The sequence below is a fragment of the Microbispora sp. GKU 823 genome, from assembly GCF_002027145.1.
Lineage (GTDB): Bacteria > Actinomycetota > Actinomycetes > Streptosporangiales > Streptosporangiaceae > Microbispora > Microbispora siamensis.
The window spans coordinates 1-57671 of the sequence record NZ_MWJN01000033.1 but is presented as its reverse complement, the minus strand read 5'-3'; the positions used below and the strand labels follow the sequence as shown (position 1 = coordinate 57671).

General features: G+C 71.8%; 51 protein-coding genes and 3 pseudogenes (1 of these 54 running past the window's edge). 36 read left to right on the top strand and 18 right to left on the bottom strand.

Annotated elements, in window-relative coordinates:
* The 5 genes and pseudogenes from B1L11_RS19140 to B1L11_RS51210 form a co-directional block, all read left to right on the top strand.
* Positions 1-1099: the 3' portion of an MFS transporter gene (locus tag B1L11_RS19140; RefSeq protein WP_218671191.1), read on the top strand. It extends 332 nt beyond the left edge of the window; 1099 of the gene's 1431 nt are visible here — the last part of the coding sequence; its start codon lies beyond the left edge, outside the window; it ends in the stop codon at positions 1097-1099.
* A gap of 203 nt (positions 1100-1302) precedes the next feature.
* Entirely contained in the window at positions 1303-1587 is a 285-nt protein-coding gene (locus tag B1L11_RS19135) for a hypothetical protein (protein ID WP_079315749.1), read from the top strand.
* Positions 1588-1704: 117 nt separating this feature from the next.
* A complete protein-coding gene (locus B1L11_RS54945; RefSeq protein WP_079315748.1) occupies positions 1705-2070 on the top strand; it encodes a ClpX C4-type zinc finger protein in 366 nt (121 codons plus the stop codon).
* Between the two features lie 51 nt (positions 2071-2121).
* A pseudogene (locus tag B1L11_RS54940) lies at positions 2122-2280 on the top strand (VOC family protein); the annotation flags it as partial.
* A gap of 50 nt (positions 2281-2330) precedes the next feature.
* Complete coding sequence (locus tag B1L11_RS51210; RefSeq protein ID WP_256862690.1) at positions 2331-2558, top strand: VOC family protein; 228 nt, start codon at positions 2331-2333, stop codon at positions 2556-2558.
* Positions 2559-2581: 23 nt separating this feature from the next.
* Here the strand turns inward: B1L11_RS51210 and B1L11_RS19120 are convergent, their stop codons facing one another.
* Positions 2582-3016: an ester cyclase gene (locus B1L11_RS19120; protein ID WP_079315774.1), complete on the bottom strand. Its 435-nt coding sequence runs from the start codon at positions 3014-3016 to the stop codon at positions 2582-2584.
* Between B1L11_RS19120 and B1L11_RS46940 the strand changes: the two genes are divergently transcribed.
* Genes B1L11_RS46940 through B1L11_RS19110 form a run of 3 tightly spaced genes read left to right on the top strand, consistent with a single transcriptional unit; the run spans position 2994 to position 4784 of the window.
* Positions 2994-3134, top strand: a complete 141-nt coding sequence (locus B1L11_RS46940; RefSeq protein WP_179155219.1) for a hypothetical protein — start codon at positions 2994-2996, stop codon at positions 3132-3134. The two genes, B1L11_RS19120 and B1L11_RS46940, sit on opposite strands and share 23 nt — an antisense overlap.
* 55 nt (positions 3135-3189) lie before the next feature.
* Positions 3190-4164, top strand: coding sequence for a GlxA family transcriptional regulator (locus tag B1L11_RS19115; RefSeq protein ID WP_079315773.1), 975 nt, complete (start codon positions 3190-3192; stop codon positions 4162-4164).
* Positions 4161-4784, top strand: coding sequence for a DJ-1/PfpI family protein (locus B1L11_RS19110; RefSeq protein WP_079315746.1), 624 nt, complete (start codon positions 4161-4163; stop codon positions 4782-4784). Before B1L11_RS19115 ends, B1L11_RS19110 begins: the two co-directional genes overlap by 4 nt.
* A 13-nt stretch (positions 4785-4797) precedes the next feature.
* Here the strand turns inward: B1L11_RS19110 and B1L11_RS19105 are convergent, their stop codons facing one another.
* Positions 4798-5145, bottom strand: coding sequence for a hypothetical protein (locus B1L11_RS19105; RefSeq protein ID WP_143737377.1), 348 nt, complete (start codon positions 5143-5145; stop codon positions 4798-4800).
* On the opposite strand from B1L11_RS19105, the gene B1L11_RS19100 reads away from it, so the two are divergent.
* Complete coding sequence (locus B1L11_RS19100) at positions 5135-5398, top strand: hypothetical protein (RefSeq protein ID WP_079315744.1); 264 nt, start codon at positions 5135-5137, stop codon at positions 5396-5398. The two genes, B1L11_RS19105 and B1L11_RS19100, sit on opposite strands and share 11 nt — an antisense overlap.
* A gap of 44 nt (positions 5399-5442) precedes the next feature.
* Entirely contained in the window at positions 5443-6372 is a 930-nt protein-coding gene (locus tag B1L11_RS19095; RefSeq protein WP_079315743.1) for a Gfo/Idh/MocA family protein, read from the top strand.
* A 20-nt stretch (positions 6373-6392) separates the two neighbouring features.
* On the opposite strand, the gene B1L11_RS19090 is transcribed toward B1L11_RS19095, so the two are convergent.
* The 5 genes from B1L11_RS19090 to B1L11_RS19070 all read right to left on the bottom strand — a co-directional run bounded on the left by B1L11_RS19090 (position 6393) and on the right by B1L11_RS19070 (position 9827).
* Positions 6393-7040: a DUF2306 domain-containing protein gene (locus tag B1L11_RS19090; protein ID WP_079315742.1), complete on the bottom strand. Its 648-nt coding sequence runs from the start codon at positions 7038-7040 to the stop codon at positions 6393-6395.
* A 150-nt stretch (positions 7041-7190) separates the two neighbouring features.
* Positions 7191-7730 (bottom strand): GntR family transcriptional regulator, encoded by a 540-nt coding sequence (locus B1L11_RS19085; protein WP_079315741.1) that lies wholly within the window; start codon positions 7728-7730, stop codon positions 7191-7193.
* A gap of 44 nt (positions 7731-7774) precedes the next feature.
* On the bottom strand, positions 7775-8257 hold the full coding sequence (locus B1L11_RS19080; protein ID WP_079315740.1) for a GntR family transcriptional regulator: 483 nt from the start codon (positions 8255-8257) through the stop codon (positions 7775-7777).
* Positions 8258-8362: 105 nt separating this feature from the next.
* Complete coding sequence (locus B1L11_RS19075) at positions 8363-9037, bottom strand: RadC family protein (protein WP_079315739.1); 675 nt, start codon at positions 9035-9037, stop codon at positions 8363-8365.
* 52 nt (positions 9038-9089) lie between these two features.
* Entirely contained in the window at positions 9090-9827 is a 738-nt protein-coding gene (locus B1L11_RS19070; protein WP_079315738.1) for a GntR family transcriptional regulator, read from the bottom strand.
* 253 nt (positions 9828-10080) lie between these two features.
* On the opposite strand from B1L11_RS19070, the gene B1L11_RS51205 reads away from it, so the two are divergent.
* From B1L11_RS51205 to B1L11_RS19050, 4 genes are all read left to right on the top strand, one after another.
* The gene (locus B1L11_RS51205) at positions 10081-10260 is read left to right on the top strand and encodes a hypothetical protein (protein WP_256862689.1); all 180 of its coding nucleotides are present in this window, start codon (positions 10081-10083) and stop codon (positions 10258-10260) included.
* A gap of 233 nt (positions 10261-10493) precedes the next feature.
* Positions 10494-11408 (top strand): 4-hydroxy-tetrahydrodipicolinate synthase, encoded by a 915-nt coding sequence (gene dapA / locus B1L11_RS19060; RefSeq protein ID WP_079315737.1) that lies wholly within the window; start codon positions 10494-10496, stop codon positions 11406-11408.
* 113 nt (positions 11409-11521) lie between these two features.
* A complete protein-coding gene (locus B1L11_RS19055) occupies positions 11522-13207 on the top strand; it encodes a ribonuclease J (protein ID WP_079315736.1) in 1686 nt (561 codons plus the stop codon).
* 49 nt (positions 13208-13256) lie between these two features.
* Positions 13257-13754, top strand: coding sequence for a DUF402 domain-containing protein (locus B1L11_RS19050; protein WP_179155218.1), 498 nt, complete (start codon positions 13257-13259; stop codon positions 13752-13754).
* A gap of 7 nt (positions 13755-13761) precedes the next feature.
* Here the strand turns inward: B1L11_RS19050 and B1L11_RS19045 are convergent, their stop codons facing one another.
* Genes B1L11_RS19045 through B1L11_RS19025 form a run of 6 tightly spaced genes read right to left on the bottom strand, consistent with a single transcriptional unit; the run spans position 13762 to position 21963 of the window.
* Positions 13762-15300 (bottom strand): DHA2 family efflux MFS transporter permease subunit, encoded by a 1539-nt coding sequence (locus tag B1L11_RS19045; RefSeq protein WP_079315771.1) that lies wholly within the window; start codon positions 15298-15300, stop codon positions 13762-13764.
* Between the two features lie 31 nt (positions 15301-15331).
* The gene (locus B1L11_RS46935; protein WP_179155217.1) at positions 15332-15637 is read right to left on the bottom strand and encodes a hypothetical protein; all 306 of its coding nucleotides are present in this window, start codon (positions 15635-15637) and stop codon (positions 15332-15334) included.
* On the bottom strand, positions 15591-18620 hold the full coding sequence (locus B1L11_RS19040) for a BTAD domain-containing putative transcriptional regulator (RefSeq protein ID WP_143737375.1): 3030 nt from the start codon (positions 18618-18620) through the stop codon (positions 15591-15593). Before B1L11_RS19040 ends, B1L11_RS46935 begins: the two co-directional genes overlap by 47 nt.
* A 39-nt stretch (positions 18621-18659) precedes the next feature.
* The gene (locus B1L11_RS19035) at positions 18660-19781 is read right to left on the bottom strand and encodes a hypothetical protein (protein WP_079315735.1); all 1122 of its coding nucleotides are present in this window, start codon (positions 19779-19781) and stop codon (positions 18660-18662) included.
* Positions 19778-21052 carry a glucarate dehydratase family protein gene (locus B1L11_RS19030; protein ID WP_079315734.1) on the bottom strand — a complete coding sequence of 425 codons (1275 nt, stop codon included), beginning with the start codon at positions 21050-21052 and terminating at the stop codon, positions 19778-19780. The genes B1L11_RS19035 and B1L11_RS19030 overlap by 4 nt, the downstream gene beginning before the upstream one ends.
* Before the next feature lie 8 nt (positions 21053-21060).
* Positions 21061-21963, bottom strand: a complete 903-nt coding sequence (locus B1L11_RS19025; RefSeq protein WP_079315733.1) for a 5-dehydro-4-deoxyglucarate dehydratase — start codon at positions 21961-21963, stop codon at positions 21061-21063.
* A 418-nt stretch (positions 21964-22381) separates the two neighbouring features.
* On the opposite strand from B1L11_RS19025, the gene B1L11_RS19020 reads away from it, so the two are divergent.
* The gene (locus B1L11_RS19020) at positions 22382-23185 is read left to right on the top strand and encodes an NAD(P)-dependent oxidoreductase (RefSeq protein WP_079315732.1); all 804 of its coding nucleotides are present in this window, start codon (positions 22382-22384) and stop codon (positions 23183-23185) included.
* The gene (locus B1L11_RS19015) at positions 23157-24602 is read left to right on the top strand and encodes an aldehyde dehydrogenase (NADP(+)) (RefSeq protein WP_079315731.1); all 1446 of its coding nucleotides are present in this window, start codon (positions 23157-23159) and stop codon (positions 24600-24602) included. Before B1L11_RS19020 ends, B1L11_RS19015 begins: the two co-directional genes overlap by 29 nt.
* A 54-nt stretch (positions 24603-24656) precedes the next feature.
* Here the strand turns inward: B1L11_RS19015 and B1L11_RS19010 are convergent, their stop codons facing one another.
* Positions 24657-25289, bottom strand: a complete 633-nt coding sequence (locus B1L11_RS19010) for a TetR/AcrR family transcriptional regulator (RefSeq protein WP_079315730.1) — start codon at positions 25287-25289, stop codon at positions 24657-24659.
* Positions 25290-25454: 165 nt separating this feature from the next.
* On the opposite strand from B1L11_RS19010, the pseudogene B1L11_RS19005 reads away from it, so the two are divergent.
* From B1L11_RS19005 to B1L11_RS19000, 3 genes and pseudogenes are all read left to right on the top strand, one after another.
* A pseudogene (locus B1L11_RS19005) lies at positions 25455-26852 on the top strand (FAD-dependent oxidoreductase); the annotation flags it as partial.
* Positions 26840-27073 (top strand): hypothetical protein, encoded by a 234-nt coding sequence (locus B1L11_RS54935; RefSeq protein WP_372974698.1) that lies wholly within the window; start codon positions 26840-26842, stop codon positions 27071-27073. The pseudogene B1L11_RS19005 and the gene B1L11_RS54935, both read left to right, overlap by 13 nt.
* 63 nt (positions 27074-27136) lie before the next feature.
* Positions 27137-27550 carry an ester cyclase gene (locus tag B1L11_RS19000; RefSeq protein ID WP_179155216.1) on the top strand — a complete coding sequence of 138 codons (414 nt, stop codon included), beginning with the start codon at positions 27137-27139 and terminating at the stop codon, positions 27548-27550.
* Positions 27551-27599: 49 nt separating this feature from the next.
* Here B1L11_RS19000 and B1L11_RS18995 read toward each other — a convergent pair whose 3' ends face one another.
* Entirely contained in the window at positions 27600-28538 is a 939-nt protein-coding gene (locus tag B1L11_RS18995) for a polysaccharide lyase family 1 protein (protein ID WP_256862687.1), read from the bottom strand.
* 97 nt (positions 28539-28635) lie between these two features.
* On the opposite strand from B1L11_RS18995, the gene B1L11_RS51200 reads away from it, so the two are divergent.
* Entirely contained in the window at positions 28636-28902 is a 267-nt protein-coding gene (locus tag B1L11_RS51200) for a hypothetical protein (RefSeq protein WP_256862686.1), read from the top strand.
* Positions 28903-28974: 72 nt separating this feature from the next.
* Here B1L11_RS51200 and B1L11_RS18990 read toward each other — a convergent pair whose 3' ends face one another.
* Positions 28975-29892, bottom strand: coding sequence for a 5-dehydro-4-deoxyglucarate dehydratase (locus B1L11_RS18990; protein ID WP_079315727.1), 918 nt, complete (start codon positions 29890-29892; stop codon positions 28975-28977).
* A 246-nt stretch (positions 29893-30138) separates the two neighbouring features.
* Between B1L11_RS18990 and B1L11_RS18985 the strand changes: the two genes are divergently transcribed.
* The 6 genes from B1L11_RS18985 (at position 30139) to B1L11_RS18960 (ending at position 37576) form a co-directional block, all read left to right on the top strand.
* Positions 30139-30996 (top strand): carbohydrate ABC transporter permease, encoded by an 858-nt coding sequence (locus B1L11_RS18985; protein ID WP_079315770.1) that lies wholly within the window; start codon positions 30139-30141, stop codon positions 30994-30996.
* A 19-nt stretch (positions 30997-31015) separates the two neighbouring features.
* A complete protein-coding gene (locus B1L11_RS18980) occupies positions 31016-31894 on the top strand; it encodes a carbohydrate ABC transporter permease (RefSeq protein WP_143737373.1) in 879 nt (292 codons plus the stop codon).
* A gap of 33 nt (positions 31895-31927) precedes the next feature.
* Entirely contained in the window at positions 31928-33217 is a 1290-nt protein-coding gene (locus tag B1L11_RS18975) for a sugar ABC transporter substrate-binding protein (RefSeq protein ID WP_143737372.1), read from the top strand.
* A gap of 92 nt (positions 33218-33309) precedes the next feature.
* Entirely contained in the window at positions 33310-34473 is a 1164-nt protein-coding gene (locus B1L11_RS18970; protein WP_079315767.1) for an enolase C-terminal domain-like protein, read from the top strand.
* 29 nt (positions 34474-34502) lie between these two features.
* Positions 34503-35276 carry an IclR family transcriptional regulator gene (locus B1L11_RS18965; RefSeq protein ID WP_079315726.1) on the top strand — a complete coding sequence of 258 codons (774 nt, stop codon included), beginning with the start codon at positions 34503-34505 and terminating at the stop codon, positions 35274-35276.
* 131 nt (positions 35277-35407) lie between these two features.
* Positions 35408-37576 carry a molybdopterin-dependent oxidoreductase gene (locus tag B1L11_RS18960; RefSeq protein WP_079315725.1) on the top strand — a complete coding sequence of 723 codons (2169 nt, stop codon included), beginning with the start codon at positions 35408-35410 and terminating at the stop codon, positions 37574-37576.
* Positions 37577-37589: 13 nt separating this feature from the next.
* On the opposite strand, the gene B1L11_RS18955 is transcribed toward B1L11_RS18960, so the two are convergent.
* Both B1L11_RS18955 and B1L11_RS18950 read right to left on the bottom strand, forming a co-directional pair.
* Complete coding sequence (locus tag B1L11_RS18955) at positions 37590-40706, bottom strand: BTAD domain-containing putative transcriptional regulator (RefSeq protein ID WP_079315724.1); 3117 nt, start codon at positions 40704-40706, stop codon at positions 37590-37592.
* A gap of 477 nt (positions 40707-41183) precedes the next feature.
* On the bottom strand, positions 41184-41372 hold the full coding sequence (locus B1L11_RS18950) for a hypothetical protein (RefSeq protein ID WP_079315723.1): 189 nt from the start codon (positions 41370-41372) through the stop codon (positions 41184-41186).
* 370 nt (positions 41373-41742) lie between these two features.
* On the opposite strand from B1L11_RS18950, the gene B1L11_RS18945 reads away from it, so the two are divergent.
* From B1L11_RS18945 to B1L11_RS51190, 10 genes and pseudogenes are all read left to right on the top strand, one after another.
* Positions 41743-42081 (top strand): hydroxyisourate hydrolase, encoded by a 339-nt coding sequence (locus B1L11_RS18945; protein WP_179155215.1) that lies wholly within the window; start codon positions 41743-41745, stop codon positions 42079-42081.
* Between the two features lie 31 nt (positions 42082-42112).
* The gene (locus tag B1L11_RS18940; protein ID WP_079315721.1) at positions 42113-43753 is read left to right on the top strand and encodes a 2-isopropylmalate synthase; all 1641 of its coding nucleotides are present in this window, start codon (positions 42113-42115) and stop codon (positions 43751-43753) included.
* Between the two features lie 18 nt (positions 43754-43771).
* Entirely contained in the window at positions 43772-46567 is a 2796-nt protein-coding gene (locus B1L11_RS18935) for an AAA family ATPase (protein WP_256862685.1), read from the top strand.
* A gap of 67 nt (positions 46568-46634) precedes the next feature.
* The gene (locus B1L11_RS18930; RefSeq protein WP_079315720.1) at positions 46635-46892 is read left to right on the top strand and encodes an acyl-CoA carboxylase epsilon subunit; all 258 of its coding nucleotides are present in this window, start codon (positions 46635-46637) and stop codon (positions 46890-46892) included.
* Positions 46893-47187: 295 nt separating this feature from the next.
* Positions 47188-48174, top strand: coding sequence for a DUF1702 family protein (locus B1L11_RS18925; protein ID WP_079315719.1), 987 nt, complete (start codon positions 47188-47190; stop codon positions 48172-48174).
* 205 nt (positions 48175-48379) lie between these two features.
* Positions 48380-49360: a DUF1702 family protein gene (locus tag B1L11_RS18920; RefSeq protein ID WP_079315718.1), complete on the top strand. Its 981-nt coding sequence runs from the start codon at positions 48380-48382 to the stop codon at positions 49358-49360.
* Positions 49357-51324, top strand: a complete 1968-nt coding sequence (locus B1L11_RS18915; protein WP_079315717.1) for a CRTAC1 family protein — start codon at positions 49357-49359, stop codon at positions 51322-51324. The genes B1L11_RS18920 and B1L11_RS18915 overlap by 4 nt, the downstream gene beginning before the upstream one ends.
* Before the next feature lie 6 nt (positions 51325-51330).
* Entirely contained in the window at positions 51331-52341 is a 1011-nt protein-coding gene (locus B1L11_RS18910) for an enediyne biosynthesis protein (RefSeq protein ID WP_079315716.1), read from the top strand.
* Positions 52338-54866 (top strand): annotated as a pseudogene (locus tag B1L11_RS51195) (type I polyketide synthase); the annotation flags it as partial. The gene B1L11_RS18910 and the pseudogene B1L11_RS51195, both read left to right, overlap by 4 nt.
* Before the next feature lie 1018 nt (positions 54867-55884).
* The coding region (locus tag B1L11_RS51190; RefSeq protein WP_256862684.1) for an SDR family oxidoreductase at positions 55885-57671 on the top strand (1787 nt) is incomplete at its 3' end.

Sequence of the window (57671 nt, the reverse complement as noted above, 5' to 3'; positions counted from 1 at the left end):
CAGCGCCATGGCCTCGGCGGTCGTGCTCGGCATCCTGGTGACGACCTTCACGGACGCGGGGGAGCGGGCGAAGGCGATCGGCGTCTTCAGCTTCACCGGCGCCGCCGGGGCGTCGCTGGGCCAGGTGCTCGGCGGGATCCTCACCGACGCGCTGGGGTGGAACTACATCTTCCTCATCAACGTGCCGATCGGCGTGGTCACGATCGCGCTGGCGGTCCGGGCGCTGCCCGCCGAGCGGGGGCTCGGCCTGTCGGCGGGCGCGGACGCCTTGGGCGCCCTGCTGGTCACGGCCGGTCTCATGCTGGGCATCTACGCCGTGGTCCAGATCGAGCGGTACGGCCTGCGCTCCCTGTGGTTCGGCGCGGTGTCGCTCGTGCTGCTGGGTGCGTTCCTCGTCCGCCAGGCGACCGCCAGGACCCCGCTCATGCCGCTGCGGATCCTCCGCTCGCGCGCCGTCGCCGGGGCCAACCTGGTGCAGGTCCTGACCCTGGGCGCGATGTTCGCCTTCCAGGTCATGGTGGCGCTGTTCATGCAGCAGGTGCTCCGCTATGGCGCGCTCGACACCGGTCTGGCCATGCTCCCGGCGGCGCTGGCCATCGCCGGGGTGTCGCTGTTCGTGTCCCCGCGGCTGAGCACCCGCTTCGGCGCGCGCGCCGTGCTGCTGGGCGGCCTGGTGCTCCTGATCGGCGCGATGGCCTGGCTCACCCGCGTCCCGGTCGACGCCCGCTACGTGACCGACCTGCTCCCCGTGATGGTGCTCATCATGGGCGGCGGCCTGGTGCTCCCGGCGCTGACCACGCTCGGCATGTCCGACGCCCGCCCCGACGACGCGGGCCTGGTCTCGGGGTTCTTCAACACGACCCAGCAGGTCGGCATGGCCGCCGGCGTCGCGCTGCTGTCCACGCTGGCCGCCTCCCGTACGGAGGGGCTGCTGGCGGGCGGGGCGAGCGAGGCGGTCGCGCTGACCGGCGGCTACCGGCTGGCCTTCACGGTCTCCCTGGTTCTGCTGGTCAGCGCCCTCGTGGCCGCGTACGTCGTCCTGCGCCGGCCTCGGACGGGTGTGGAGCAGGCGGCGGAACTCCAGCCCGAGCGGGTCTGAGGGCCGCCGCGACCCAGGGTCCTGTGACTCCAACGAAACGGCCCCCGGCTGTCACCGGCCGGAGGCCGTGCGGCGTCCTCCCGTGCGACCAGTGTTCACGGAGGCAGTGATGCGCGTCCCCTCGCAGGCCACGCGCGCACCTTCGGTGCGGGTGACGACCCGTGCCCGCCTCCCGCACGGGCTCGCCCGGCCGGTGAGTGACGGTGACCGCGCCCCCGCGCGACCGGCTTCCGTACGGCGATGCGTTCGTCGCCGATCTGTCCCCCGACTACGGAGCCATGGTGGATTCCCAGACCGTTCTCGTCCTCGCCGGAGCCTTCTTCGGCATCTGGCTCGTCTCCGACTACGTACGCAACTACCTGTCCAAATGCCCCAAGTGCAAGGGGAGCGGCACGCTCAAGGCCACCTGGTGGTCCGGGCGATACCGGCCCTGCCCGCGCTGCGGCCGTAAGGGAGAGGTCCCGCACGCCTTCGGCCCCAAGGGCTGAGCCATAGGGCGCGGGAAAGCCCGCTTTCCGGATGATCCATTGTCAGGCTGCTCCTGACGGTCTAGTCTTGCCGTTGAGTGTCAAGGACAGCCTGACAAGACATCCCCTGGAGGCGACATGCCGGCTCCTTCTCTGGCGGAACAGGACATCCGCTGCTCGTTCTGCTCGAAGTCCAAGACCGAGGTGGCCAAGGTGATCGCCGGCCCCGGCGTCTACATCTGCAACGAGTGTGTCGGGCTCTGCGCCGAGATCCTGGCGGCGGAGTCCGTCGGGACTCCGGAGATCTCCTACACCGAGAGCATGACCGTCGAGCAGATCCTGGAGCTCCTTCCGCGCGTCGCCGAGGTGAGCGCGCAGGTCGAGGACAGCCTGCGGGTGTGGGTGCAGCGGGCGCGCGACCGGGGCGCCACCTGGGCCAGGATCGGCGCCGCGCTCGGCATGACCCGCCAGTCCGCCTGGGAGAGGTTCTCCGGCGAGGAGTGAGCTCGCTAAAGATCCGTCCAAGGCCTGATCGGCTCTGCGAGCGACACTGAAATGTCGGGGGCGCGAGTTAGGGTCCGGCCCATGACCACGGATGACGCTCTCTTCTCCGCGATCGGCCGCATGGTGGTGCTCGTCGACGACCCCGACGAGGCGCTGGCCTTCTACCGCGACGTCCTCGGCTTCGCCGTCCTGCACGACTACGTGGCGGGCGGCTACCGCTTCCTGCACATCGGCCTGCCCGGACAGGAGGGGGTGGGGCTGTGGCTGATGCCGATCACCTCCGAGCGGCAGCGCGAGCTCGTCGGCCGGCAGACCGGCGGCAGCCGCTGCTCGTCCTCTACACCGCCGACCTCGCCGTGGTCGCCAAGCGGCTGCGCGACCACGGCGTACGGGTCTGGGACGAACGCGAGGACCCCGACAGTCGCTCCCTGCACTTCGCCGACCTGTACGGCAACGTCGTCGTCGTGGCCCAGCTACTGGGCGCCTGAGGCCGTACGACGGCCGGCCCACATCAGGGGGCCGGCGGCGGTTCGAGGCGGATGCCGAGCTGGGAGTAGAGCTCCAGTTGGTCGTAGTAGTCCCGATCAGTAATGATCTTGCCGTTCTCGACCGCGCAGGCACAGCTACCCCGGACCGTTATACGACGGCCCGTTGGGGCTGCCACTCGGCCGTCCGGCAGCAGGAGCGGGCCCATGTGCGTGCCGGTCATCGTGTACTCGGTGAAGGCGGGGTCCTCACAGGGGGCCTTGTACCAGGCGGTGTAGCAGATGTCGGGGAAGACCTTGCAGAGGTCCTCGTAGGTCCAGGCGATCTGCTCACGGCCCTCCGCGATGCCCGCCGGGCTGACATACACGGCATTGGGCGCGTAACAGTCCAGCACGTCGTAGAGGTCGTGACTGTTGATCGCGGTGAAGAGCCTGTCTTTGAGTTCTCGAGCGCTCGGCATCGTCCTGGCCACCTCCTTGGCGCTCGGCATCGGCGGCGCCGCAGAGACCTGGTTCAAATCTAACAAGCGCTTCGTCGCCGGGCGTCCGTCCGGGCTGATGCTCGCGCTCATGGCGTAATGTGCAATATCCGTGTCGTTGACGCCATGAAGCCATGCTCGGAAGCATTGAGGGCATGCAGCGACGCGTGGTCATCGTGATCTTCGATGGCTTCCAGATGTTCGACCTCGCCGGACCGGCCGACGTCTTCACCACGGCGAATCTGCTCGTGCCCGAGCCCGGCTACCGGGTCGAGGTGACGGCCGTGCGCGCCGGGGCCGTACCGGCGCAGAACGGGATCACGACCCTCGTGGAGACTCCGCTGGGCGAGGTCGCGGGGCCGATCGACACGCTGCTGGTCGTGGGCGGGCTGTCGGTGCCGGGACACCTGCGCGATCGTGAGCTGGTCGCGGGCATCGCCCGGCTGGCGGCCGTGGCCCGGCGCGTCGCCTCCGTCTGCAACGGGAGCTTCCTCCTCGCGGAGGTCGGGCTGCTGGGCGGCAGGCGCGCGACCACCCACTGGCTGGTCGCCCGCGAGATGGCCGACCGCTATCCGGACGTCGAGGTGGACGCCGATCCCATCTACATCCGCGACGGGGACGTCTGGACCTCGGCCGGGGTCAGCTCGGGCGTGGATCTCGCTCTGGCGCTCGTGGCCGACGACCACGGCCACACGCTCGCCCGGAACGTCGCCCGCGGACTCGTGGTGTACCTGCACCGTCCGGGCGGGCAGAGCCAGTTCAGCGCCCCCATGCGGGCCGCCGTCCCACGAGCCGAGCCGCTGCGCGAGATCCAGGCGTTCATCGACGCCAACCCGGCCGAGGACCTGAGCGTGTCCGCGCTCGCCCGGCGGGCGGGGATGAGCGAGCGGCACTTCTCCCGCGTCTTCACCGAGCAGACCGGAGTCTCACCCGGCAGGTATGTCGAACGCAGCAGGGCCGACGCCGCCCGGCGGCTGCTGGAGACCACCGGCCACCCCCTGGACAGGGTGGCCAGGGAGTCGGGACTCGGTGCCCCCGAGACCCTCTACCGGGTCTTCCGCCGCCACTGGCGCGTCTCACCCGGCGACTACCGCCGCCGGTTCCGATCGAAGGAAAGCAGCAGATCATGAACATCGCCATCCCCCTCTATCCCCGGTTCACCGCGCTCGACGCCGTCGGGCCGTACACGGTGCTGGCCTTCGCGCCGGGCTGCACTGTCACGTTCGTCGCGGCCGAGCCCGGGCCGGTGCTCGACGACCGGGGGAGCCTCAGCCTCGCGGCCACCGCGTCGTACGAGGACCTGCCCGCGCCGGACGTGGTCGTCGTGCCCGGAGGACCCGGGACGATCCAGGCGCTGTCCGACGCGGAGCTGCTGGGCTGGATCACACGGGCCCACGAGCGCACCCGGTGGACGACCTCGGTGTGCAGCGGCTCGTTCCTGCTGGGCGCGGCGGGGCTGTTGAAGGGCCGCAGGGCGACGACCCACTGGGGGTGGCTCGACCAGCTCGCCGGATTCGGCGCCGAGCCGGTCAGCGAGCGCGTGGTGATCGACGGCAAGGTCGTGACGGCGGCGGGGGTGTCCTCCGGCATCGACATGGCCCTGACCCTGCTGGCCACCACGCGGGACGAGGAGACGGCGCAGGCCGTGCAGCTCGCGATCGAGTACGACCCGCAGCCGCCCTTCGCGGCCGGCAACCCGAAGACCGCCCCGGCGGGCCTGAGCGACAAGGCGATGGCCCTCATCGGCTGAGCCTGTCGGTAGGTCAGGTTTCGGGCAGGAGCACGTCGAGGCCCAGGGCGCCGAAGTAGCCCTGGGTGGCGAAGCGGACGACCGCCTCGGCCATCTCGCGGGCGGGCAGGGAACGGTCGTGCTCCAGCCACCAAGTGATCGCGCCGAGGGTCAGATCGGCGGCGAACACCAGCTCCAGCTCTCCTGCCGGGGTGGCTTGAACGTCGCGGAGCATTCCGGGGGTGCTGCCGCCGCGCCCCGAGGGCCACTCCTGGTGGTTGTTCCCCTCGTGTGCCCCGGTGGCGACGCGCCCGAGCTGGCGGCGGCCGGGATCCCCGCACCGGCCGGCAAGGTTGAGCGCCCGCCCGGGCATGGACGTCACCGGCTACGGCTGGGCGGGGGGCACCCTGGTCGCGCTCGGCGGCGCCCCGACGGGCACCAAGGTCTTCAAGTACACCGGCCACGTCTACGGCTCGATCGGCGACCAGATCTTCAGGATCGACAAGCCGACGAAGGCGCTGACCATCCTCCACACCGAGAAGGGCATGGATGGCCTCGCCACCGACGCCGACGGCAACTTCTACTACAAGATCGGCGAAACACTCCGCCGTTACGTCCCGCGAAAGCCCGCCTGAAACCACCCGATACCGGTCGTAACACGTCCTCTATCCTGAGTCCCGTGCTCGTCGCCCTCGCCGGTCTGGCCACCAGCCATCCGTACGCCGACGCCCGCAGCCTCGGGCGCCACGCCGACCTGGCGGTCTGGGAGCCCGATCCCGAGCGCCTGCGGGTGTTCACGGACGAGCACCCGCGGGCGACGGTGGCGGGCAGCCTGACGGGCCTGCTCGCCACCCGCCCGGACGGCGTCGTGCTGACCGTGCCGGGGCCCCAGGTGCCCGAGGCGCTCGCGGCCGTGCTCGCCACGGACGCGCCCTGCTTCGTCAACAAACCGGCCGCGGCCACGCGCGCCCAGCTCGACGCGGTGGACCGGCTGGTCACGCCGGTCGCCGACCGGGTCATGTCCACGTCTGTGCTGCGCTTCGCCCCGCGGTTCACCAGCGCCAAGGCCGACCTCGCCGAGGTGCTCGCGGTGCGGGCGACCGTACGCCACGACGTGGGCCTGTGGGCCACGGGCTACAACCCCTGGCAGGACACTCCCGGTGAGGGCGGCGGGACGCTGGTGACCATGGGCCTGCACGGGGTGGAGTTGCTCGTCGCGCTGCTCGGCCCCGACGTCCGGCTCGTGGGCGCCGCCGGGTCGATCCGCGCGTACGAGGGGCTGAGATCGGAGGACACGGGCGTGCTCGCGATGCGCTGGGCGAACGGCATCCCGGGAACGGTCGAGGTCCTCGGCGCGTCGGAGGGGGAGTCGTACGAGGTCGTGCTCCACCGGCGCGACGGCAGCGAATCCATCCTCATCGAGGGCGGTGCCACGCCGGCCCGCGACCTCGGCTACGAGGGCGTCATCGAGGCGTTCCTCGCGATGATCGCAGGCGCTCCCAGCCCGGTCCCCTGGTCGCAGACGCGCGCCATCCTCGACGTCCTCGTCTCCGCGCGCGAAGCGTCCACACCCGCGCTCGATCAGACTCCGGTCGGCGGCGGAAGGTAGGCGCGGACGGCCTCCGGAGGTCATGCGTCCCGCAGACGGGCTTCGGGCAGGCGTCGGCGCCTCCTGATGACGCTCTCGACCACGACCAGGTTGACGACCCAGCCCAGCGTCTGGCCGATCGGGATCATCGAGGTCGCGAGTTCTCCCATCGATCCCGGGTCGGCCCCGCGGAAGGGGAGCTGGACCAGCAGGAGCAGGGGCACGAGGATGCGCGCGGTCACCGCGAGGAACGTCAGCGCGTAGTTGCGCGTCATCCAGTCGCGGTGGGCGGCGAAGTCGCGCCGGCGGGCGGCCCGGTACGCGAGGCCGCCGGTGATCAGCCACAGGACGGCGGCGGTCGTGAGGCCGATCTGCGTCATTGGGCGGCCCGACCACAGCGCGACCGGGATCGTGGCCAGCGCGGACGGCAGCACCCCGGCGAGGAGATAGACGCGGCCGAGTGTCCGATGGATCCGCCTGCGCGCCCGCACCGCGGGCATGAACTGCAGGGAGCCGAGCACGAGCGCGACCGCGGCGGTCCCTATATGGCCCACCAGAACGTAGTAGTGGAGGCTGTCGCGCACGTCGAGGCGGCTGTCGTCGACATCAAGACCCAGGTACGGATAGACGAGCACCGAAGTCGCGATGACCGCGACGATGAGGACCACCCATGCCGTTCGCCTGTGCATAGCCCGGAGCCTCGCAGGCACAGCCTGCCCCGGCATCCGCCCCCGGATGGCCATGCCCGTACGTAAATCGATGTATGGGCCTCTGCCGGGCAGACGGCTCGATGGCGACTCCCGCGGCCGAGGAAGCGGGGAGTCGCCTGGCGCTCGCGACTACACTTCGAGACCCTCGTGTTCGATCGCTCCATCCTCGCGATCATCCAACTGAGGACGTGCATCCTTCGGCCAGCTTTCCGGCGCGCGCACATAGGAACCGCGATGGGGGACGGTGAAGACGTAGCCCTGGTCTCGAAGGAGTCCGACGGCCTGTCGTACGGTCATCTTGGCCACGCCGTACTGCTGCATGAGTGACTTCTCGCTTGGGATCGGCCGATTCGATTTCAGTTCCCGGCGGTGGATCCGCTCCGCGATCTCCTGGGCGATCAGCTCGCGTAGGAGCTGTTTACGCCGAGGGCGGTATGTGGTGCCGTCTCCTACAAAGGTGCCTTCGCCCTGAACGGTATGTACGAGGCCGAGCTCCCTCAGTTCCCGGGCGGCTCGCCGTGCCGTCAGACGGGCCACTCCGTACTCGGCCTCCATTTCGGCCTCACTTGGGATGACATCACCGTCGACCAGCTCGCCCCGCCGGATCTGTTCGTGGATGAGTTCGGCGATCTGCTTGTAAACGGGTACCGGTCCATCACGGTCAAGCATGGATCGACCGTAGACCGACCCAGACGACTAGACGACGGAAATCGCTAATCCATCGGCCACTTGTCCTCTGGTGAGACGAAACTCCCTCGTTGGGGGACGGTGTAGATCCAGCCCTGCTCGCGGAGACGTCCGATCGCCCTGCGTACCGTCTCGCGTGCCACCTCGTACTTCTGGACCAGCGCCGTCTCGCTCGGTATGGGACGACGCGGTCGCAGGTCGCCGTTGCGAATCCCTTCGATGATGTCGTCTGCGATCTTCCGGTACATCGGGATCTTCCGCGGCTCTCGCGGCCCGGTGTCCGGTGAGGTCACAAACGTGTCCTCGCCCTGCACCGTGTAGATCAGGCCTTCTTCCCGCAGCATGTGGAAGGCGCGCCGTGCCGTGGTCCGGGCCACGCCGAACTCGCTCTGGATGGCGGCCTCGCTCGGAATGGGGTGTCCAGGCGGGAGGTCGCCTCGCTGGATCTGTTGCCGGATGATCTCGGCAATCTGCACGTACAGATGCGTGTCACCGTCGTGGTCGAGCACGCCCGAAGCCTAGACGACCCATTACGAGGGCGTCTGTATGGCTATGTCTGATTAGGCGTTGTGTTTTGTCCTGGGCAAGGCGATACAACTAGACGTACTATGCAACTATGCATTCTCGGGAGGAGGCCAAGGGACACGGCGCCAGGCGGTGTCGGTGACGATCACGTGGTCGAGGAAGCGGAGGCCGACGGTGTCGGCGGCCTCGTGGAGGCGGGCCGTGACCTCGACGTCGGCGGGGCTGGGGTCGAGCGATCCGCTCGGGTGGTTGTGGGCGAGGCCGAAGGCGGCCCCGCCGGAGAGGAGGACGGTCGTGACGATGTCGCGGACGGGCGCGGGGGTGTGGTCGCTGCCGCCCTCGGTGACCACGGTCCTGCGCAGCACGGCGCCGCGGCCGTCGCAGACGACCACGACCAGCCGCTCGCGCGGCTGCCCGTGCAGCAGGGGAGCGGCAGCCGAAGCGATGTCGGCCGAGCAGGTGATCCGGCTTCGCTCCGGCTCCGCCTGGGCCCGCCGTACGAGATGGAACGCGGCCGCCACACGGGCGGCCTTGGCGGGGCCCACGCCGGGGACGGCGAGCAGCCGATGGGCCTCGGAGCGGGCCAGCTCGCCGAGGTCGCCGCAGTGGGCGATGACCTGGGAGGCGAGTTCGACGGCGCTCACGCCCCTGCTGCCCGAGCCGAGCAGCAGGGCGAGCAGCTCCCTGTCGGCGAGCGCCGCGGCTCCTGACGCCAGGAGCCGCTCACGCGGCTGGTCGGCCAGGGGCATGTCCTTGACGCGCATCGGCACCTCCGGATGGGGGATCCGGATCGGTTGTACCAGTGGGCACCGACAGTCAGAGGGGGCTGGGAATGCCGTAGACCAGCCGGAATCGGTCGCCGGGCACCACGGCGTCGCTGGTCTCCACCGGGCGCTCCCCGGCCCAGTACGTGCGCTCGATCTGGAGCACCTGGACGCCGGCGGGCAGCTCGAGCAGGTCGCTCTCGGTCGGCTGGGGGACACGGATGAGCACGGTCTCGCTGATCTCGGTGAGCGGCAGGCCGCTCGCCGCGAGCCGGAAGGCCGCGCTCCTGCGTTCGTACGTGCCCTCCTCGGGCGCCTGGCTCTGCCCTGGCTCGACCGGTTCGTACGAGGTGAGCAGCTGCACCGGGCGGCCGTCCCCGCGGAAGACGTAGCGGGTCCTGATCACCGGGCTGCATTCTCCGACGCGCAACCGGTGGGCGATGTCGGGAGGGGCGTCGGCGAGTTCGCTGCGCCAGCTCCAGCTCGGTTGTCGCCCGCCCGCCTGCATGTCGCTGGCGAAGGCGGCGTGCGGTTCGGGGAGGCGGCTGCGGTGGAGCGGGAGCAGGATCGGTTTCTCCCGCACCCGGTGCCCGGAGCCCACCCGGCCGATGATGAGGCCCTCCTGGGCGAGCACGCGCAGCGCGTGGCGGGCGGCCGTCTCTCCGACGCTGTACTTCCGGGTGATCTGGTGCCGCGAGGGGATCGGTGCGCCCGGGGGGAGCGTGCCGTCGACGATCTGGCGGCGAATGTCCTCGACTACGCGCAGGTAGACCGGATCAGAGTTTGCCATCAATCCATCCCTGAGGGGGTGACGGGTCCTCCAAATCTTGGCGTATTCGCCGGGCGACCGAGAGTGACGGAGATGGCCTGTGACTCCAACTTTGCCTGGTGAAAGGGCTGCTAATGGGTGATTGTGCCGCTAAGCGGCCAGGTGCTGATATTCCCCTCCCGCCGCCCTATCACGGCATCCATGCCAGCCCTCCCAGAGACGGGCACAGGAGGATCAACTGGATGAAGCCCACCAACCGCAGCGATCGCGTACGGTGCGCCGCCACACGTGTGAGTGCAAGGCGACGATCTACGAGCTGTGCGCGGCGGGCGGGCTGCTGTTCATCCGGCGGACGACACGGGGCAAGAAGGTGGAGATCCGCGAGACCGAGCGGCTCGTCGCCGCGCGGATGGAGGAGCTGTGGGTGAGGCTCCTCTCGGGGGAGGTCCACTGATCCGCACCCCAGGGGTGCAGAAGCCGCTGTTCGCGGCGTTCCGGAAAAATTTCGCCAGCGGTGTGTAACGTCCGCGTAAGGAGCGGCGATTCCCGGTTAGAGGTCGCTGATGTGTGTACCCCCGAGCACATATCGGCGGCCTCTTCCGCTGTCGGCGGCGCCCGCGGGGCGGTACTGGACATAACGGGGTGGCGAGGTCCATCACTCCTGCGGATCCGGGTACCGTTCGGTCTATGGCATCGCCTACTGGAACCTCCGACGCCCCCTTCGGCCGCACGCTGACCGCGATGGTCACGCCGTTCACCTCTGACGGCGCCGTCGACTACGAGGGCGTCCAGCGGCTCGCCGCCTATCTCGTGGACGAGCAGCGCAACGACGGTCTGGTGGTCAGCGGCACCACGGGGGAGTCCCCCACCACCTCCGACGAGGAGAAGGACCGCATCCTCCGCGCGGTCGTCGAGGCCGTGGGCGACCGGGCCACCGTCGTGGCCGGCGCCGGCACCAACGACACGCGGCACAGTGTGGAGCTGGCCAAGGCCGCAGAACGCGCGGGCGCGCACGGTCTCCTGGTGGTGACCCCTTACTACAACAAACCGCCGCAGGAGGGTCTGCTCCGGCACTTCACCGCCGTCGCGGACGCGACCGGCCTTCCGGTGATGCTGTACGACATTCCCGGCCGCGCCGGGGTGCCCATCACGATCGAGACCCTGTTCCGGCTGGCCGAGCATCCGCGCATCGCCGCCGTCAAGGACGCCAAGGGCGACCTGTTCGCGGGCTCGCAGGTGATGGCCTCCACCGACCTCGTCTTCTACTCCGGCGACGACCTGCTGAACCTGCCGTGGCTCTCGGTCGGCGCGGCGGGGTACGTCAGCGTGGTGGGCCACGTGGTGGGCGCCGAGCTGGCCTCGATGGCCGACTCCTACCGGTCCGGTGACGTCGAGAACGCACTGGCCCTCCACCGTCAGCTCCTTCCGGTGGTCTCGGCGATCATGACGCGCACCCAGGGGGCGATCATGGTCAAGGCGGCGTTGAAGCTGGTGGGCCAGGACGCCGGGTACGTCCGGCCGCCGCTCGTGGACGCCACGGAGGAGCAGATCACAGCGCTTCGGGAGGACCTCATCACGGGGGGCCTCAAGCTTGCGGATTAGATCAACAGATGGAGCCGAATGAGCGAGTTGAACAGAAGAAACGACGATAGGGAACCGCGCGTGAGCGCGCACTGCGAGGGACCCCAGGACGAGCGCGGGGCGGAGGGCGCGGAATGAGTCACCCGCATCCCGAACTCGGGCCACCCCCGCCGCTGCCGGAGAACGGCCTGCGCATCGTCGCGCTGGGGGGTCTCGGCGAGATCGGCCGCAACATGGCGGTCTTCGAGTACGACGGCCGTCTGCTCGTGGTGGACTGCGGCGTGCTGTTCCCCGAGCCCGACCAGCCGGGCGTCGATCTCATCCTGCCCGACTTCGACTACATACGGGGGCGGCTCGACGACATCGAGGCGCTCGTGCTCACGCACGCGCACGAGGACCACATCGGCGCGGTGCCGTACCTGCTGCGGGAGCGGCGCGACATCCCGGTCGTCGGCTCGCGGCTGACGCTCGGGCTCATCGAGAGCAAGCTGACCGAGCACCGGATGCAGCCGGTCAAGGTCGAGGTGATCGAGGGCGAGCGGCGCTCGTTCGGGCCGTTCGAGTGCGAGTTCGTCTCGGTCAACCACTCGATCCCCGACGCGCTGGCCGTGGCGATCCGCACCCCGGCGGGCCTCGTCCTGCACACCGGCGACTTCAAGATGGACCAGCTTCCGCTGGACGGGCGGCTGACCGACCTCGGGGCGTTCGCCCGGCTCGGGGCCGAGGGCGTCGACCTGCTGATGTCCGACTCCACCAACTCGGAGGTGCCGGGCTTCGTCACCAGCGAGCGGGAGATCGCGCCGGTCATCGACGACGTCTTCCGCAGCGCGTCCAAGCGGATCATCGTGGCGAGCTTCGCCTCGCACATCCACCGCGTCCAGCAGATCATGGACGCGGCCGAGAAGCACGGCCGCAAGGTCGCGCTCATCGGCAGGTCGATGGTGCGCAACATGGGCGTGGCGCGCGAACTCGGCTACCTGAAGGTGCCCGGGGGCCTGCTCGTGGACTCCCGGGAGATCGAGGAGTGGCCGCCGGAGGACGTGGTGCTGATCTGCACCGGCTCCCAGGGCGAGCCCATGGCGGCGCTGTCGCGCATGGCCAACCGCGACCACCCCATCAGGATCGCCGAGGGCGACACGGTCCTGCTCGCCTCGTCGCTCGTGCCGGGCAACGAGACGGCGGTCAGCAAGGTCATCAACGGCCTCAACCGCTGGGGCGCGCGCGTGGTCCACAAGGGCAACGCGCGGGTGCACGTCTCCGGCCACGCCGCCGCGGGCGAGCTGCTGTACGTGCTCAACCTCACCAAGCCGTCCAACTTCATGCCCGTGCACGGGGAGTGGCGGCACCTGCGGGCGCACGCCCGGCTGGCCGAGCTGACCGGCGTGCCCACGGAGAACATCGTGATCGCCGAGGACGGCGTGGTCGTGGACCTCGTCGACGGCCAGGCGAGGATCACCGGCGCGGTCCCGTGCGGGTACGTCTTCGTGGACGGCACCTCGGTGGGCGACATCACCGACGTGGCGCTCAAGGACCGGCGGATCCTGGGCGACGAGGGGTTCATCTCCATCGTCGTGGTGGTGGACTCCACCACCGGGAAGCTCACCGGCGGACCGGAGATCACCGCCCGCGGTTCGGGCATCGACCCCGACGCGTTCGACGCGGTCGTCCCGCAGATCGAGGCCGCGCTGCAGGAGGTCGCCGCGTCGGGGGTGGCCGATGAGATGCAGATCCGCCGGACCATCCGGCGTACGGTGGGCCGCTGGGTGAGCGACACCTACCGGCGTCGCCCGATGATCATCCCGGTGGTCGTCGAGGTCTAGGGAACAATCCCGTTGTACTCGGAGACGGGCGTGGCGTAGCGTCCCGCCCGTGTCCGAGGTGAGGATCATCTACCGCAAGTACGGCGGATCGCTGCACTGGCACCACCACGCGCGCGTGCTGGGCGAGGACGAGCACGGAGTCTGGGTCGGCTGTCCCTCCGGGATGATCGCCCAGCGGGGGCACGAGCCCCCGACGGTCTTCGAGTTCGCGTCCGTCATCCTGTTTCCCCGCGACGCGTGGTGGACGGCGGCGTTCAACGCGCCGCCGCGCAAGGCGGAGATCTACTGTGACATCACGACGGTCCCCGTGCGCGGCGACGCCCGGATCACGATGGTCGATCTCGATCTCGACGTGCTCCGGATGCGCGACGGCCGGCTGATCCTGGACGACGAGGACGAGTTCGCCGAGCATCAGGTGCGGTACGCGTACCCGGAGGAGATCATCCGTCAGGCGGAGCGGTCGGCCGCCTGGCTGATGGAGGCCGTGGGCGCGCGTACCGGCCCGTTCGGCGGCGCCCACGACCGCTGGCTGTCCCAGGTCACATGACCGGGGATCACTTGACCGGGGCCGGCTCGGGCTCGTCCACGGTCTCCGGGATCACCTTGGGCACGCCGCGCAGCGCGAACGGCACGGCGACCGCGAGCACGAGCAGGATCGCCGCGCCGGTCAGCACGGTGACGTGGATGCCCTCGATGAACGCCTGCCGCGCGGCCCGGGCGACGGCCCCCGCGGCGTCGCCCGGGAGTGCGGCGGCGGCCTTCAGCGCGCCCGCGAGCGTGTCGCGGGCCTCGGCCGCCGCGCCATGGGACAGCCCGGGCGGAAGCACCAGGCCGTTGCGGTAGGCGCTGGTCAGCACGGTGCCGAGCACGGCGATGCCGAGCGCGCCGCCCATCTCGTGGGCGGTCTCCGAGATCGCGCTCGCCGCGCCGGCGCGCTCCTTGGGCACCGAGGCGAGCAGCGTGTCGCCGGTCACCGCGAACGTGAAGCCCATGCCGACGCCCTGGATGAGCATGGCGACGAGCATGTAGAGGTAGGGCGTCCCGGTATCGATCCGGCTGAACAGGATGAACCCGATCGCGGTCAGCACCAGTCCGAGGCTGACGACCGGCCCGCGGCCCCACCGGTGCACGAGCACCCCGGACAGCGCGCCGCCGAGGCCCCCGGCGAGGCCGCCCGGCATGCCGGCGAGCCCGGCGGTCAGCGGCGACCAGCCCATGACGAGCTGGAAGTACTGGGCGAAGACCACCGACATGGCGAGCATCGCGAAGACCGCGACCAGTTCGGCGCCGACCGTGGCCGCGAACGCGCGCCGCCGGAACAGCGCCACGTCGATCAGCGGCTCGGCCAGCCGGGTCTGCCTGCGGACGAACACGACCAGCGCGGCGACCGCGACCACCGCCGCGACGATCACGCGGGCCTGCGCGACGCCGCCGGTCGCGGCCTCCTTCAGCGCGTAGATCAGGCCGAGCACGCCCACGGCGGACAGCGGGACGCTGACGAGGTCGAGTCGTCCGGGACGGGGGTTGCGCGACTCGGGCAGCACGACGAGCCCGGCGGCCAGGACGGCCACGACGACGGGCACATTGATCAGGAAGACCGAGCCCCACCAGAAGTGGTCGAGCAGCAGGCCGCCGACGATGGGGCCGAGGGCGAACCCGACCGCCGACACGCTGCTCCAGATGCCGACCGCGGTGGTCCGCTGCTTCGGGTCGGTGAACACGTTGCGGACCAGCGACAGCGTCGAAGGCATGATGGTGGCCCCGGCGACCCCGAGCAGGGCCCGGGCGGCGATCAGCAGCGGGGCGTTCGGCGCGTACGCCGTCAGGGCCGAGGCCGCACCGAAGGCAGCCAGGCCGGCGAGCAGCAGCCGCCTGCGCCCGATCCGGTCGCCGAGGTTGCCCATCGTGACCAGCAGCGCGGCCAGCGCGAAGCCGTAGATGTCGGCGATCCACAGCATCTGGGTGGCCGAGGGCGCGAGGTCCTCGCCCAGCTTCGGCAGGGCGAGGTGCAGCACGGTGAGGTCGAGGGACAGCAGGAGCACGGCCGCGCACGCGACGGCCAGCGTGCCCCATTTGCGGGAGGTGTCGTTCATGGCCGTCAGGGTGCGCGCGGACGCTGACGGCTCACCCACCGAGCGCTGACAGGTGCCTTTCGATGACGGTCAGCGCCGCCGCCTCCGTGCCCGTCCTGATCTCCGCCGTGACCGGCACCCGCTCCCGCGTGAACGCCCCGGCCTCGGCGTACGCCCGGTCGAAGGCGCCGTCGCCGAGGGCGCTCCGGCAGCGCGCCTCGATCCGGGCGACGTCCGGGTCGCCGGCGGCCGGGGCTCCGCGCAGGGCGGCGCCGATGCCCAGCAGCCAGGCGGCCCGCTCGGGGGCCTCCTCAAGCAGCGCGACGCCGGCGACTCCCTCCGCGACCGCGGCGGTCATGACGAGGCTGCGGGTGCCGAGCCCGGTGGTGAGGGCACGGCGGTGCCAGGCCAGCGCCTCGGCGGGCTCGCCCGACATCTGCGCTGCCCAGCCGAGCGCGAGGTAGACGCGCGAGCGCGTCTCCTCGGCGGTGAACCATTCGGCCGTGCACTCCGCCAGGGCCGCCTCGTACCACCGGCGGGCCCCGGGCAGGTCGCCGCCGAGCCGGGCGAGCTCGCCGAGCCCCGAGGAGCGCCGTCGCGAGGATCTCCGGGGCGCCCGTGCGCCGGGACAGCTCGGCGCCCCGCTCGAAGTCGGCCCTCGCGGCGTCCGAGTGTCCGGAGCGCATCCGGGCCCAGGCGCGCCGGCAGAGGGTCTCGGCGAGGTCCGCCGTGGCGCCCAGCCGCTCGGACAGGTCGAGCGCCTCGTTGGTCAGCGCCTCGACGCGTTCGAGATCTCCCCGCCGGTCGGCGACGTCCGCCATGGCGGACAGCATCATCACCCGCAGCCAGACGTCCCCGGCGGCGCGGGCCTCCCGGAGCGCGCCGGTGAGCTCCTGCTCGGCCTCGTCGAGCCGGCCGTCGAAGGCCTTGAGGTAGGAGAGGCTGAACCGGCTGAGCATCCGCGTCCACGGGTCGCGGTCGAACACGCGGAACAGGTCCTCCAGCCGGTGGAGCTCCTCCCTGGCGGGAGGACCGCTGATCATCGCGTGCAGCACGAGGAGGAACGGCTGGCGGGGCGGCATGGGCAGGGTGTAGGTCCGGTGCACGGCCTCGGCCACGAGCGCGTCCACGACGGGGCCGCTCGTCCCGCCCCAGGCCACGAGGCAGGCGCACACGACGTGCTCCTCCTCCAGCCCCTCGGGAGGCGTGGCGCCGACCCCGCCCAGCAGTTCGGCGGCCAGCCGGGCGGCCTCGCCGCGCAGTCCGCGGAGCAGCCAGTAGCCGGTCGCGGTCGACAGCAGCCGCAGCGCGGAGGCCACGTCGCCCGCGCGTATGGCGCGGCGCAGCGCGGCCTGCAGGTTGTCGCGCTCGCCGTCCATCCGGCGCAGCCACTCGATCTGGCCGGGCCCGCGCAGGTGGGGGTCGGCCGTGGCGGCCAGGTCCAGGACGTACGAGAGGTGGGCCTTCCGCATGGACTCGCTCTCGCCGGCCTCGGCCAGCCGTTCCGCGCAGAACGCCCGGATCGTCTCCAGCATCCGGTAGCGGTCGTCCACCACCTCGACGAGGGACTTGTCCACCAGGGAGGCGAGCACCCCGTCGGTGTCGGGCAGGCCGCACACCCGCTCGGCCGCCTCCAGCGTCGCGCCCCCCGCGAAGACCGTCAGCCGCCGCGCGAGCGCGCGTTCCGGCTCGTCGAGCAGGTCCCAGCTCCACTCGACGACCGCGCGCAGCGTCCGGTGACGCGGCTGTGCCGTACGGCTGCCGCGCGACAGCAGCGCGAAGCGGGGCGCGTCGCCGTCCGGCTCGGAATCACCGGTTCCGAGACGGGCGGCGATCTGGGCCAGGGGCAGCGAGCGCAGCCGCGCGGCGGCCAGCTCGACGGCGAGCGGCAGCCCGTCCAGCGCCCGGCAGATCCGCAGCACGTGCTCGACGTCTCCGGGCGCGAGGACGAAGCCGGGCCGTACGGCGGCCGCCCGCTCGACGAACAGCCGTACGGCCGGGTAGGCGAGCGCGTCCTCGACGGCGTCCTCGTCGGCGGGATCTCCAGCGGGCGGCGGGACCCGCAGTGGGGGAACCGGGCAAAGGCGCTCACCGGTGATGCCGAGCGCCTCCCTGCCGGTGGCCAGCACGCGCAGGGCGGGGCATGCCGCGAGCAGCCGGTCGGCGAGCCTGGCCGCCTCCTCCACGACGTGCTCGCAGTTGTCGAGCACGAGCAGCACCGGCCGCAGGGTCAGGGCCGCCACCAGGCGGGAGACGGGATCCGCGGCGCCCTGCCGCGTCCCGGGAGCGGGGATGGCAACGGCTGTCTCGCGCAGCCCGAGCGCGCCGAGCACGGCCTGCGGCACGTCGGCGCCGTCGGTGAGCGGGGCCAGTTCCACGAGGCAGACCTCGCCCGGCCACCGGGCCGCCGCCTCGATCGCCAGCCGGGTCTTCCCGGTGCCGCCCGGGCCGGTGAGCGTCACCAGCCGCGCCTCGGTGAGCAGCGCGTCGATGCGCTCGAGCTCGGCGGCGCGGCCCACGAGAGAGGTGAGCGGGACAGGCCGCCCGCCGGGCGCGGCGGACGCGGGAGCGAGGGCCGGATCGGAGCGCAGCACCGCGAGGTGGATCGCGGACAGCTCGGCCGACGGGTCGGCGCCCAGCTCGTCGGCGAGCACCCGCCGGGCGTCCTCGAAGACGGACAACGCCTCCGCCGGGCGGCCCGCCGCGTAGAGCGCGCGCATGAGCTGCCCGCGCGAGCGCTCCCGCAGCGGGTGCGCGGCGACCCGTTCCTGCAGCTCGGACAGCAGGTCGCGGTGCCTGCCGAGGGCCAGGGCCGCCTCGGCGAGGTCCTCGGCCGCCGACAGGCGCAGCTCCTCCAGCCGGGCCGCCTGGGCGGGCGCGAACGGCGCGTCGGGCACGTCCGCGAGCGCCGGCCCGCGCCACAGTGCGAGCGCGGCGTCGAGGAGATTGGCGGCCCGGGCCGGGTCGCCCGCGTCGAGCGCCCGCCGCCCCTCTGCCGCCAGCCGTTCGAAGCGTGAGGCGTCCACGTCGTCCGGGTCCACCGCGAGCCGGTAGCCCGCCGGTTCCCGTACGACCAGGTCGCCCAGGTTGCCAGGGCTGGCGAGGTGCCGGCGCAGCCGCGACACCTGGGCCTGCAGCGCGTTGTCCGCTCCGGACGGAGGCTCGGCGCCGTACAGGCCGTCGATCAGGCGGTCGGTGGTGACGATCTTCCCCGCGTTGAGCAGCAGCAGGCCGAGCAGCGCGCGCAGCCCCGGCCCGCCGACGGGGACCGGGCGGTCGCCGTCGGCCGCGCCTCCGTCGGGCCGAGGATGCCGAACCGCATGCCCATGATTGTCCCGCATCGTCCGGCCCTGCGCGGCCCTGTGCGAGAGCGGTGCGGCTCAGCGGCCGACGGCCTCCGCGATCGCCTTCAGCCGGGCGGCGGAGGCGAGGCCGCCGTGATACCAGTGGATCTCGGCGGCGCCGGCCGCCGTGTAGGCGTCGGCCAGGAACGACAGCGCCCCGCCGTCCGCCGGACGCGGGGGCAGGGCCAGCACGTACGCGCCCACGCGGGGGCCGAGCCGGCCCAGGGCGCGCAGCCCGGCCTCGTCCACCTCGGGGGCGTTCCAGCAGTTGCCGACGAGCAGGTCCACGTCCACCCCCTCGGGCACGGTCGCGAACGGGCCGGTCGCCCACGGGTCGGCGTTGGCGTGCAGGGCGATCTTCAGGTTCGGCCGCACGGTCCTGGCCTCGGCCAGCAGCAGGTCGCGCAGTTCGCCCGCGAGACCGGTGCGCAGGTCGCGCATCGCGCCGGCCAGGTCGCCGAGCGCGTCCTCGACCGAGCCAGGCGTGCCGTCCACGCCCGCCCGCACCCGCGCGCGTATCTCGGCGACGTCCAGCCCGGCCGCCTCGTAGCGGCGTACGCAGGCCGCGCAGAAGCACAGCGACAGCAGCGCGATCTGCGCGGGCGACCAGTCCGCGCCGTCGGTCTTCTCGTGGTGGCCGCCGTGGCGGAACCCGAGCGCGCCGCACGCCTCGAGGATCAGCGCGTCGGGGTCGCCCACCTCGACGACCTCGTGGACCAGCGTGCGGCAGTAGTCGCGCACGTCGGCCGCCGCCGGGCACAGCGCGTACGGGTAGATCTCGCCGAAGGCGTTGGTGACGACCAGGTCGGGGTTGGCCGAGCCGAGCAGCGTGTTGTGGGTCAGCACGGTCCACGCCTGGACCGGCAGGCCGGCGGCGCGCAGGGCGTCCCTGGCCTCCCCGAACGGGTCGGCGCAGTCCATCCACGACGGCGTTCCCGGCACGAGCCGGTTGCCCTTCCACGCCTCCTCGCGTACGGGCACGTAGCAGGCCGCGTGCCGCGCCTCGACCAGCCGGTGGGCCGGATGGGCGGGGGTCGCGGCGCGGGTGGTGTGGTAGGACGCGGCGAGCGCCACGGCGTCGACGCCGAGCGCCTTGAGGCGTGCGGCGGCGCCGGGGTCGCCGACGATGTCCCAGGGGTAGGCGTAGATGACGTTCACCAGCGTGGCCTCCGTGCGGAGAAGGACGGGTCGACGGACCTCATGTACGTCGTGTCGTCGCGGGAGCGGACCCCGCACTTCTCATACTGCTCGTTCATGATTGCGAGGGCGTCGCGGTCGAGTTCCACTCCGAGCCCCGGGCCGTCGGGCACCGGGACCGCGCCGTCCACGAACCGCAGCGCGCCTTCACCGCCCGAAGATGGCGCGACCACGTCCTGGCCGTCCTGCCAGGGCGTGTGGGTGTCGCAGGCGTGCGTGACCGCCGGGGTGGCGGCGGCCAGGTGGGTCATCGCGGCGAGGCTGATGCCGAGGTGGGAGTTGGAGTGCATGGACAGCTCGATGCCGAAGGTCTCGCACAGCGTGGCGATGTGCGCCGAGCGCACCAGACCACCCCAGTAGTGGTGGTCGGTGAGCAGCACGCCGATGGCTCCCTGCCGTACGGCCGGCGGGATGTGCTCGGGGGTGACGACGCACATGTTCGTGGCGAGCGGCATCGGCACCTCAGCGGCGACCCGCGCCATGTTCTCGATGCCCTCGGTCGGGTCCTCCAGGTATTCGAGCACGCCGTCGAGCTCGCGGCCCACCCGGATCGAGGTCTCCACGCTCCAGACGGCGTTGGGGTCGAGGCGCAGCGGATGCTCCGGGAAGGCCTCGTGCAGCGCGCGGATCGCCTCGACCTCCTGCTCGGGCGGGAACACGCCGCCCTTGAGCTTGATCGAGCGGAAGCCGTACCGGCCTATCAGCAGGCGGGCCTGCTCGACCACCCCCTCGGGGTCGAGTGCGGCGCCGAAGCCGTCGTCCGGCGCGCCCGGATGGCCCGCCCACTTGTAGAAGAGGTAGGCGCTGTACGGCACGGCGTCGCGCACCCTGCCGCCGAGCAGGTCCACGACAGGCCGGCCGGCCGCCTTGCCGCGGATGTCCAGGCAGGCGACCTCGAAGGGAGAGAAGATCCGGTCGACGGTCTTGGCCCGCGAGGAGGTGCCGGTCAGGCCGTGCAGGTCGGTGACGACGTCGGCCCCGACGAGACCGGCCACGGTGGCGTACATCGCGTTGTGGCCGTAGACGTCGTAGCCGATCAGCGCCTCGGCGGCGGCCCGCACCCGCACGAGGTGGTCGAGGTCGCCGTAGGTCTCCCCGAGGCCGGTCAGCCCCTCGTCGGTGACGACCTCGACGACCGTGCGCAGCGCCCACGGCTCGTGGACGCCGGCGGCGTTGAGCAGCGGCGGGTCGCGGAAGGCGACCGGCGTGACGTTGATCTCGCGAATCCTCATCCGGCTCCTCATCCGACGATGTCCAGTCCGGCCGCGATCAGCTTCTCCAGCCGGGCGACGTGCTCGGGGGCCGCGTCGACCAGCGGCGGCCGCACCCGGCCCACGTCGAGGCCGCGCAGGGTGACGCCCGCTTTGACGAGCGAGACGGCGTAGCCGGGCACGAGGTCGCGCAGCTCGACCAGGGGGCGGTAGAAACCGGCGAGCAGGCGCCGGACGAGGTCGTCGTCCCCGGCGGTCACGGCCTTGTGGAAGGCCAGGGCCACCTCGGGGAGGAAGCAGAACACGGCGGAGGAGTACAGGCTCACGCCGATCCCCCGGTAGGCGGGCACGGTCATCTCGGCCGTCGGCAGCCCGTTGAAGAAGGTGAAGTCGCGGTCGGTCGCCTCCCGTACGGCGAGGACGATCCGCTGCATGGCGTCGATGTCGCCGAGGCCGTCCTTGAACCCGACGACGTTGGGGATCTTGGTCAGCGCCGCCGCGGCGGCGGCCGTGAAGCGGGCGTTGGCCCGCTGGTAGACGATGATCGGCAGGTCGGTGGCCGCCGCGACCTCGCGGACGTAGCGCACCAGCCCGTCGGCGGGCGCGCTGACCAGGTAGGGCGGCAGCAGCAGCAGGCCGTCCGCGCCCGCCTCGGCGGCCCTGCGCGCGCACTCGCGGGCGAACGGGAGCGAGCCGCCGGCGCCGGACAGGACGGGGACCCGCCCGCCGGTCGACTCGACGGCGATCCGCACCACCCGCGCGTACTCGTCGATGCCCAGCGCGTTGAACTCGCCGGTGCCGCAGGCGGCGAACACCCCACCTGCGCCCTCGGTCACCCCTCGGCTCACGTGCTTGGCCAGCACGTCCTCGGTCAGCTCACCGTCCGCGCCGAACGGTGTGACCGGAAAGAAGAGAACGCCGTCGAGCTGCATCCGCCCACTCCCTCGATGTCCACATACATGGACAAAGTTCTTCAATATGTCCACGAAGCTAGCCGGGTGATCTCGCGAAAGTCAACCTGGTCAGCCTTCGGCCGCGCCGCTGGTCAGCCTGCGCGTGAACCGCCGCCGGAAGGCCGGAAGCGCGGCGATCGACTCTGCAATTGCGTTCACTTGCTAGCAAGACCGTAAAAATTGGCAACAGTTAGGTCAAGGAGCGATCTCGGGTCAGATATGTGAACTATGCCCGTACTTGTGAACGGTTGGGGATTGCTGCGAGACTGGCGCCGTTCGGCATTGACACGGTCCGCACGTCGCGCGGACGATCACGGAGCGCCGCGCACCGGCGCGGGCACCGGATCCCCGTCACCGGGGCCGCGCCTTATTGCAGGGCCGATCCGACAGGAGGCACATGCGAATTCTCATGACCGGCGCGGCGGGCGGCGTCGGCACCCTGCTGCGACCCCGGCTGGCCAGGGAGGGGCGCGTGCTGCGCCTGCTCGACGTCGTCCCGCTGGAGGCGGGGCCGGGCGAGGAGGCGGTGACCGCCGACATCACCGACCCCGAGGCGATGGACGCGGCGATGGACGGCGTGGACGCGGTGCTGCACCTGGGCGGCCACAGCCTCGAACAGCCCTGGGCGGACATCCTGCAGGTCAACATCAACGGCACCTATGTGGTGCTGGAGGCCGCGAGGCGGGCCGGAGTGCGCCACGTCGTGCTGGCCAGCAGCAACCACGCGGTCGGGTTCTTCCCGCGCAGCGCGGGCGAGGCCCCCGACTACCTGTTCCCGCGCCCGGACACCTTCTATGGCGTGAGCAAGGTGACCAAGGAGGCGCTCGGCTCGCTCTACCACGACCGGTACGGCATCCAGGTGACCTGCCTGCGCATCGGCTCGTGCTTCGAGCAGCCCAAGGACGTGCGCATGCTGTCGACCTGGCTGTCCCCGGACGACTGCGCCCGGCTGGCCGAGGCGTCGCTGGCGGCCGACGGCTTCCACGTGGTCTGGGGCGTGTCGGCCAACACGCGCCGCTGGTGGTCGCTGGAGGAGGGCCGGGCCATCGGCTACGAGCCCAAGGACGACTCGGAGGTCTACGCCGAGAAGCTGATCGCCGAGCACGGCGAGCCCGATCTCGGCGAGCTGCCGCACTCGCTGGTCGGCGGGGCATTCTGCGGCCCCCGCTACGATGTCGAGAACCTTTCTGCGGGGGGATGAGGTGACCGACCAGGTGAACGACGCCGTCCGGTCGGCGGTCGAGCGGGCCGCCGCGGCGGGCGAGGCGTGGCGGGCGACGCCCCCGGCCGAGCGCGCCACCGTGCTCGAAGGCGTCGCCGACGCCCTGCTCAAGCACGCCGAGGAGCTGTGGCCGGCCGCCGCGGAGGAGACCCGGCTGCCGGAGGCGCGGCTGCGCGGCGAGATCGCCCGTACGGCCGCGCAGTTCCGGCTGTTCGCCGACGTCCTGCGGGACGGCGGATGGGTGGAGGCGGTGATCGACCACCCCGACCCCGGCGCCACCCCGCCGCGTCCCGACGTGCGCCGGATGAACCACCCGCTCGGCGTCGTGGCCGTCTTCGCGGCCAGCAACTTCCCCTTCGCGTTCTCGGTGGCGGGCGGCGACACGGTGTCGGCGCTCGCGGCCGGCTGCCCGGTCGTGGTCAAGGCCCACGAGGGGCATCCCCGCACCTCCGACCTGACCGCCTCCGTCGTACGGCAGGCCCTGCCCGACCCCGACCTGCTCGGGCTCGTGCACGGGTTCGAGGCGGGGGCGCCGCTGGTGCGGCACCCGCTCGTCACGGCGGTCGGCTTCACCGGCTCGCTCGCGGGCGGGAAGGCCATCCAGAAGCTGATCGACGAGCGGCCCGACCCCATCCCGTTCTACGGGGAACTGGGGAGCGTCAACCCGGTCGTCGTGCTGCCCTCGGCCGACCCCGCCGAGGTGGCCTCCGGGTTCGCGGCCTCGCTGACCCTCGGGGTGGGACAGTTCTGCACCAACCCCGGCCTGGTGTTCGTCCCGGCGGAGGGAGGGTTCGAGCAGGCCGTCGCCGAGGCGGTCGCCGCCACCAGCGGCGGGCCCATGCTGACCGACAAGATCCGCGAGGGCTACCTGCGGGCGTCCGGCCGGCTGGCCGGGCGGCTCACCGTGCTGGCCTCCGGGGGCGCGGTGGACGGCATCACCCCGCAGGTCTTCGCCGCCGACCTGGAGGCGTTCGCGGACGGGCTGCCCGAGCTGGGGGAGGAGTGCTTCGGTCCGTCGGCGATCGTCGTCCGCTACCGCGACCCCGCCGAACTGCCCGCCGTGCTGCGGCGGCTGCCGGGATCGCTGACCGCGACCGTCCACGCGGCCGGGCCACAGGAGGCCGGCGACCTCGTGCCGGTCCTGCGCGGCCTGGCCGGTCGGCTCATCTGGAACGGCTGGCCCACCGGTGTCGCCGTCTGCTGGGCGATGCATCACGGCGGCCCCTGGCCCGCCTCCACCGCCCCGGCGCACACCTCCGTCGGAGCGGCCTCGATCAGGCGCTGGACGACCCCCGTGGCGTACCAGGACTGGCCGCACGATCTGCTCCCGCCGGAGCTGCGTGACGACAACCCCCTCGGCGTGCCGCAACGTGTGGACGGCCGCCCGCGCGTCTGACGCCGCCGCGCTCGTTTCCGCGCCGCTGCCGTTCTGGGGGAGCGGCGCGGATCGCTATTCGGGATCGAGCCCGAGGAGCCGGGCGACCAGGGAGACCTGCTCGGCGTAGTGCCGGACGAACTCGGGGGAGCGGGCATCTGCTCCGCAGACGCCTTCGACGACGTGCGGCAGTGTGACGGTCGCCATCGCGGCGGCCATCAGCATGATGCTCAGGCAGGCCGGGTCCACCTCGTCCGGCAGCCGGCCCGCCGCCTGCCGGGCGTGGACCTCGTCCACGTAGCCCCGTAGCCGCTCGGAACGCGGCGCCTGGTCGGGATCGGTGCGCGGCCCCGCGTACTCCAGGCCGCTCCACGCGAGCAACCGGACACCGTCCGGGTTGTTCAACGCCTCCAGCGCGTACCGGCGGATCTGCTCGGGCAGCGGTGTGCCGGGCGACACCAGCTCGCTCTGGCGCTGCCGCCAGCGTTCCCCGAGGGCCCGGTAGAGGCCTTCCTTGCCGTCGAAGTAATACGAGATCAGCTGCTGGTTGACGCCGGCCCTGGCGGCGATCGCGCTGAGCCGGGCACCGGCGAAGCCGTGCGCGGCGAACTCGGCCGTCGCCGCGTCCAGGATGAGCCCGCGGGTGCGCTCCGGGTCGCGCCGGCGTTCCTCGGGCTTGGGAGACCGGCGGGGCTTCGGCGTGGACATGATCCAATCATAGCCCTGACAGTCACATCCGGCCGGTCAACACAATCAATCATCTGATTGACACAATTTTATGAGTGATTGATTATCGAGGAGTGTGACAGGCCCCGTCGCGGACGCGTTCGAGGTGCCGCCGCGTTCGGCGGCGCAGAAGGGAGTGCCGGAACGATGACCGGACCGTACGACCGCAGGACCGCCGTCCTCATCGTGGGAGGAGGCATCACCGGCCTGTCCGCCGCGCTCTTCCTCACGCGTCTCGGGGTCCGCCCGATCCTGGTCGAACGGCATCCGTCCACGGCGATCACGCCTCAGGCGCGCGCGTTCAACCCGCGCTCGATGGAGATCTACCGTGCCCTCGGGCTGGAGGAGGAGATCCGCGGGCGTCAGTCGATCCTGGCCGGCCTTCCGGAGATGATCGGCGCGGACACGCTGGCCGGCCGGGAGCGTTTCCGCGTGGACCTGCTCGCGCACGTCCGGCCGCCGGCGACGGTCAGTCCCACCGACTGGGCGATGATCGATCAGGACGATCTTGAGCGTATCGTGCGCAGCCATGCCGAAAGCGGCGGCGCGGACATCTGGTTCGGCACCGAACTGATCTCCCTCGACTGCGACGCCGACGGCGTGACGGCCGTCGTCCGCGACCTCGGCACCGGCGCCGAACGCCGTATCCGCGCCGATTACCTGGTCGCCGCCGATGGCCACCGCGCGGGCATACGCGGCCGGCTCGGCATCGGTGTGGACCAGCCGGGACCCGTGACCCACGTGGCGTATTTCGTCTTCGACGCCGACCTCACCGCCGCGTTGCGCGGGCGCCGGTTCCTGCTGGCCTACCTCGACCGGCCGGCGACCGGCACCGTCCTGGTGCCGCTGCGGACGTCCGGACGATGGATGCTCGGGGTGCCCCACGACCCGGAGCCAGGGGAGACCCCCGGCGACTTCTCCGAGCGGCGCTGCGTCGAGCTGGCCCGCCTCGCGACCGGGGTGGCGGACCTCGACATCACCCTCGTGCCCCCCGTGCCCGGATGGCCGTGGCAGGTCTCCCGCAGCACGATCGGCGGGTGGGTCGCGCACCGGTATCGGGCCGGGCGGGTGTTCTTCGCCGGCGACGCGGCGCACGTCGTCCCGCCCGCCGGGTCCTACGGCGCGAACACCGGCATCGCCGACGCGCAGAACCTGGCATGGAAACTCGCCGCCGTGATCGAGGGCCGGGCGGGACAGGCGCTGCTGGACACCTACGAAGCCGAGCGCCGCCCGGTCGCGCGGCTGACGCTCGAGATCGCGATGCGGCACCTCACCGGCCGGCATGGCGGCACGGGTAAGGACGTCACCGCGATCGACGACCTGAGCATGATCTTCGGATACCGGTACGACTCCGCGGCGGTCTGCGCTCGGACGCCCGGTCCGGACGCGCCGGTCGAGGACCCGCGCGCTCCCAGTGGGCGCCCAGGCCTGCGCGCGCCGCACGTGTGGCTGGAGCGGGAGGGGACGAGGCTGTCCACGCTCGACCTGTTCACCGGCGCGTTCACTCTGCTGATCGGCCCGGACGGGGCGGAATGGGCCGCGGCGGCCCGGGGCACGCCTGGCTGGACGTCCATCGGATCGGCGCCGGCCTGCGCGATCCCGAGGACCGGTTCTGCGGCGCGTACGGCATCACGAGGACCGGCGCGACCCTCGTCCGGCCTGACGGTTTCGTCGCCTGGCGCGCGGACCGCGTGTACGAGCGGCCGGAAGACGAGCTGCGGCGGGCGCTGGCCCGCCTGCTGGCTCAGGACGACCGCCCGGGATGATCGACCGGACCCCCGATAACCTGGACTCCAGGTGCGGGAATCGGGGGTCTCGCCGTTATGGACGTGGTGGACCGATATTTCAGCGCGTACAACGCCCACGATCTGGACGCGCTCATGGGGTGCTACTGCGCCAAGCCCGTCGCGGTGGGGCCGGGCGGGCCGGCGGAGGGCCGCTCGGATGTGGCGTCCTATCACACCGCGATCTGGCAGGCGTTCCCCGACGTGCACGTCACGGTGTTACAGAAGGTCGTGGACGGCGAGGCCACGGCGGTCACCGCGGTGGGGACCGGCAGGCACACCGGGCCGTTCCCGCTCACCACGGGCGATGTGCTCCAGAACACCGGGCGCTACGTCAGCGTGCGGTGCTGCTGGTTCTTCACCGTGCAGGACGGGCTGATCGTCAACCAGCAGGTCTTCTACGACCAGCTGGAGCTGTACCTCCAGCTCGGGCTGCCGCTGTCCCGCCTCGGCCCTTGAGGGTGCGCGCGGCCCCTCCGGGTCCGCAGGGGCCGCGCGCCGCCGTCCGTCAGTGGATCTCGCCGGCTCCGGCGTGCCGGGAGACCTCCCTGGGCACGGTCTCCACGAGGTCGATCCCCGTGTGCAGAGTCGGCGTCCAGCCCGCGTCGGCGCCGAGGTCGGGGTCGTTCTTCGCGTTGTAGGCGGCGATCAGGTCGACGGGCTGCTCCTTGCCGCCGACCCGCAGCAGGTTGCCCTTGGCCGTCAGCGCCGTCCCGCCCCAGTTGTAGAGCAGGTCGGCCGGGTCCACGCTCCGGCTCAGCCGGAAGTAGTTGTTCTCGGCGTAGATCTGGGACTCCACGCCCACGCCCAGCGCGTACTCGAAGGGCTCGGCGTCGGGCACCTGGTAGTAGTTGTTGTAGACGTGCACCTTGCCGAACCGCACGCGCGGCAGCCGCTGGAGGTTGCCGAAGAACTCGTTGTGGTGCACGGTGACGCTGAGCTTGCCCCGGTCGTTGGCGGGGTTGTTGGTCGAGCCGATCAGCATGGTCTTGTCGTGGTCGGAGAACCTGTTCCACGACACGGTCACGAAGTCGGACGCGCTGGTGATGTCCGCCTGCCCGTCGTGCACCTGATAGGGCCGGCCGAAGTAGACCGGCTGGTTCGAGTCGGGGTTGTCCCCGTCGGTGAACGTGTTGTGGTCGATCCAGACGTGGGTCGAACCGGTGACCGAGATGTTGTCGTAGAGGGAGTTCCAGTTGCCCTCGGCGCCGTCGGTGGGGTCCCACTGGGGAAAGCAGTCGGCCGAGTCCTCGAACCGGATGTTGCGGATGATGACGTTGTCGGCCTTGTCCACGTGCAGGTTGATGTGCCGGATGGTCGCTCCCGGCAGGCCCACGATCGTGGTGTCGGACGGCACCTTGAGCTTGATGTACTTCGTCTGCGCCGCGGCCGAGGCCGCCCGCGCGTCCTCCATCGGCCCGGACGGCTCGGTGTCGCGGCCCCACACCGCCGGGTCGTACGCCGCGAGGTAGCCGGCCAGCGTGTAGCCGCCGGTGGCGAAGTCCGCGCAGGTCTTGTCGACGTCGATGACGCCCCTGACGTAGATGATGCGGGGGCCGGGGGAGGCGAGGGCCGCGGCCAGGCCCGCGCGGTCGGTGACGACGTGGACGTTCGACGCGGGGGGCGCCGCGCCGCCGGTGGTGCCGGTGCCGGCCGAGGCCCAGCCGTCGCCCGCGGGCAGCGTCTGCCGCCCGAGATCGACCGGCTTCCTGGCCGGTGGGGTGGCGGCGGGCGGGGTGGCCGCCCCGGGCGGGGCCCGCTCCGAGCACGGGGACGGCGGCCGTCACCGCGAGGGCGGCCGACACGAGTAAGGATCTTCCGGGCATGACTGTCTCCGTTCCGCGGTCGCTCCCCCGAGACGAGTCCGTACGCGTCGCCGGCGCTCAGGCCGGGTTGGGCGACCGCTCCAGTTCTTCGAGAAGGGCGAGGCCGCGATCGATCAGCGCGGCGAGCCTGTCGAGGTGCTCGGGGCTGGGATCGGACAGCGGCCGGCGGACGGGTCCCACGTCCAGACCACGCAGGCGCACACCCGCCTTGATGAGCGAGACGGCATACCCCGGGCCCTCGCGCCGCAGGTCGACCAGGGGGCGGTAGAACCCCTCGATCAGACGGCCGGCGACGTCGTCGCGGCCGTCCCGCAGCGCCCGGTAGCAGGCGAGGGCGAGGTCGGGGAGGAAGCAGAAGACGGCGGAGGAGTAGCGGACCACACCGAGGTCCCGGTAGCCGAGCTGGGACAGCTCCGCGGTCGGCAGGCCGTTGAAGTAGAGCATGCCGGGCGGGGCGGCCTCGATGATCCGGCGCATGAGGCCGAGGTCGCCGTAGCCGTCCTTCAACCCGATGACGCCCGGGTGCCGCGCGAGCGCCGCGACCGTCTCCGGCTCGAAGACGGCGTTGTCCCGCTGGTAGAGGATGACCGGCAGCCGGGTGCCGTCCGCGATCGCCTCGTAGTGGCGGCGCAGGCCGTCCTGGCCCGCCTGCACGAGGTACGGCGGCAGCGCGAGCAGGGCCGAGGCTCCGCCGTCCTCGGCCGCCTTCGCGAACTCCAGGGCCATCGCGGTGCCGTAGCCGGTCCCGGCGACCACCGGGACGCGCCCGGCCGCCTCCTCCACCGCGGCGGCCACGCAGGCGGCGTAGTCGCGCAGGCCGAGCGAGGGGAACTCGCCGGTGCCGCAGCAGGCGAACACCGCGCCGCACCCCGCCTCGACGCCCTGCCGCACGTGCCGGCGGAACACCTCGAGGTCGAGCCGCTCCTCCTCGTCGCACGGCGTGACCGGGAAGAACAGCAGGCCGTCGAATGTCACCGGCTTCCTCCGTCATCCTTCTGAACGAGATTCATATTCGTGAACACCCGGACCGTACGGTGCGCGGCGGCGCGCGGTCAAGACGCGCGGCCCCAGAGGGTGAATGTTTCGAATAGGACACGGGTCCTTGACAGGACCGAGGCCCGAACATCACCGTTGATCCGTCCACGTTTGTGAACTACGTTCAGGAATATGTCTTGAACATGGTTCGGGAAAAGTCGCAGAGGAGATGCGCCGGTGACGACGATGCGCCGCAGGGCCGTGCCGTACCTGCTGATCTCACCGACGGTCGCGCTCATCGCCGCGTTTCTCGTCTACCCGATCGCCAGCGTCGCGTACTACAGCCTGCAGCACCGCAACCTCACCCGGCCATGGGCGGACGGCTTCGCCGGTCTCGACAACTTCCGGCGGATGCTGTTCGAGGACGAGGTCTTCTGGCACAGCCTGGGCTTCACCGCCAAATGGGTGGTGGTCGAGATCGGCCTCCAGCTGATCCTCGGGCTGGCCCTGGCCCTGATCGTCAATGAAAGTTTCATCGGCAGGGGGCTCGCCCGGTCGCTCGTCTTCTCGCCCTGGGCCGTCTCCGGGGTGCTGACGACGGGCATCTGGATCCTGCTCTACACGCCGAGCACCGGGGTGCTGCGCTTCCTCGGGCAGCCCGAGGCGGCGGTCCTCGGCAACCCCGACACGGTCTTTCCCGCCGTGGTGGTGACCGAGTTGTGGCGCGGCGTGCCGTTCTTCGCGATCCTCCTGCTCGCCGGTCTGCAGGGCATCCCGGGCGAGCTCTACGAGGCGGCGGCGGTGGACGGCGCCGGGCGGATCAGGCGCTTCCTCCATGTCACACTGCCGCACCTGCGGGACGCGATCGTGCTGGCCACGCTGCTGCGCGGGGTCTGGGAGTTCAACAACGTCGACCTGCTCTACACGCTCACCGGCGGCGGCCCGGCGCAGGTCACGACCACGCTGCCGCTGTACGTCGCGCAGCGGGCCGTCGACTCCAAGGACTTCGGGTACGGCTCGGCGCTGACGATGGCGGGCTTCGTGATCCTGCTGTTCTGCTCCATCCTCTACCTCCGGCTCAGCCGGTTCGGCGAGGAACGATGAAGAGGCGAGGGGTTTCGCAATGAGCGCCGACGTCATGATCCGCCCGCGCACACGAGCGGTGCCCGCGGGGACCCGCCGACGGAAGAGGCGCGATCCCGGCCGCGTGCTGCGGCTCTACGTCCCTCTCGGGATGTACCTGGTCTTCACCCTCGTGCCGTTCTACTGGATGCTCGTGTTCGCCCTGCGGCCGGCCGGATCGACCGACCCCGTGCCCTGGCCGATCACGTTCGAGCACTTCGAGACCGTCTGGAACGACATCGGCTACGCGGTGTTCTTCAAGAACAGCGTGATCGTCGGGGTCTGGTCGCTGCTGTTCACCACGGTCATCGCGGTCATGGGCGGGTACGCGCTGTCGCGCTACCGGTTCCGCGGCCGGGGCCTGTTCATGGTCGTGCTGCTGTGCACCCAGTTCATCCCCGGCGCGATGATGCTGATCCCGCTGTTTTCGATCTTCAAATCGCTCGGCCTGATCAACAGTCTGGCCAGCCTCATCGTCGCCGACACCGTCTTCAACCTGCCCCTGTCGATCATCCTGATGAGCGGGTTCATCTCGGCCGTGCCGTTCACGGTCGAGGAGGCCGCGATGGTCGACGGCTGCACCCGCTTCCGCGGCTTCCTCGCGATCGTGCTGCCGCAGCTGCGGCCCGGCCTGATCGCCGTGGGATCGTTCGCCTTCATCCACACGTGGAACAACTTCCTGTTCGCGCTGATGTTCGTCAGCAAGCAGGACAGCTTCACGATCCCCGTCGGGCTCAGCTACACGATCGGGGAGTACAGCGCCGACTTCGGGGCTCTCGCGGCCGGGGGCGTCGTCGCCGCCCTGCCGGTGGTCTGCGTGTTCGCAGTGGTCCAGCGCTATCTCGTGCACGGCATCAGCGCCGGCGCGGTCAAGGGATAGCAACCCCCCAGCCTGTCGTAAGCAGGAGGAACCATGAAGATGAAAGTGGCCTGGGCGGCGCTCGCCGTCCTCGCCGTCACCGCTACCGGATGTGGGTCGGACTCGGGTTCCGGTGAGGGTTCCGGTAAGACGACCATCACGTTCTGGGACAACAACGGGGGCACCCGCACCCCGATCTACCAGGAGCTCATCAAGCGGTTCGAGGCGGCCAACCCCTCGATCCACGTCGAGTACGTCGGCGTCCCGATCGCCTCCGTCCAGCAGAAGTACGACACCGCCATCGCGGGCGGGGACACTCCCGACGTCGGCGGCGTCACCACGTCGTACCTGGCCAACCTGACCGGCCAGCAGGCGCTGGAGCCGGCGGACGAGTGGCTGGCCAAGAGCTCGGTGAACGGCAAGCTGGCCACGCCGATGCTCGACTCGGTCCGCAAGACCGTGCCCGACGGCAAGCTCTACCTGGTGCCCAACACCTCCAACATGGACGTGGTGTGGTATCTGAAGGACAAGCTCCAGCAGGCGCCGAACACCTGGGACGAGTTCTTCAAGGACGCCGACGACCTGACCAAGAAGCCCGACGAGTACGGCTACACCATCCGCGGCGGCGCCGGCTCGATCTTCCAGATCCTGGCCGAGATGTACTCCTACTCGGGCGTTCCCGAGTTCTTCGACGCCTCCGGCAAGAGCACGGTCAACGACCCGAAGAACGTCGAGTTCCTCACCAAGATGGCCGGGCTGTACAAGAAGGACACCCCCGAGGCCGACGTTACCAACGACTTCCCGAAGATGGTCGCCGCGTTCGGCACCGGGAAGATCGCGATGATGCACCACAACCTGGGCTCCTACAACGACCACGTCAAGGCGCACGGCAAGGACAAGATCGGCGCCTTCGCGCTGCCGACCGGCCCCGGCGGCAAGCGGACCGTCGTCGCCAACCCCGTGGACGGCTTCGCGGTCTTCAAGAACAGCGAGCACAAGGACGCCGCCTGGAAGTTCGTGGAGTTCCTGGTCTCCCACGACAGCAACAGCTACTGGAACCAGCAGACGGGCCAGATCCCGGCCAACACCGAGGCGCAGGGCGACTCCTGGCTGCAGGGCCTGGAGCACCTGAAGACGGCCGTCGACACGCTGAACGACCCGAACACCCAGGTCGTGTCCCCGCCCTACTACCTGCCCCAGTTCTCCTCCATCACGAAGGCCGACACCGAGCCCCTCTTCCAGAAGGTGCTGCTCGGCCAGATGAAGCCCCAGGAGTTCCTCGACACCCTGGCGCAGAAGCTGACCGACGCCCAGGCCGAGTGGAAGAAGGCGACCGGCGGCTGACGATCGCCGCCGGATCCCGGGACCGGGCCGGTGCGTCCCTGACCGCGCACCGGCCCTCCGGCCCCCGCAGCACCGAGAGAGAGGAAGAGTCCATGGCGGTCGTCGAACGCGTCATCGTCACGGTCTTCACCACGGTCACCAGGTCCGTGGTGGACGGGCACGGCCACCGGCACCCCGGCCCGCCCCGGGAGGTGCGGGAGGCGCTGCTGGCCGTCACCGACAGCGACGGCGCGACCGGATACTGCCTGGCGGCGCCGGACACCGTCAGGGAGGCGGTGATCACCGGTCACATCGGGCCCGCGCTGATCGGCCAGGACAGCCTCGACCGGGAGCGGCTGTGGCACCGCGTCGCCCGCCGGCAGCGGGGCGCGCAGGGCAACCTGTCCGACCGGGCGCTCAGCGCCGCCGACCAGGCCCTGTGGGACCTCGCAGGCCGCAAGCTCGGCCTGCCGGTCTGGAAGCTCCTCGGCGGCGCCCGCTCCGAGGTGCCCGCCTACGCGAGCACGATGTGCGGCGACGACATCCCCGGCGGCCTGGCCACCCCCGAGGACTACGCCGCCTTCGCCAAGGAACTCGTCTCCCGCGGCTACCGCGGGATCAAGCTGCACACGTGGATGCCGCCCATGCCGTACGGCGTGGACCGGGACATCGAGGCGTGCGCCGCGGTCCGGGAGGCGGTCGGCCCGGACGTCGCGCTCATGCTCGACAGCAACCACTGGTACTCCCGTTCCGAGGCCCTGGCCCTCGGCAGGGCCCTCGACGAGCTGAACTTCGCGTGGTACGAGGAGCCCATGGAGGAGGCGTCGGTGCAGTCGTACCGATGGCTCGCCGACCAGCTCAGGACGCCGATCCTCGGGCCGGAGACCTCCTGGGGCAAGCACATGGCGCGGGCGGAGTGGGTGGCAGCGGGGGCCTGTGACATCCTCAGGGTCGGGGTGGTCGGCTCCGGCGGGATCATCCCGGCGATCAAGGCGGTCCACCTGGCCGAGTCGTTCGGCATGGACTGCGAGATCCACGGCAACGGCTCCGGCGCCCTGGCCGTGATCGGCGCCACGCTGTGCGGGCAGTGGTACGAGCGGGGGCTGCTGCACCCGCACTCGGACTACGACACGCCCGCCCCGCACCTGCGGTCGATCGTCGACCCGCTCGCCGACGGAAAGGTGCGGATGCCGGACACTCCCGGACTGGGGGATGATCTGGATATGGACTACATCGCCTCCCGGACGGTCGCCTCCTGGGGAACCGGCTCACAATAGGAGGCGTACAGCGGGTCAGGGAGGTACACATGGCGGAACCCGTGCCGCACGTGAAGTCGGCACTCCGGACGGTCGAGCTGCTCGACTTCTTCGCGCAGTATCCCGGACTGCACAGCCTCACCGACCTTCAGGGCAAGCTGGGCTACCCCAAGAGCAGCCTGCACGCCCTGCTGCGCACGCTGGTCGACCTCGGCTGGATCGAGACCGACGTCACCGGCACGCTCTACCGGATCGGCATGCGGGCTCTGCTGGTCGGGGCGACGTACATCGACGGCGACCCGGTGGTCCAGCTCGCGCACGACGCCCTGGACTGGCTGGCCGAGGTCACGGGGGAGACGGTGCACCTCGCCCGTCTCGACCACTTCGACATCGTCTATCTCGCCACGCGGGCCTCGCGGCACTACCTGCGGCCGTTCTCCCGGGTGGGCCGCCGCCTGCCGGCGAGCACCACGTCGCTCGGCAAGGCGATCCTGGCGAGCAGGGACGACGACGAGGTGCGCGCGATGCTGCCCGCCGAGTTGCCCTCGCTGACGGCCCACACGATCGTGGACGCCGAGGAACTGCTGGTCGACCTGCGCCGGGTGCGCAAGCAGGGCTACGCGGTGGACCGTGAGGAGAACACCGAGGGGCTGCGGTGCTTCGGCGTCGCGCTGCACATCAGCGACCCGCCGCGCGACGCCATCAGCTGCTCGGTGCCGATCCCGCGCCTCACGCCCGAGCGGGAGAAGGAGATCGCCTCCTGCCTGCTGGAGGCGCGCGAGCGCATCGAGCGCTCCGCCATGCGGCAGCGCCGCGCCTACTGACCGGCCCCTTCCGGGCGGCGTCCCCGCGGACGCCGCCCCGCACGGGGGTGCCCGGCACCGCACGCAGGAAGAAGATCCCTCCCCGAGCCCCCGGGCCATCATGAGAGGCGTCCACGATCTCGGGAGTGCCGATGAGAACCGCGCACCGGACCTGCCCCATCTGCGATGCCGTCTGCGGCCTCCGGCTCACCCTTGACGACGCCGGGCGCGTCCTCAACGTCAAGGGCGATCCGGACGACCCCTTCTCCAAGGGATATATCTGCCCGAAGGGGGCGAGTCTCGGCAAACTCGACGAGGACCCCGACCGGCTGCAGGTCCCGATGATCCGCGAGGGCGACGAGTGGCGCGAGGCCACCTGGGACGAGGCGTTCCAGGCGGTGGCCCGGGGGCTGAACGGCGTCATCGAGGCGTACGGCCGCGAGGCCGTCGCCCTGTATCTCGGCAACCCCACCTTCCACACCATGGCCGGAGCGCTGTACCGCGGCGCGCTGGCCCAGGCGCTCGGCACCCGCAACGTCTACTCCGCCAGCACCATCGACCAGATGCCCAAGCACGTCGCCTGCGGCCATATGCTCGGCGACCCGCTGGCGATCTCGGTGCCCGACCTGGACCGCACCGACTACCTGCTGATGCTGGGCGCCAACCCGGCGGTGTCCCACGGCTCCCTGTGCGCCGCCCCCGACTTCCGCGGCCGTCTCCAGGCGCTGCGCGAGCGCGGCGGGAAGCTCGTCGTCGTCGACCCCCGCCGCACCAGGACCGCCTCGATGGCGGACGAGCACCTGTTCATCAGGCCGGGTACGGACGCCTACCTGCTCTTCGGCATCGTCCACACGCTGCTCGCCGAGGACCTGACGGCGATCGACCTCCAGGTGAACGGGCTGGCGGAGCTGCGCCGGCTGGCCGAGGAGTTCTCTCCCGACGCCGTGGCGAGGGTGTGCGGCGTGCCCGCCGAGGACATCGTACGGATCGCGCGTGAGCTGGCCGCGGCCCCCACCGCCGCCGTCTACGCCCGCATCGGCACCTGCACACAGGAGTTCGGCACCGCCGCCCAGTGGCTCATCGACGTGATCAACGTCTTGACCGGCAACTTCGACCGTCCCGGCGGGGTCATGTTCGCCAAGACGGCCACACTCGAACTCGGCCGCACCCGGCAGCCGTTCGTCACCGGGCGCTGGCGCAGCCGCGTACGCGGGCTGCCGGAGGTGCTCGGCGAGCTGCCGGTGGCCACGCTCGCCGACGAGATCGAGACGCCGGGGAATGGGCAGGTCAGGGCGCTGGTGGCGGTGGCGGGCAACCCGGTGCTTTCGGCGCCGAACGGCCCCCGTCTCGACCGGGCCTTCCGGGACCTGGAGTTCATGGTCTGTGTGGACCCGTACCTGAACGAGACCACCAGGCACGCGCACGTGATCCTGCCGCCGCCGCGGATCCTGCAGATGCCGCACTACGACTTCATGCTGCTCAGCGTGACGGTCCGCAACTACGCGAGGTTCTCCCCGCCGATCCTGCCGCTGGAGCCCGGCCGCCTGTCGGAGGGCGAGATCCTGGCCCGCCTCACCCTGATCGCGTCGGGTCAGGAGGCGGACGCCGACCCCGCAGGGCTCGACGAGGCGATGATCGGCGAGCTGTTGCGAGGGGCGGTGGGGACGCCGGGCTCCCCCGTGGAGGGCAGGGACCCGGCCGAGCTGCGCGCCTCGCTGCAGGGCGGCAGCGGGCCCGAGCTGCTCCTCGACCTCCTGCTCAAGCTCGGCTCCTACGACCTGTCGCTGGCCGCGCTGCTGGCGCAGCCGCACGGCGTCGATCTCGGGGCGCTGCGCCCCCGGCTGGACGAACTGCTGTGCACCGCCTCGGGACGGGTCGAGCTCGCCCCGCCCGAGCTCGCCGCGGAGGCCGGGCGCCTCCGGGCACGGCTGGCCACGCCTCCCGCGGAGTTCGTGCTCATCGGCCGCAGGCAGCTGCGGTCCAACAACAGCTGGCTGCACAACGTGGAGCCGCTGATGGGCGGCAGCAACCGCTGCACGCTGCACGTCAACCCCGCCGACGCGGACCGGCTCGGGCTCGGCGAGCGGGCCGTGGTCCGGTCGGCCGTGGGCGAGCTGACGGTGCCCGTCGAGCCCACCGACACGATCATGCCGGGCGTCGTGAGCCTGCCGCATGGCTGGGGGCATGCCGAGACCCCGCAGCTGGTCGCGGCCAAGCACGCCGGGGTCAACGCCAACGCGTTGACGGACGAGTCGGTCGTCGACCCCCTGTCGGGAAACGCCGTGTTCAACGGCGTTCCCGTCACCGTCACGGCCTGCTGACGTCGCCCTGCGATCACCGGCCCCAGGCGCCGGCGGTCGGCAGTCCGCCGCGCGCGGGCGGCCGGGCGTGCTGGACGCGGAACAACTGCTCGCGCACCCGCTGCCCGGCCTGCTCGTCGATGCGGTCGGCGAGGTCGAGCGTGCGCGCCATGACGTCGTCGGCCTCGCTGTAGTCCCCCGTGGCGTACAGCGCGTCGCCCAGCATGATGAGCGTCTGTGCCTCGTACAACGGCATCTGCATGCCACGGAAGAGGCCGGCGGCCCTGCGCAGGTGCGTCGCGGCCTGGCCGGGCTCGCCGAGGGCGCTCGCCAGCTCGCCCAGCCCCGACAGCACGCGTGCCTCCGCCAGCCGGTGACGGGAGGCCGTCGCCAGCTTCAGCGCGTCCTGCAGCGTCTCCTCGGCCTCGACGATCTTCCCCTGGCGTAGCCGGGCGATGGCGAAGCCGTGCAGGGCCAGCGCCTCACCAATGGAGTCGCCGATGCCGCGCACCACCGTCAGCGCCTCCTCGAAGGAGCCGGCCGACAGGCCGTACTCACCCGCCTGCAGGTGCGCCTGACCCATCCGGTGCAGGACCTGGGCGGTGACCCTGCGGTCGCCCCCTGCCTTGCTCCGCGTGAGCGCCTCCGCGAGGAGCGTCTTCGCGCCGTCCAGGTCGTCGCAGTCGAGCCGCAGCTGGGCGAGGCTGTAGAGGGTGTGGGCCGCGGAGACGTGGTCCCCGGCGCTGTGGAACACCTTGAGGGCCTTCTCGTAGTTGGCCACCGCCTCCGCGAACCGCCCGTTGATTCGTTCCAGGACCGCGATGCTGCGGATCGCCAGGGCGATCCGGTGGTCGTCGCCGACCTCCTCGAACAGCCGGACCGCTGCCTCCAGCTCCTGCCGCGCCTCGTCGAACCGCTGCTCGCTGAAGGACAGCGAGCCGATGGTGTACAGCATCTCGGCCTCGCCGCGCCGGTCCCCGGCCTGCCGCGCCGCATCGAGCGCGATCTCGTGAGTCTCCCGCCAGTCGTCCAGGTAGACCCGCGACTCGAAGAAGGCCGCGGCGTTGGCGGCGAGCCGCCAGCACAGCTCCACGAAGCCCGCCTGCGCCGCCTGACGGATGCCGGAGACGAGCAGGTAGCGCTCGCGTTCGAACCACGGCATCGGATCGGCGACGAGTTGCTCGATCACCCGGTCGGGCAGCGTCCCGGGGAACGTGCCCTCGTCGCTGGCGAGCACGTCGGCGCCGAACTCCCGGGACCGGGCCGCACACGTCAGGGCGAGCAGCGAGCCGAGCACCCGCGACAGCGCGGCCTTGCGCTCCGCCGGAGGCTCCTCGGCGGCCAGGCGCTCGCGCGCGAACACCCGGATGAGGTCGTGGATCTGATACTGCGTGTGCGGGCCGCGGCCCACGAGGACCTCGACGAGGTGAGCGTCCGCGAGGTCGTCCAGCAGGTCCTGCGCCTCGGTGAGCGGCCGGTCCAGCAGGGCCGCGCCGGTCCAGACCGAGAAGATGCGGGAGTCGAGGACCGCCAGGCGCCGCAGCAGCCGCCGCGCCTCCTCACTGATGCCTTCGTAGGTGAGCGAGAGGCTGGCGCGGATGCCCATCTCGCCGTGCATCAGCTCGTCGAGCCGGCGCGTCTCGTCACGCAGCCGCTCGACCAGCTGCTCGACGCTCCAGTGCGGACGGGCCGCCAGCCGGGCGCCCGCGATGCGCAGCGCGAGGGGCAGGTGGCCGCACAGCTCGGCGAGCGCCTCGGCGGCCTCCCTTTCCGCCTCCACCCGTTCCGCGCCCGCGACCTGCGCGAGCAGGTCCACCGACTGGTTCACGTCGAAGAGGTCGACGTCGACGTGCATCGCCCCCGCGAGCCCCACCAGGCGGCTCCGGCTGCTGACGATGACGGCGGAGGCGGGATTGCCGGGCAGCAGCGGCAGGACCTGGCTCTCGTTGCTCACGTCGTCCAGCACGATGAGCATCCTGCGGTCCGCCAGCAGCGAGCGGTACGTCTCCGCGCGCTCCTCCAGGCCCTCGGGCAGCGAGCTGCCGGGCACGCCCAGCGCTCGCAGGAACCGTTCGAGGACCTGCATCGGGCTGACCGGGCGGGAGATGCCGCCGTGCAAGTCGGCGAAGAGCTGCCCGTCGGGATAGACGTCGGCGACGCTGTGCGCGGCGTGGACCGCGATGGTGGTCTTGCCGATGCCCGCCCTTCCGGAGATCGCCACGATCGGCACGGCGAAGCGCGCGGCTCCGTCGGGGACCTTCGTCAGCCGCTGCCTGATGTCCTCGAGCTGCCTGTTGCGGCCGATGAAGTCGGCGATGCCGGCGGGCAGCATGCCGGGGACGACGGGCGGGGCGGCGGGCGGCGGGGGCGGTTCGGCGGCGACGCGAACGCTCTCGCGCGGCGGGTTCAGGCTCTCGTCGGCCGTGAGTATCGCGTGCTCGAGCTGCTGTAGCCGCTCGTTGGGCTCGATGCCCAGCTCGTCGATCATCGTGCGCCGGGCGTCGCGGTACACCTGCAGTGCCTCCGCCTGCCGGCCCGAGCGGTACAGCGCCGTCATGAACTGGCCGAGGAGGCGTTCGCGGAGCGGGTGCTCCTCCACGAGCCTGCGCAGCTCGCTCACCACCTCGTGGTGCCGGCCGAGGTCCAGTTCGAGCTGGATGCAGTCCTCGTTCGCCGTGAGTCTCTCCTCGTCGAGCCAGCTCGCGGCGGACTGCACCACCCTGCTCTCGATGCCCTCCAGTGCGGGTCCGCGCCAGAGCGCGAGCGCCTCGCGGTAATACCGGACGGCCTCCTCCAGGCCCCGGTTGTCGCGGGCCTGCCGGGCCTTGAGCACCAGGTTCTCGAAGCGGTGCGCGTCGATCCGCTCGCTGTCGGCCCGGAAGGCGTACCCCTGCGCGCGGGTGACGATCATCTGCTCGTGGCCGTAGCCGCCGAACAGGCGTCGCAGCGACGAGATGCAGATCTGCACCTGGGCCCGGGAGGTCGCGGGTGGGTCGTCCCCGTAGATGGCTTCCATGAGCCGGTGGACCGCCACCGGCCGGTTGGCCTCCAGAAGCAGGACAGCCAGGACCGTGTGTTGCCGGACGCCTCCGAGATCGAGACGTTGCCCGTCCACGGTTACTTCGAGCGCTCCCAGTAGGCGAAAGTCCACCTACGTCTCCTTTGAAACTGCTCAAACCGTGTACAGCGCGGACATAATTCCTCGCGCTGTGCAAAGTGTAGAATAGAGGACCTTCAGCGTAAGGTCGTTCTCGTGCTACGGCAGTTTACGGACCATTTCGTCGAGGGGGCAGCAACTGCCAGCCTGACTACGGTGTGGCGAGATCATCCCCGTAATAGAGCATAGTCGCCCGCCTGTCCTGTATTGGCATTGTTGTCAGGGATCGTACAGCCAGACGCCGCCGCTGGCTAGGTGGGATCGCCGTCCGGCAGGTGAATTCGACCCGCCGGGGGTAGCGATGACTCATATCCCAGCCCGCTGGCGAGTTCGCCGGCAGAAGGGGTCCGAGAGTGGTTTGCGCTGGTAATCCGCATTGTGTCTGGTCGGCTGTAAAGCCGGGAGCGGCCGGAGACACGTGGGTCTCCGGCCGCTCCCCGGCGGTGTGCCGGTCAGGCCGGCCCGCCGAAATCAGTCCCAGGGGTTGACGTAGGTGGGGCTCGGCGAGGGCGAGGGGGCCGAGGCGGTGCCGGCGCCGGTGTCCGCGTAGGCGGTGGTGGCCGGCCCGGCCAGTGCGGCGCTGGCTACGGAAGCGGCGGCCGAGAGAGCGATGAAGACGGTGACGGCGACTCGCTTGATGGTGCTGGGCTTGGCGGCCACTGGATTCTACCTCCACCTGTCGCGGCGCTCCGGGCGCCGATCGGCTGACGGGACCGACGTTCGGGGACGCCGCCATCGGCGCCTTATCGCCGCGCTTCCGGGACACCATCAGCGCAGGTCAAGCGGGAACGGAGGGGGCCTCGCGCCGCTTGGGCGCGGTCCTCGGGGGCCGGCGCCCGACGGCGGTCCCGCGTCCGGCGAGAACCGAGGGATGCGGAGGCGATAGCCGGGTGATGCCACGTCGATAGAGATGGGCGGCATTGTGATGACCAGCCCGGGCGGTGCCTGCGAAAAGGCGGCGACGCCCGGGCGGACCAGGAGAAGACGGCGCGAGCCGGGCCGGCAGGAGCCCGGGATTGTGTGGCATGAGATGGGCATTGCACTGCAGGTGCTGGACGGCTTGTACGGCCGACCGGCCGCGGGTGTCCGGGTGCGGCTTGAGCGCATTGAGAACGGCCTCTGGTATGCGGAGGTCAAGGCGGAGACCGACCACGAGGGACGGGTCGAGGAATGGCGCGCCCGCAGGTTCGAGCGGGGACTGCACCGCATCGTCTTCGAGAGCGACTCCTACTTCGTCGGCCTCGGGCTCGCCGCGGCCTATCCGGAGATCTCCACGATGTTCCGGATGCACGACGAGACCGATGCGTACCAGGTGCAGGTCCTTCTCTCGCCGTTCTCCTACTCCGTCTATTTCGGCTCGCTCAGCTGAGGTGTGAGCGCCCGGAGAAAAGGAATCGACCGTGAAGATCAGACGCTACAGCGGATCCGCGCGGGTTCCTCTCGAACGGCGCGCCTGGCCGGACGCGGTCATCGAGAGGGCGCCGCGCTGGCTGTCGACCGACCTCCGCGACGGCAACCAGTCGCTGGCCGAGCCGATGACGCCCGCCCGGAAGCTCATGATGTTCGACCTGCTGGTCGGCATGGGCTACAAGGAGATCGAGGTCGGCTTCCCGGCCGCGAGCAGGGACGACCACGATTTCGTCCGGATGCTCGTCGAGCGGGACCTGATCCCCGACGACGTCCGCGTCTCCGTGCTCGTGCAGGCCCGCGACGAGCTGATCGAGCGCACCGTGGCGAGCCTGGAGGGGGCGCGGCGCGCCACGATCCACCTCTACGCGGCGACCTCTCCGCAGTTTCGCGACCTGGTGTTCGGAATGAGCCGCGACGCGTGCAAGGACCTCGCCGTCCAGGGCGCCCGGCTGGTGATGAAGTACGCGGAGCGGACGCTGGACGGGTGCGATCTCGGCTTCCAGTTCTCGCCCGAGCACTTCAACGACACCGAGCCGGACTTCTCCCTCGAGGTCTGCGAGGCGGTCATGGACGTCTGGCAGCCGGAAGCCGGCCGCGAGATCATCCTGAACTTCCCCGCCACGGTCGAGCGCGCGACGCCGAACGTCTTCGCCGACCAGATCGAGTGGATGCACCGCAACCTCTCCCGGCGCGAGCACGTCTGCCTGTCGGTCCACCCGCACAACGACCGGGGAACCGGCGTCGCCGCGGCGGAACTGGCCGTGATGGCCGGCGCCGACCGGATCGAGGGCTGCCTGTTCGGCAACGGGGAGCGGGCGGGCAACGTGTGCCTGGTCACCCTGGGCCTCAACCTCTCGACCCAGGGCGTGGACCCCGGCATCGACTTCTCCGACCTCGACCGTGTCCGGCGTACGGTCGAGCACTGCACGGGGATGCCGGTGCACCCCCGGCATCCCTACGGCGGTGATCTCGTCTACACCGCGTTCTCCGGCTCCCACCAGGACGCCATCAGGAAGGGTTTCGACGCCGCAGAGCGGGAGGCCGAGCGTACCGGCACCGGCCCGGCCGACCAGCCGTGGCGGGTGCCGTACCTGCCACTGGACCCGCGGGACGTGGGCCGGACGCACGAGGCCGTGGTGCGGATCAACAGCCAGTCCGGCAAGGGCGGCCTGGCCTACGTCATGAGCACCCGGCACGGGCTGACCCTGCCGCGCGACCTGCAGATCGACTTCGCCCGCCGGATACAGGCGGTGGCGGACGCCGAGGGCGGGGAGATCCCGCCGGACCGGGTCATGGAGGTCTTCCGGCGGGAGTACGTGCTGGACCGCGTGCCGGACGGCACGACCGGTCGCGGCGTGCCGATGGCCGCGGCGCGGGGGACGGTCACGCTGCACGTCGACGCCGGGCACGCGGGCGCGGCGCGGCGGGACGACGTTGCGGTCTACGCCGAGTACCGGGTGGACGGCGCCTGCCACTGGGGGGCCGGGATCGAGCGGGACGTCCAGGCGGCCGCGCTGGCCGCGGTGCGCGCCGCCGTCCGCAGCGCCGGGCCGGACCCGGCACGGCGCGGGGGGACGCGGAAGAGAAGGGGCGCCACGGGCGCCGGGGCGCCGGGCGGGCCCTGCGGGTGAAGGCCGGCAGGTGACGACATGACGGGCGGTGAGACGGCGATGGCCATGGTCGAACGAGGACAGGAACTGGCGCTTCTCGAGGCGCTGCTCGCCAGCGCCGTCATGGGCAGGGGCAGGGTCGCCCTCGTGGGCGGCGCCGTGGCGACCGGCAAGAGCATGCTGCTGCACACCTTCGCGGAGCAGGCCATCGAGCTGGGCGCGCTGGCCGTCACCGCGACGGGGTCGCCGCTGGAGCGGGACATCCCGCTGGGCGTGCTGCGCCAGCTCGTGGAGGACGCGCCGCTGGTCCCGCAGGAGCGGGAGCGCGCGCTTTCGCTGCTTGACGAGGGCGTGCGCGCGGTGACCTCCGGCGACGGCCCGGACGGCCGCCAGCTGGACGCCCAGCTCGTCTCCGCCATCTGCGGCGTGCTGCTCGACCTGTCCGAGCGGTGCCCTCTGGTGCTCGTCGTCGACGACGTCCACCACGCCGACCGCGCGTCCCTGCTCTGCCTCGCCTATCTGGCGCGCCGGGTGCGGCTCGCCCAGATCGTGCTCGCGTTCGGGCACGCCGACCAGGCGTGGTACACCGACGCCTACTTCCAGACCGAGCTGCTGCGCCAGCCGCACTGCCGCCGCGTCAAGCTCACCCGGCTGTCCCGGGCCGGGGTGGCCGCGATCGCGGCCGAGCGGCTGGGGGACAGGGCGGCCGAGCGGCTCGCCGACGAGCTGTACGCGCACAGCGGCGGCAACCCGCTCCTGGTCACGGCCCTGACCGAGGACTACGCGGAGGCCGCCCGCACGACGCACGAGCCGCCGTCCGCGGTGGTCACCGGGGAGCAGTACGGCCAGGCCGTGCTGGCCTGCCTGGAGCGCGGCGACCCCCGGGTCGCGCGGGTGGCGCAGGGCCTCGCGGTCCTCGGCGACCCCGCCGCCCTCGACCGGCTGCTCGGCCTCCCGGCGACCGACGTGCACCGGGACCTGCACGCCCTCGGCGCCACCGGGCTGACCGCGCTCGGCACGTTCCGTCATGAGGCGGCCCGGCAGGCGATCCTGGCCGCGATGGACGCGGGGGAGCGGGTGGAACTCCACCGCCGGGCGGCCGAACTGGCGTACGGCGCGGGCGCCTCGCCGGGTGTGGTCGCCCGGCACCTGCTGGAGGCGGGGCGGGTGGACGCGCCGTGGGGCGTCGAGATCCTGCAGGAGGCGGCCAGGAGCGCCCTGCGGTCCGGTCAGGTGGACGCCGCGGTCGGCTACCTGCGGCTGGCGTCGTGCGCGTGCGCGGACGAGTCGCAGCGGGCGAAGATCATGACGATGCTCGTGCGCGCCGAGTGGCGGATCAACCCGGCCGCGCCCGCGGGACGCCTCACCCAGCTCGCCGAGGCGATGCAGCGGGGCAGCCTGCGCGGCGGCGACGCCGTCGTGCTGGCCCGGGCCCTGCTCTGGCACGGCCGCGTCGACGACGCCCGCGAGGTGCTCGACCATGTGCAGGAGCCGGGCGTGGCGACCGGCCACGAAGCGCTCGCCGAGCTTCTGGTGGCCCGGTTGTGGCTGCGCGCGGCCTACCCGCCCTTCCTGGCCACGCTGCGGGACACGGCGGGGGAGGACGCGCTGGCGGGCATCGTGTCGGTTTCCGCGAGCCGGCGGCTGGAGTCGGCGCTCGCCCTCGCGGAGGTGCTCACCCAGGGCCCACGGGAGGAGCACGCCGACACCGTCGAGCGGATCCTGGAGGGTTCCGGCCTCGACGAGATGTCGATGGACACGATCGAGAACTCGCTGCTGACGCTGGTCTACGCCGGGCGCGCCGGCCGGGCGGCCCCGTGGTGCGACCTGTTCGGCGCCGAGGCGTCGGCGCGGCAGGCGCCCAGCAGGCGGGCCAGGCTCGCGGCGATCCGGGCGGAGATCTGCATCAGGCAGGGGGACATGCCGGGCGCGGCCCGGCACGCGCGCACCGCCCTGGAGACCATCCCGGTCGGCGGCTGGGGCGTCGCGGTCGGCGGCCCGCTGAGCAGCCTCATCCTGGCCCACACGGCGATGGGGAGGTACGAGGCGGTGCGCGAGCACCTGGACGTGCCCGTCCCCGAGGCGATGTTCCAGACCCGGTACGGCCTGCACTACCTGCACGCCAGGGGCCGCCACAGCCTGGCGACCGGCTACTTCGCGCTGGCGCTGCGCGACTTCCAGCGCTGCGGCGACCTGATGCGGGAGTGGGATCTGGACACGCCGGGCCTCATCCCCTGGCGGGCCGACGCCGCCGAGGCGTGCCTGCGCATGGGCCAGGTGCAGGAGGCGCGCGAGCTGCTGCGGGCTCAGCTCGACGGAGAGGTGCCCGACGACCTCCGGGGCAGGGGGATCGCCCTGCGGCTGCTGGCCGCCACTCTCGAACCCGCCGAGCGTCCGGCGCTGCTGCGCCGGGCGACGCAGAGCCTGCAGGCCGCCGGCGACGGGTACGAGCTGGCGCGCACGCTGACCGACCTGGTCGGCACCTTCGAGGCGCTCGGCGAGTACCGCCGGGCGAGGACGGTCGCCGCCCGGGCGCGGGCCGTGTCGGCCGAGTGCGGCGCAGGGACGCCGGCGGTGGCCGCGTCCCGGACGTGGGACGAGGCCGTCCCGGCCCGTCCGCCGGCCGCCGAGCCGGTCGGCGCGCTGAGCGACGCCGAGCGCAGGGTCGCCTCCCTGGCCGCGGCCGGCTACACCAACCGCGAGATCGCCACCAGGCTCTACATCACGGTCAGCACGGTCGAGCAGCACCTCACCCGGACCTACCGCAAACTCGGCATCGCCCGCCGCGCCGACCTGCCGCTCGTCCTGGAGTTCGGCGACCAGGCCGCCACCTGATCCGGCAAGCATCCAGGAAGTTGCCCGCCCCGCTCGCCTGGTGTGACCGTCGAGACGGGAGGCGGATGTGGACGACAGCCTGATGGGCGACGTGGCCGGCGGCATCGACCTGATCGTCGTGCGCGGGGAGCCGACCCCCGAGGAACTCGCGGCGGTCGTCGCGGTCGTCGCCGCCCTCCGCGCGCGTGCGGAGCCGGAGCCGGGATCGGGATCGGGGCCGGGATCGGGGTCGGCCTGGTCCTCGTGGTCCGCACCGTGGCCGGCGGGTGTCTGGCCTCTCCCGCGTTCCCGGTCGGCCGGCCGGTCTTATCCGAATGTGCTCTGACAGGGAACGTCATAGGCGTAAACCTGCTGCCGTAACGATCGCGCATTTTGCGAAAAGCCGGAAATGTCCCATGGACGCATGCTGAGAAAGTGCGGTCGAGGCCGTCCGTGAGGAATAGCGGGAAAGGCCGGATGGGCGACGCGCCAGTTGTGCGTGCGCGGGTGACGCCGCGCGCCGGCGTCCGGTAGCCGGGTGTCCCCGCGTCCGCACGTCCGGCCGCCGGCCCGCCGGGAGGTCCCGCCCACCGTCGTGGACGCGACCGGCCGGACCAGGCGCCCACGAGGAGAGGTGTGACATGTCGACTTTGTCCGGTTCGCTCCGCAGGCTTCTGCTGGCCCCGTCCCTGCTCGAAGTGACCTTCGCCGCGCGGGGTTTTCCGGGCTCCCCCTCGGAGGTCACCCGGCGGCTGGAGGCGATCCCGCAGGCGGTCGTGTGCGGGTTCGAGTGGGGCATCGACGCACGGGACCAGTGGGAGGTCGAGCGCAGGCTGAGCATGGTCGAGCCGGAGCTGCGCGGCTTCGCCTACGAGGGCGCGACGATGGCGTTCACGGTGCTCGACGCGATGAGTGGCGGGCGCGGCCACCGCACCCGCGACCTGCTGCTCGGCCCCGGGCAACCGCACATCTTCCTCACCTACATCGGCATCGGCTTCGCCATGGCCCGGCTGCCCCGGGTGCTGTGGCGCAAGGTGATGCCCGACCTCGGCGGCTCGCCGTACTACCCGACGATGAGCTGGCTCGCCGTGGACGGCTACGGCTTCGACCGCGCCTACTTCGACACCCGCCGCTGGGTCGACGAGCAGCGGGTGCCCGCGCCGTACGCCTGGGAGGGCTCGCCGGACTACTTCCTCCGTGCCGTCGACCAGGGCATCGGGCGGGCGCTGTGGTTCATCCACGGCGCGCGGGTGCGGGACGTCGCCGCCGCCGTGGGACGGTTCGCGAGCCATCGCCAGGCGGACCTGTGGAGCGGAGTCGGCCTGGCCGCGACGTTCGCCGGCGGCGGCGACGCCGGCGCGCTGGCCGTGCTGCTCCGGGAGGCCGGCGAGCACGGCCCCGAAGTGGCCCAGGGCGTGGTGTTCGCCGCCAAGGCGCGCAGCTACTCCGGGTTCGTGCCCGCGCACACGGAGGTCGCCACCGGCGCCCTGGCGGGACTGTCCGTCCGGGACGCGGTCGCGCTGGCCGACGACAGCGAGGTGGCGGCGGACGCGTCCGGACCGGTGCCTGCGTACGAGCTGTGGCGGAGCCGGGTGCGCGCGCACTTCGCCGGCCGCCTGGTGGGCTGACCCTCGGCCGGAGGCCGAGCCGAATTCCTCTTCCGTATTGCTATTGCCGCGCGCCGACGTGCGGCCATTCTTCGCGCGTTTCTTTTGGAGTGCCCGAAAACGACGCTGAATGGGCACTTCTGAAGTGGCCGCGCCCTGAGCGATATGCGTGAATAAATTCATGATTGTCCGTAGTCACGGGTTATCCGGAGGGCGGTAGAGGTAATTGGCGAGTTTTCTGCGGTCGCTGAGGCGCCGGATCATGACGCCGGACATCTCGGAGACCAAGATGTCGACGCGTGGCTTCCACGTGAAGAGCCCGGAGTCCCGGGACCTGCTCGAGACCGTCGGCGAGACGTTCCTCCTCGGGTACGCGCACGCGATGGAGGCGCGCACGGTCGCCGAGGCGGAGGAGCGCCTCGAGGAGGTGCCGACCCGCTTCCGCGGGTTCGCCTACGAGGGCGCCGGAATGGCCCTCGCCATCCTCGATGCGATGCCGTTCGGCGGCGGGAGGATCGAGAAGTTCCTCGCCGGGCGCGGTGACCGGCACATCTACATGGTGTACGTCGGGATCGGCTGGGCGATGGCCCGCCTGCCGAGGTTCCTGTGGCCGAAGGCCGAGACGCTCGACCCGCTGCTGCGCTGGCTGGTGCTCGACGGCTACGGCTTCCACCAGGCGTACTTCCGTACGGACCAGTACGTGTACGGCCAGTACCGGGATCCCGAGTTCCCCTGGCCCGCCGACGCCACCCGGCCGTACGCGAACCGGGCGCTGGACCAGGGCATCGGCCGCGCCATGTGGTTCGTGGCGGGAACGGACGCCGACCGGTGCGCCTCGTTGATCGAGAGCTTCGACCCGTCGCGGTGGGCCGACCTGTTCGCGGGCGCGGGACTGGCCGCGACCTACGCCGGCGGCGCGGCGGAGGAGGAGCTGCGCCGGCTCTGGGAGCGCGCCGGCGAGCACCGCTCGCAGGTCGCCCAGGGCAGCGCCTTCGCCGCGGAGGCGCGGGTGCGGGCCGGCCTGGTCGTGCCGCACACCCGCCTGGCCACCGAGATCTTCTGCGGCACGACCGAGGAGCGGGCCGCCCTGGTCACCCAGCGGGTCCGTCCCGCGCAGCCGTCGAGCGACGGCAACCCGCCGGCCTACGAGCTGTGGCGGCAGTGCATCGCCAACGAATTCGTCTCCCTTGGAGGTGTTACCCAGTGACCGCGACACTTGGCTGGCTGCGCAGGCAGTCGGCGGGGATCGTGGCGCTCGTGCTGGTCGCGACCGCCTTCCTGATCGCCCGCCTCCCCACGTACTCGGCCGCGCAGACGGCGGAGACGGCGAGCAAGTACTCGTTCGAGCCGCTGTCCATCGCCCTGCCGAGCGGCTACGACCAGAAGTCGATCCGCAAGGTCAACAAGGACTACACGCACATCGACGCCTGGATCTCCTCGGTCGGCGCGGCGATCGCGATGAACGACCTCGACGGCGACGGGCTGTCCAACGACCTGTGCCTCGTCGACACCCGCATCGACCAGGTCGTGGTCACGCCGACTCCGGGTGAGAAGGCGAACCGGTATGCGCCGTTCGCCCTGAACCCGGCCCCGCTGCCGGTCAACGACCACATGGCGCCGATGGGCTGCGTCCCCGGCGACTACAACGAGGACGGCCGGCTCGACCTGCTCGTCTACATGTGGGGCCGCACGCCGATCCTCTACCTGGCCAAGGCGAACGCGTCCGGCCTGTCCGCCGCCGCGTACCGGCCGGTCGAGCTGGTGCCGGGCGTGAACTCGACCAACGGCAGGTACACCGGCCCGCAGTGGAACACCAACGCCGCGACCGTGGCCGACTTCGACGGCGACGGGCACGACGACATCTTCATCGGCAACTACTTCGCCGACGGCCCGGTGCTCGACCCCACGGTCTCCGGGGGCGTGCACATGAACCACTCGATGTCGAACGCCCACAACGGCGGCGAGGACTACTTCTTCCGCTTCACCGGGGCCAAGAGCGGCGACAAGCCGTCGGCCGCCTACCAGAAGTTCGACGACGTCCTGCCCGAGGAGGTGTCGAAGGGCTGGGAACTCGGCGCGTCCGCCAACGACCTCGACGGCGACCTGCTGCCCGAGCTGTACCTGGCCAACGACTTCGGCCCCGACCGGTTGCTGTACAACCGCTCCACCCCGGGGAACTTCAAGTTCTCGCTGGTCGAGGGCGTCCGCTCGCCGCTGATCCCCAAGTCGAAGAGCGTGGGCCACGACTCCTTCAAGGGCATGGGCGTCGACTTCGGCGACCTGAACCACGACGGCGTCTACGACATGTTCGTCAGCAACATCACCACCTCCTGGGGCATCGAGGAGAGCAACTTCCAGTTCATCGCCGACGTGAAGAACCAGAGCGAGCTGCGCGACAGGTTCCGCGAGGGCGTGGCGCCGTACGTGGACCGCAGCGCGACGGCGCAGACCGCGTGGTCCGGCTGGGGCTGGGACGTGAAGATCGAGGACTTCAACAACAGCGGCGAGCCGGCCATCGCCCAGGCGACCGGCTTCGTGAAGGGCTACACCGACCGCTGGCCGCAGCTCCAGGAGCTGGCCACGGCCAACGACGAGCTCCTGCAGAACCCGACCTGGTGGCCGAATACCCGCGCCGGGGACGACATCGCGGGCAACCAGGCCCTGCACTTCTTCGTCAAGGGTCCGGAGGGCCGTTACATCAACCTCGCCCCGCAGCTCGGTCTCGACGTGCCGGTGCCGACCCGCGGCATCGCGACCGGCGACGCCGACGGCGACGGGCGGGTCGACTTCGCCGTCGCCCGCCAGTGGGACGCGCCGATCTTCTACCGCAACAAGAGCCCCGAGCAGGGCGCCTTCCTCGGGCTGCGGCTGACCCGCGACGAGAAGCCCGCCGACGGGACCCTGCCTGCGGCCGGCTCGCCGGTGACCGGCGCGCAGGTGTGCGTCATGACCCCCGACGGCCGGACGTACATCAGCCGGGTCGACGGCAGCAGCGGTCACTCCGGCCGCCGCAGCACCGACGTGCACATCGGCCTCGGTGCGAACGTCACCGGTCCCGTGAAGGTGCGCCTGCAGTGGCGCGACCGCACCGGACAGGTGCGCGAACAGGATCTTCAGCTCACCCCGGGCTGGCACTCGCTCAAGCTCGGCCAGCAGGCCAGGGAGAAGTGATCGGACATGGCTGACAACACGCCCGTCGCGGGGCCGCGCCACGACCCGAAGGTGGTCATCGCGCTGCGCAACTTCGCGATCTCGATTTCGGTCTTCAACATCGTCGGCTACACGCTCCTCGGCTTCGAGCAGCCGTGGCTGTGGCCCTTCATCGCCCTCGCCACCGGGTACGCCACGGAGATCCTGCTGGAGCGGATCGGCTCGCGGGCCGAGGGGCGCGCCCCCCGCTACCGGGGCAACGGCCTGCGCGGCCTGGTGGAGTTCCTCTACCCGGCGCACATCACCAGCCTGGCCATGAACATGCTGACCTACGTCAACGACCAGGTCCTCGTGCTCGTCTTCGGGGTCGTGGTGGCCGTAGGGGCCAAGTGGGTGCTGCGGGCTCCGGTGAAGGGCCGCCTGCGCCACTTCATGAACCCGTCGAACTTCGGCATCGCCGTCATCCTGCTGGTCTTCCCGTGGGCCAGCATCGCGCCGCCGTACCACTTCACCGAGAACGTGGACACCTGGATCGACTGGCTGGTCCCGTCGATCATCATCCTCGGCGGCACGATGCTCAACGGCAAGCTGACCGGCCGCATGCCGCTGATCGCCGGCTGGGTGGGCATGTTCGCCCTGCAGGCCATCCTGCGCGGCGTCTTCTTCGGCACCTCCATCCCCGCCGCGCTCGGCATGATGACCGGCGTCGCCTTCGTCCTGTTCACCAACTACATGATCACCGACCCCGGAACGACGCCGTCGAAGCCCGGCTCTCAGGTCGTCTTCGGCGCCGGCGTCGCCCTGCTGTACGGCCTGCTCACCGCCGTCCACATCTCGTACGCGCTGTTCTTCGCCACCGCCGGCGTCTGCGCGATCCGGGGCGGCTTCTTCTGGGCGCTGCACTTCGTGAACAAGGCCCGCCAGCAGGCACAGGCGCAGACCCTGGCCCCGCCGGCGCCCGTCCCGGCCCAGACGCCGGCCCCGGTCATCGTGACCGGCCCGGTCTCGGTCAACGGCAAAGAGGCGGCCTCCGTATGAGCACCACCAGGATCGCCATCGTCGGCATGGCGTGCCGCTACCCGGACGCCGCCTCGCCCAAGGAGTTGTGGGAGAACGCGCTGGCCGGCCGGCGCGCCTTCCGCAGGCTCCCGGACGAGCGGATGCGCCTGGAGGACTACTGGGACCCCGACCCGTCGGTCCCCGACCGGTTCTACGCGCGCACCGCCGCCGTCATCGAGGGCTACGAGTTCGACCGGCTCCGCTACCGGATCGCCGGCAGCACCTACCGCTCGACCGACCTGACGCACTGGCTCGCCCTCGACATGGCGGGCCGTGCGCTGGCCGACGCGGGCTTCCCCGAAGGGGAGGGGCTGGCGCGCGAGCGCACCGGCGTCGTCGTCGGCAACACGCTCACCGGCGAGTTCACCCGCGCCAACATCCTGCGTCTGCGCTGGCCGTACGTCCGCCGCACCGTCGCGGCGACGCTGAAGGACCAGGGCTGGGACGACGAGCGGCTGGCCGCGTTCCTCGCCGACCTCGAGGCCACCTACAAGAGCCCGTTCCCGGAGGTCGACGAGGACACCCTCGCGGGCGGGCTGTCGAACACCATCGCCGGGCGAATCTGCAACCACTTCGATTTCAACGGCGGCGGCTACACCGTGGACGGCGCCTGCTCCTCCTCGCTGCTGTCGGTGACGACGGCGTGTAAGGCGCTGCTCGACGGCGACCTGGACGTCGCGCTCGCCGGCGGGGTCGACCTGTCCATCGACCCCTTCGAGATCATCGGTTTCGCGAAGACCGGCGCGCTGGCCAAGGGCGAGATGCGTCTGTACGACCGGCACTCCAACGGCTTCTGGCCGGGCGAGGGCTGCGGCATGGTCGTGCTGATGCGCGAGTCCGACGCCGTCGAGGCCGGGCGCAGGATCTACGCCACGATCGCCGGCTGGGGCGTCTCCTCCGACGGCAAGGGCGGCATGACCAGGCCGGAGGTGAGCGGCTACCGGCTCGCGCTGAGCAGGGCCTACGAGCGGGCCGGCTTCGGCATCGAGACGGTCGGGCTGTTCGAGGGCCACGGCACCGGCACCGCGGTCGGCGACGCGACCGAGCTCACCGCGCTGTCACAGGCCAGGAGCGACGCGGGCCCGGCCGCGGCGCCCGCCGCGATCACCTCGATCAAGGGGATGATCGGGCACGCCAAGGCCGCGGCGGGCATCGCCGGACTGATCAAGACCGCGATGGCGGTGCACGAGCAGGTCCTGCCGCCCGCCATCGGCTGCGTCGAGCCGCACCAGATCCTCGCCGAGGACGGCGCTCCGCTGCGCGCGCTGCGCAAGGCGGAGCCCTGGCCCGAGGACGTCCCGGTCAGGGCGGGCGTCACCGCCATGGGCTTCGGCGGCATCAACACCCACGTCGTGCTGGAGAGCTCCGGCCCGCGACGGCGGGTCCTGCCCACCCGCACCAGGACGCTGGCCGCCTCGCTCCAGGACGCGGAACTGCTGCTGGCCGACGCCGCCTCGCCGCAGGCGCTGCGCGATCGGCTCGCGGAACTGGCCGAGTTCGTGCCGCGGCTGTCCTACGGCCAGATCGCCGACCTGGCCGCCACCCTGCAGCGGGACCTGCGGGACCTGCCGTACCGGGCGGCCGTCGTGGTCTCCTCGCCCGACGACGCCGAGCGGCAGTTGCGGCGGGTGCTGACGGCCCTGGACGGCGGTGAGACCAGCCTGTTCACCTCCGACGGCCGGGCCTTCCTCGGCCACGCCGACGGCCCCGGCCGGATCGGCTACCTGTTCCCCGGCCAGGGCTCCGGCAGGGGAACCAGCGGGGGCGCGCTGCGCCGCCGGTTCGCCGAAGTGGAGGAGATCTATGCGCGGGCGGCGCTGCCGTCGTCGGGTGACATGGTGGCCACCGCGGTCGCCCAGCCGCGCATCGTCACCGGCTCGATGGCCGGGCTGCGCGCGCTGTCGCTCCTCGGCCTCGACGCGGAGGTCGCGGTCGGACACAGCCTGGGCGAGCTGTCGGCGCTGCAGTGGGCGGGCGCCCTGGACGAGGACACGCTGCTCGATCTGGCCGCCGCCCGCGGCCGGGCGATGACCGAGCACAGCGCGTCCGGCACCATGGCCGGCGTCCGGGCCGCACCGGCGGCAGTCTCCGACCTCATCGCCGGACTGCCGGTGGTGATCGCCGGATACAACGGCCCGGAGCAGACCGTGGTCGCCGGGCCGGTCGACGCCGTCGAGGAGGTGGGCCGCAGGGCGGCCGACGCCGGGCTGAACTGGACCCGGCTCGCGGTGTCCCACGCCTTCCACTCACCGCTGGTCGCGCCCGCGGCCGAGGCGTTCGGCGCGCGGCTCGCGGGCGAGTCGTTCGAGCGGATCGGCCGGCGGGTCGTGTCCACCGTGACCGCGGAGCCGCTGCGCCCGGACACCGACATCGCGGAACTGCTCACCCGGCAGATCACCGAGCCCGTGCGGTTCACCCAGGCGGTGCAGCTCGCGGCCAAGGACATCGACCTGTTCGTGGAGGTGGGCCCGGGCCGGGTGCTGACGAACCTCGCCTCGGCCGCGACGGACGTGCCCGCGGTCGCGCTCGACACCGACGACGAGTCGCTGGCCGGGCTCCTGCGGGTGGTCGGCGCGGCGTACGTCGTGGGGGCGCCGGTCCTGCACGAGGAGATCTTCCACGGGCGGCTGGTCCGGCCGCTGGAGATCGGCCAGAAGTTCACCTTCTTCGCCAGCCCGGCCGAGTCGGCGCCGGAGGTGCGGGTGCGGGCCGCGGCCCGCCGCGTCACCGAGCCGGAGACCCCGGCTCCCGCCCGGGACGGCCAGGCCGCCCCCGCGGGCGCCGTCTCCAGCCTCGACCTGCTGCGGCAGCTCGCGGCCGAACGCGCCGAGCTGCCTCTGGAGATGGTGGGCGCGGACAGCAGGCCGCTCGACGAGCTGCACCTCAGCTCGGTGACGGTCATGCACATCATCGACCAGGCCACCCAGCGGCTGGGCGTTCCGGCCGGGCAGGCGCCGACCAACCTCGCCACCGCTAGTCTGCGCGAGCTGGCCGAGGCGCTCGACGCCCTGGCCGTCACCGGCGCGCCCGCGGCTCCGCAGGTGGTGGCTCCGGCCGCCGCCTGGGCCAGGCCGTTCTCGGTGGACCTCGACGAGGTGGCGCTGCCCGCGCGGGCGGCGGCGGAGGAGGCCGACGGGCGCTGGCAGCTCTTCGCGCCCGCCGGCTCGCCGCTCGCCGAGCCGCTGCGCGCCGCGCTGGAACGCGGCGGGGTGGGCTCCGGCGTGCTGGTGTGCCTGCCGCCCGATTGCGCGGAGGAGCACGTCGAGCAGGCGCTGCTCGGCGCGCAGGCGGCCCTGGTCGCTCCGGCGGGCAGCCGCTTCGTCCTGGTGCAGCACGGCCGCGGCGCGGCGGGGCTGGCCAGGACCTCCACCAGGAGGCCCCGCACCTGCGCACCACGATCGTGCACGTCCCCGCGACGGCGGACGCCGTGGCGTGGGTCGTGGCCGAGGTGGCCGCCACGAGCGCGTTCGCGGAGGCCCACTACGACGAGGCCGGAACACGCCGGGTGCCGACCTGCGCGCCATGCCCGTGCGGGCGGAGGCCGAGCGGCAGCCGCTGGACGCCTCCGACGTGCTGCTCGTCACCGGCGGCGGCAAGGGCATCACGGCCGAGTGCGCGCTCGCCGTCGCCGCCGACAGCGGCGCGAAGCTGGCCGTGCTCGGGCGGTCCGACCCGGCCCAGGACGCCGAGCTGGCGGCCAACCTCCGCCGGATGGCCGACTCCGGGGTGACCGTCCACTACGCCCGCGCGGACGTCACGGACGCCGAGCAGGTGCGCCGGGCGGTCGAGGAGGTGCGCGGCGCGCTCGGGCCGGTCACCGCCGTGCTGCACGGCGCCGGCCGCAACGAGCCCGCCGGGCTGGCGAGCCTCGACGCGGCCGCGTTCCGGCGCACGTTCGCCCCCAAGGTGGACGGTCTGCGCAACGTGCTCGCCGCGGTCGAGCCGGAGGCGCTGCGCCTGCTGGTCACGTTCGGCAGCATCATCGGCCGGGCGGGCCTGCACGGCGAGGGGCACTACTCGACGGCCAACGAGTGGCTGGCCGAGCTCACCGCCGAGTTCGCCACGGCCCACCCGGGCTGCCGCACGGTGTGCATGGAGTGGTCGGTCTGGTCCGACGTCGGTATGGGCGAGCGGCTGTCGGTCGTGGACGGCCTGGTCCGCAAGGGGATCACCCCGATCTCGCCGGAGCAGGGCGTGGAGATCATGCGGCGGCTCGTCGCCGACCCCGCCGCGCCGCCGATCGTCGTGATCAGCGGGCGGACCGAGGGCGTCGGCACCGTCCGCCGCGACCTACCGCCGCTGCCGCTGCTGCGGTTCGTCGGCACCCCGCTGATCCGCTACCACGGCGTGGAGCTCGTCAGCGAGGTCGAGATGAACGCCGGCACCGACCTCTACCTCGCCGACCACCTGCTCGACGGCAACCTGCTGTTCCCCGCCGTACTGGGAATGGAGGCGATGTCCCAGGTCGCCACGGCCGCGGCGGGCCGCGACACCGTGACGGTCATCGAGGACGCCGAGTTCATGCGGCCGATCATCGTGCCGCCGGACGGCAGCACCACGATCAGGATCGCCGCGGTCGTCACCGGCGACGACACGGCCGAGGTCGCGATCCGCAGCGCGGAGACCGGCTTCGACGTCGAGCACTTCCGGGCCCGGGTGCGCTTCACTGGCGAGAAGGCGCCGGCAGGGCCGCCCGAGCAGGCCGAGGGCCTGCCCGCGGTGCCGCTGGACCCGGAGCGCGAGATGTACGGCGACGTCCTGTTCCAGGGCGGCCGCTTCCACCGGCTGCGCCGCTACCACAGGGCCGCGGCCCGCCACGTCGACGCCGACGTGGCGGCCCTGGACCGGGTCGACTGGTTCGCCGCGTACCTGCCGGCCGACCTGCTGCTCGGCGACCCGGGCATGCGCGACGCGCTCATGCACGGCAATCAGGTCTGCGTTCCGGACGCCACCCTGCTGCCGACGGGCGTCGAACGGCTGTGGCCGGGCGGTCCGGGCCTGGCGGAGGCGGGAGAGCTGCGCTACTGCGCGACCGAGCGCTCCCGCGACGGTGACACCTACGTCTACGACATCGCGGTGCGCGACGCGGCCGGCCAGGTCGTCGAGCGCTGGGAGGGCCTGCGCCTGCAGGCCGTACGCAAGAAGGACGGGCGCGGGCCGTGGGTCGCCCCGCTGCTGGGCTCCTACCTGGAGCGGACGCTGGAGGACCTCACCGGCGCCCGGGTGGCGGTCGCGGTCGAGCCGTACGACCCGCGGGACGCCGGCGACGCCGCGGCCCGGACGGCGGTGGCGGCCGGGCGGGCGCTCGG

Bases quoted from the DNA above. Each gene is read 5' to 3' on its own strand.
- B1L11_RS54945 (WP_079315748.1), top strand. From the start codon at position 1,705: ATGCCGGCTCCTTCTCTGGCGGAACAGGACATCCGCTGCTCGTTCTGC.
- B1L11_RS19120 (WP_079315774.1), bottom strand. From the start codon at position 3,016: ATGCCGAGCGCTCGAGAACTCAAAGACAGGCTCTTCACCGCGATCAAC.
- B1L11_RS19115 (WP_079315773.1), top strand. From the start codon at position 3,190: ATGCAGCGACGCGTGGTCATCGTGATCTTCGATGGCTTCCAGATGTTC.
- B1L11_RS19110 (WP_079315746.1), top strand. From the start codon at position 4,161: ATGAACATCGCCATCCCCCTCTATCCCCGGTTCACCGCGCTCGACGCC.
- B1L11_RS19100 (WP_079315744.1), top strand. From the start codon at position 5,135: ATGGACGTCACCGGCTACGGCTGGGCGGGGGGCACCCTGGTCGCGCTC.
- B1L11_RS19090 (WP_079315742.1), bottom strand. From the start codon at position 7,040: ATGCACAGGCGAACGGCATGGGTGGTCCTCATCGTCGCGGTCATCGCG.
- B1L11_RS19085 (WP_079315741.1), bottom strand. From the start codon at position 7,730: ATGCTTGACCGTGATGGACCGGTACCCGTTTACAAGCAGATCGCCGAA.
- B1L11_RS19075 (WP_079315739.1), bottom strand. From the start codon at position 9,037: ATGCGCGTCAAGGACATGCCCCTGGCCGACCAGCCGCGTGAGCGGCTC.
- B1L11_RS19070 (WP_079315738.1), bottom strand. From the start codon at position 9,827: ATGGCAAACTCTGATCCGGTCTACCTGCGCGTAGTCGAGGACATTCGC.
- dapA (WP_079315737.1), top strand. From the start codon at position 10,494: ATGGCATCGCCTACTGGAACCTCCGACGCCCCCTTCGGCCGCACGCTG.
- B1L11_RS19055 (WP_079315736.1), top strand. From the start codon at position 11,522: ATGAGTCACCCGCATCCCGAACTCGGGCCACCCCCGCCGCTGCCGGAG.
- B1L11_RS19045 (WP_079315771.1), bottom strand. From the start codon at position 15,300: ATGAACGACACCTCCCGCAAATGGGGCACGCTGGCCGTCGCGTGCGCG.
- B1L11_RS46935 (WP_179155217.1), bottom strand. From the start codon at position 15,637: ATGACCGCCGCGGTCGCGGAGGGAGTCGCCGGCGTCGCGCTGCTTGAG.
- B1L11_RS19040 (WP_143737375.1), bottom strand. From the start codon at position 18,620: ATGCGGGACAATCATGGGCATGCGGTTCGGCATCCTCGGCCCGACGGA.
- B1L11_RS19030 (WP_079315734.1), bottom strand. From the start codon at position 21,052: ATGAGGATTCGCGAGATCAACGTCACGCCGGTCGCCTTCCGCGACCCG.
- B1L11_RS19025 (WP_079315733.1), bottom strand. From the start codon at position 21,963: ATGCAGCTCGACGGCGTTCTCTTCTTTCCGGTCACACCGTTCGGCGCG.
- B1L11_RS19020 (WP_079315732.1), top strand. From the start codon at position 22,382: ATGCGAATTCTCATGACCGGCGCGGCGGGCGGCGTCGGCACCCTGCTG.
- B1L11_RS19015 (WP_079315731.1), top strand. From the start codon at position 23,157: ATGTCGAGAACCTTTCTGCGGGGGGATGAGGTGACCGACCAGGTGAAC.
- B1L11_RS19010 (WP_079315730.1), bottom strand. From the start codon at position 25,289: ATGTCCACGCCGAAGCCCCGCCGGTCTCCCAAGCCCGAGGAACGCCGG.
- B1L11_RS54935 (WP_372974698.1), top strand. From the start codon at position 26,840: ATGGGCCGCGGCGGCCCGGGGCACGCCTGGCTGGACGTCCATCGGATC.
- B1L11_RS51200 (WP_256862686.1), top strand. From the start codon at position 28,636: ATGATGCGGGGGCCGGGGGAGGCGAGGGCCGCGGCCAGGCCCGCGCGG.
- B1L11_RS18985 (WP_079315770.1), top strand. From the start codon at position 30,139: ATGCGCCGCAGGGCCGTGCCGTACCTGCTGATCTCACCGACGGTCGCG.
- B1L11_RS18980 (WP_143737373.1), top strand. From the start codon at position 31,016: ATGAGCGCCGACGTCATGATCCGCCCGCGCACACGAGCGGTGCCCGCG.
- B1L11_RS18975 (WP_143737372.1), top strand. From the start codon at position 31,928: ATGAAGATGAAAGTGGCCTGGGCGGCGCTCGCCGTCCTCGCCGTCACC.
- B1L11_RS18970 (WP_079315767.1), top strand. From the start codon at position 33,310: ATGGCGGTCGTCGAACGCGTCATCGTCACGGTCTTCACCACGGTCACC.
- B1L11_RS18965 (WP_079315726.1), top strand. From the start codon at position 34,503: ATGGCGGAACCCGTGCCGCACGTGAAGTCGGCACTCCGGACGGTCGAG.
- B1L11_RS18960 (WP_079315725.1), top strand. From the start codon at position 35,408: ATGAGAACCGCGCACCGGACCTGCCCCATCTGCGATGCCGTCTGCGGC.
- B1L11_RS18945 (WP_179155215.1), top strand. From the start codon at position 41,743: ATGGGCATTGCACTGCAGGTGCTGGACGGCTTGTACGGCCGACCGGCC.
- B1L11_RS18935 (WP_256862685.1), top strand. From the start codon at position 43,772: ATGACGGGCGGTGAGACGGCGATGGCCATGGTCGAACGAGGACAGGAA.
- B1L11_RS18925 (WP_079315719.1), top strand. From the start codon at position 47,188: ATGTCGACTTTGTCCGGTTCGCTCCGCAGGCTTCTGCTGGCCCCGTCC.
- B1L11_RS18910 (WP_079315716.1), top strand. From the start codon at position 51,331: ATGGCTGACAACACGCCCGTCGCGGGGCCGCGCCACGACCCGAAGGTG.